The organism is Curtobacterium sp. SGAir0471 (assembly GCF_005490985.1).
In the GTDB taxonomy this organism is placed as follows: domain Bacteria; phylum Actinomycetota; class Actinomycetes; order Actinomycetales; family Microbacteriaceae; genus Curtobacterium.
Window position 1 is genome coordinate 2,624,223 of sequence record NZ_CP027869.1, and the last position, 57,671, is coordinate 2,681,893.

A 57,671-nucleotide genomic window follows, 5' to 3' on the forward strand; every position below is an offset into this window, starting at 1 on the left:
ACGGGGTCGTGCCGGACGTGTTCGTCGGACGGCACGCGGACGTCGTCGACCGGCTCGTCCGGGCCCTGGCGACGACCTGGGAGCTCTGCTTCGCCCCGTACTGGCCGCGCATGCGCCGCGTGCTGCAGGCCGACGTCACGCACCGAGGCCGGATCGCCGCACACGAGGGCGTCGGGGCGGTGCTCGGCGGGCTGTCCGAGTCGGTGCGCTTCGACGGGCGGCACGTCGACGTCCGCTTGAACAGCCCGATCGCACGCGACCGCCCGGTGCAGGGCGAGGGCTTGACGCTCGTCCCCTCGGTGTTCGTCGTCCGTGCGTCGACGCCGATCGACGACGACCTGCCGCCGACCGTGATGTACCCGGCCCGCGGTCAGGGCGCGATGTGGTCGACCGCGTCGCACCCCGACGTCGGTGCCGTCCGGGACCTGCTCGGCGCGACCCGTGCCGCGCTCCTCGACGCGCTCGGTGAGCCGGCGTCGTCGACCGACCTCGCGATGCGGTTCGGCGTCTCCACCTCTGCCGTGAACCAGCACCTGCGCGTGATGGAGCGCGGCGGGCTGCTGAACCGGACCCGGTACGGACGCGCGGTGCTGTACTACCGCAGTACGGTCGGCGACGCGCTCGTCCGGCGGGAGTGAGCGCGTCGCCGCCGTGGATCAGCGGTCGAAGAGCCCGCCGAGGAAGTCGTTGCCGAGGTTCGACGCCTGCTCGCCCAGCCCGGACGCCTGCTCGCCGAGCCCGGATGCCTGCTCACCCAGTCCGCCGAGGAACTGCTCGCCCTCGGCCGCGAAGCCCTCGACGCCGCCGCCGAGTTCCGCGAGGCCGAGGTCGCCCAGCCCTGCGGCGATGCCCTCGAAGTCGACCCCGAGATCGGCCGCGCCGGCCAGGACCGGAGCCGCCGCTGCGCTGAGCACGGCCCCACCCGCGACCGCCACCGCGAGCCCGCCGAGGGCCATCGCTCCGGCGCCGACTGCCGCGCCACCGGCGAAGGCGCCGCCACGCCCACCGCTGCCACCCGAGCGTCTCGATCCCCCGAGCACGCGGCGGATCAGTCCGGGTCGGGACATCTCGCCGCGGGTCATCGCCCGCGCCATGCCGCCGGACGAGTCGTCCCGCAGGTGCTCGTGCGGCGGGAGCTCCGAGTTCAACCGGTCCCGCACCTGCTGGCGCTGCGCCGGGGTGAGCCGCGCGAAGGCGTCGTGGTGCACCTGCTCGATCTGGTCCGGGCTCGCCGTCCGGAGCAGGTAGTCGTACTTCGCCAGGGCGACCTTGTCCGGGTCTGCCTGCCCGTGGTGCTGTTGCGCCCGACCGTGCTGCTGCTGCCCGTACTGCTGCTGCGGTTGCTGACCGTACTGCTGGTGCCCGTGCTGGGGCTGCTGGCCGTATCGCTGCTGCGGCTGCGGCTGGCCGTACTGCTGCTGCGGCTGCTGCTGGCGTGAGCGGTCGTCACCCGTCAGCTTGTCCGCCGCGCTGCGGACGATGTCGCGCCAGTCGGTCCCACCCCCGGTACCGTGCGGGTTCTGCTGGTTGCCCGCGGCGCCGTTCCCCTGCGCGCGCTGCTTCTGCATCTGCTTGTCGATGACCTTCGAGGCCATGCCGAGGATCCGGTTCAGGTTCGCCATGCCCCAACCTTTGTGATCACACATGTGAGCACTCAGCGACGGAGCAGTGCGCCACCCGCCGATCAGGTTCGAGTGCGCTGGGAGCGCCTTCTCAGCCGAACACCTCTGCCAGCCGGACGAAGAAGAGCGCACCACTGACGAGGCCGAGGATGACGGAGGCGCGACGGATCGGTGGTACATCACCGGACGGTTCGGTAGGGTTTCCTCGGCCGCGCACCCGCCGGAGCGCGGCCAGGTGAACGCGCGAGGCCCGGATCTGCTGGAACAGATCCGGGCCTCAGTTCGCCTCCCGAGTGGAGGGCCAGGGATGCAACACCATCCCCGAGCTCAGCGCTCGGACTGATGGTAGCCGAGCCCGCTCGGCTTCGCACCCCTGGCTCGACGCTCTTCGTGTCCGCCGGCGACGACACCAGGAGGTCCTCGATGTCGCAAGACGACGACGGCCGGAACAGGCGTCACGCACTCTGGCTGGGGATCGCGAGCTTGCTCGTGAACACCACCAGACTGCTGGTCGACCTGCTCCGCAAGGGCTGAGGATGCGGGTGCCCCTCGTCGCAGCCAGCGGCGAGGGACACCCCGTCGGTCAGGACTGCGCCGCGTCAGGACTGCAGACGCGTCAGGACAGCAGGCGCGCCAGGAACGCGTTGCGGAAGCGCCCGGTCGGGTCGACGTCCCGGGCGAGCGCCGAGAAGTCGTCGAGCCGCGGGTAGGCCTCGTGCAGACGTTCGACGCTCGCGGCCGAGACCTTCCCCCAGTGCGGGCGGGGGTCGAAGGGCGCAAGGGCCTCCTCGATCCGCTCGACCGCGCCGGCGACCGCGGCGGCATCCCGACGGAAGGTGAAGTGCAGCCCGACCGACTGTCGGCCGGACGAGGGCGCGAGCCACGCCGTGTCGGCCGCGATCGTCCGGACCTCCGCGGCGATGAGCAGCGGCGCGAACACCGGCTCGAGTGGTCGGAGCGCCTCGAGCGCGGCGACGGCCGACGACGCCGGGACCAGGTACTCGGCCTGGATCTCGGCGCCCGTGGACGGCTCGAACGTCGACCGGAAGTGCGGCAGCCGCTCGGACCACGGCCCGGGCACACCGCCCTGTTCGGTGACGCTCGCGGCGTCGTTCTCCCCCGGGTGCACCGGGCCGTCGGCACGGCGGGCGCCGAGCGCGACCAGGTCGACCGACGGCGCGGGTTCGTCCGCGCGGTGCTTCGTCCAGACCTGCCGGGCGCCGCGGTCGTCGAAGGACGTGAACAGCGACACCGAGTACGCGTCCGACACCACCTGGTCGAACTGTCCGAGGACGACGTCCCACGGCAGGTCGAGGTGCACCGTCGTGGCGACCTCGAACGACGGCTCGATCGCGAGCTCGACCGCGGTGACGACCCCGAGCGCGCCGAGCGCCACCCGGTGCGCGTCGAGCGCGTCGTCCGGCGTCGACCCATCGACGGACGCGACGGAGCCGTCCGGGCGGACGACCTCGAGACCGACCACCGCCTGTGCGAGCGACGGGTTGCGGACGCCGGAGCCGTGCGTACCGGTGGCGACCGCGCCGGCGACCGAGATGTGCGGCAGGGAGGCGAGGTTCGCGAGGGCCCAGCCACGAGCCTCCAGACCGGCCGCCACCTGTGCGTGCGTCATGCCGGCGGCGACCCGCACCACCCGACGGTCGGCGTCGATCTCGAGCAGCGGCGGCAGGCCGGCGAGCGTGACCTGGACGGCGTCGGTGTCGGCGATCTCGTTGAACGAGTGCGTCGACCCGAGCGCCGTCAGGCGCGGCGTGGCCGCGACGAGCTGCTGGAGCGCCGCCACCGAGGTGGGGCGTTCCAGCCGGGATGCACGGTAGGTGACGTTCCCCGCCCAGTTCGTGCGCGTCGTCGCGGCCACGGTCACGGTCCTAGAACCCGCGGTCGAGACGGTGCCACGCCTGCTGCAGGCGGAGCTCGTCCTTGAAGGTGCGGGCCGACGTGTGCTCGTCGATGACGAGGAACTCCGTGCCGACCATGGTCGCGAAGTCCTCGACGACCTGCAGGCCGACGGCGGTCGTCATGACCGTGTGGTGGGCGGCACCGGCGGTGAGCCAGGCCTCCGCGGCGACCGGGAAGGACGGACGCGGCTCCCACACGGCACGGCCGACGGGGAGCTTCGGCAGCGCCTCGGTCGGGGGCACGACGTCGACGACGTTTGCGGTGAGGCGGAAGCCGTCGCGGGTGTCGGACAGGGCGACGACGACGGCCTCACCCGCGTCGGCGGTGAAGACCAGGCGGACCGGGTCGTCCTTGCCGCCGATGCCGAGCGGGTGGATCTCGAGGGTCGGCTTCGTCGTGGTGAGCGTCGGCGAGACCTCGAGCATGTGGGCGCCGAGGATCTTCTCGGCACCCGGGGTGAGGTCGTAGGTGTAGTCCTCCATCAGGCTCGCACCACCGGACAGCCCCGCGCCGGCGACGTTCATCGCGCGGACGAGGACCGCGGTCTTCCAGTCGCCCTCGGCGCCGAAGCCGTAGCCGTCGGCCATGAGCCGCTGCACCGCGAGTCCGGGCAGCTGCTTGAGCGTGCCGAGGTCCTCGAAGTTCGTCGTGAACGCGGCCGAGACGTTCTGCTCCAGGAGTGCACGGAGACCGAGCTCGATCGCGGCCCCGTCACGGAGCGCCTGGCGACGGGCGCCGCCGTCCTGCAGCTCGGGCACGAGGTCGTAGGACCCGTCGTACTCCGCGACGAGTGCGTCGACGGCGGCGGTGTCCGCCTCCGCCGCCTCGACCGCCGCCGCGAGCTCGTTCACGGCCCAGGTGTTCACCTGCACGCCGAGCTCGATCTCCGCCTCGGTCTTGTCGCCCTCGGTGACGGCGACGTAGCGCATGTTGTCGCCGAAGCGGGTCAGCTTCAGCTCGCGCACGGCGGCGGCACCGGCTGCGGCGCGGGTCCAGTCGGACACGCGCTGCTGCACGCGGGGGTCGGACACGTGCCCGACCGCGGTCGCGTGCCGGACGCCGAGACGTGCCAGGGCGTAGCCGAACTCGCGGTCGCCGTGCGCGGCCTGGTTGAGGTTCATGAAGTCGAAGTCGATGTCGCCCCACGGCAGCGCGACGTTCGCCTGCGTGTGCAGGTGCAGCAGCGGCTTCGTGAGCGCCTGCAGGCCGCCGATCCACATCTTCGCCGGGCTGAACGTGTGCATCCACGTCGTGACACCGATGACCCGGTCGTCGGCGCTCGCGTCGATGAGCGCTCGGCGGATGCCGTCGGCGTCCTTGAGGACCGGCTTCCAGACCAGCTTCACCGGCACGGTCGGCGCGAGCTCCGCGTGCACGGCCTTGCTCTGCTGCTCCACCTGGCGCAGGGTCTCCTCGCCGTACAGGCCCTGCGACCCGGTGAGGAACCAGACCTCGTAGCTGTCGAGGGTGGCCTGGGGGTTCACCTGCGTCATCGCATGGCTCCTTCGGGGTTCTGTCCGTAGACGTTCTGGTAGCGATCGAAGAGTCGATCGATGTCGTCGGGGGCGATGGGCACGAGCTCGCCGCCCTGCTTCGCGATGTGCACGGTGCGCGCGACGTCCTCGCACATCACCGCCGCCTTGACGGCGTCCTTCGCGTCCTTGCCGATCGTGAAGACGCCGTGGTTCTGCATGAGCACGGCGCGGCTGCGGTGACCGGCGAGGGTGTCGACGATGCCGCGGCCGATCGAGTCGTCACCGATGATCGCGAACGGCCCGACCGGGATCGGTCCGCCGAACTCGTCTGCCATCGCGGTGATGACGCACGGGATCTCCTCGGCGCGGGCGGCCCACGCGGTGGCGTACGTCGAGTGGGTGTGCACGACGCCGCCGACCTCGGGCATGTTCCGGTACACGAACGCGTGCGCCGCGGTGTCGGACGACGGACCGTGCGCGTTGCCCCACCCGTCGGCGGGGACACCGTCGAGGGTGCAGACCACCTGGTTCTCCGGGGTCAGGTCGTCGCTGGCGACGCCCGACGGCTTGATGACGAACAGGTCCGTGCCCGGCACCCGCTGCGAGACGTTGCCGCCGGTCCAGATCACCAGGCCGTAGCGGACGAGTTCGCCGTGCAGGGCGGCGACCCGCTCCCGCGCGGCGGCGACCGCCTTCCTCGTGTCGTCGGTGGGCGCGTCGGTCATCGGGTCGGCTCCTGTTCGGTCTGGAGGCGCGCCTCGACCACGTCGGTCGGCTCGCCCTGGTGGGTGGGTGCGGCTTGGTCCGTCGGTGCGGCCTGGTCGGTCGGTGCGGCCTGGTCGGCCTGGTCGGCTGGTGCGGCCCGGTCGGCTGGTGCGCTGGTGCGGGTCGCCGCAGCTGCGACGTCCTGCACGGGCAGGGCCGCTCGGTAGCGGGCCAGGTAGTCCTGGAAGCCCCGGACGTCGCGTTCCTCGGGCTCGGCGACGTGCACGGCCTCGCCGCCGAACACCGTGTCGGCGAGGAAGTCCTCGAGCGGGCGGTCGGTGTGCTCGAGGTAGGCCGCGAGCACGGCGATGCCCCAGGCGCCGCCCTCTCCCGCGGTCTCCTCCAGCGCGACCGGCACGCGGAGCGCTGCGGCGAGCAGGCGCTGCGGGGTGCCCGGCGTGCGGAAGAGCCCGCCGTGCGCGGTCATCCGGTCGACGGCGACCTGTTCGCCGTGCAGGACGTCCATGCCGATCGCCAGGGTTGCGAAGGCGCCGTGCACCTCGGAGCGGACGAGGTTGCCGAGGGTGAAGCGTGCGCCGGGGGTGCGGAGCAGCAGGGGTCGACCGTCCTCGACCCGGGTGACGGGTTCGCCCGCCAGGTAGTTGAACGAGAGCAGCCCGCCGGCGTCCGGGTCGGCGTCTGCCGCCTCGGCCAGCAGGGTCGCGTAGACGTCGTCGACCGCGACGGAGGCGCCGCCGGTCCGCTCGCTCGTGGCCTCGGCGAAGCGGCCGAAGACGCGGGCCCAGGCCGCGATCTCGCTCGCGCCGTTGTTGCAGTGCACCATCGCGACCGCGTCGCCCGCCGGGGTCGTGACGACGTCGAGTTCCTCGTGCGGGGTCCGGAGCGCCCGTTCGAGGACGACCATCGCGAAGATGCTCGTGCCGACGCTGACGTTGCCGGTGCGCGGGGCGACGGCGTTCGTGGCGACCATGCCCGTGCCGGCGTCACCCTCGGGCGGGCAGAACGGGACGCCGGGCTCCAGCGTGCCGGTCGGATCGAGCCACGCGGCGCCCTCGGGGGTGAGTGCGCCGGCGTCCTCGCCCGCGACGAGCACCTCGGGCAGCAGGGCGCGGAGGTCGGGGACGTGCTCGCCGAGCAGCTCCTGCGTCGTGGCGAGCATGGCTGCGTCGTAGTCGCGGCGACCGGGCTCCCCCGGCCCGCTGTCGACCGGCCCGGACTCGATCGGGAACATGCCGCTCGCGTCGCCGACACCAAGGACGTCACGGCCCGTGAGCATGCGGTGCACGTACCCCGCCAGGGTCGTGATCCCGGCGAGCTGTGCGACGTGCGGCTCCTCGTCGAGCACGGCCTGCACCAGGTGCGCGATCGACCAGCGCTGCGGCACGTTGAAGTCGAGGGCCGCGCTGAGCCGCTCGGCCGCGGGGCCGGTCGAGGTGTTGCGCCAGGTGCGGAACGGGACGAGGAGCTCGCCGTCCGCATCGAACGCCAGGTAGCCGTGCATCATCGCCGAGACGCCGGCCGCGCGGAAGGTCGTCGGGCGGACGCCGTACTGCCGTTCGACGTCGGCGACCAGGTCGGCGTAGGCCGCGCGGACCCCCGTCTCGACGGCGATCAGCGGGTAGGTCCACCGGCCGTCGACGTACTCGTTCTCCCACTCGTGGGAGCCGCTCGCGATCGGGCGGAGCTGCTCGTCGACGAGCACGGCCTTGATGCGGGTGGAACCCAGCTCGATGCCGAGGGTCGTGCGGCCGCCCTCGACCTGCTGTCGGCGGTCGTCGCTCATGTGTCCTCCCGAGACCTCGTCGTCCTGCGTGAGCGCTCACATCCTGGCACGTGAGCGCTCACGCGTGCAACGCACCGGCGCGCCGCCGTCCCGGGCCCCCGCCGCGTCGACCCGCCCAACCCCGCCTGGCGGTGCCGAGCGGGCACGATCTGTCACGCTCGATGCCCATGGCCGACGCATCTCACCCGCTCGACGGCACGCACGCGGCACGTCCTGCCCGCTCGGAATGGCGGCCCACCGCGCTCGCGGGCAGCTTCTCGTCGCAGGACATGCCGCTCGACTTCCCCGCGAACGGCATGTCGTGCGACCGGAGCATCTCCGGGCGGCAAGTCGTGCGACGAGGACACGCCCGCAGCGCCCGGCCTGCTCGACACCCGCGCAGGTGTCGTTGCGGCGGAGCACCGAAGGCGCGCGTCCCGATGCCACGACACGCCGTCGGTGATCGTCCTCGTCGCAGGACGTGCCGTTGCGGGCGGAACTGAGCGGCAGGTCGTGCGCCGAGAACGCCAGCGCAGCCGCGCAGCAGCGCAGCCGGGCTACGCGCCGATGGTGCTCCCGCGGACGACGAGCCACGGGGTCACGGCCGTCGACGCCGGGGTCCCGCCCGCCACGAGCTCGAGCAGCGCCCGCCCCGCGATCCGCCCGAGTTCGTCGAGCCGCATGTCGACGGTGGTCAGCGGCGGCCGTGACGCGAGCGCCACCACGTCCCAGTCGTCGTACCCGGTGACGGCGACGTCACCCGGCACCGTCCGTCCGGTCTCACGCAGCCGGTCGCACACACCCCGGGCGATCTGGTCGTTCCCGCACAGCACCGCGTCGACCGCCGACGACGACCGGTCGAGCAGGTCCACGGCCCGACGCCCCCACCGCTCGGACCACTCGCCGTGCATCGCAGCGCCCACCATCCGGTCCCCGAGCTCCGCCGCGGCCCCTCGTGCGCGCTCGACCGCCGAGCGGGCGTCCTCCGGCCCGGTGACCACGGCCACCCGCCGGCGTCCGAGTCCGAGCAGGTGCGCGGCGGCCGCAGCGGCACCGGCGGCGTCGTCGAGGGTGATCGACACGTCGGACGGGTCGGTCGACGGCGTCAACGCGTAGACGACCGGGACCGGCAGTGGGACCTCGACGGGCGGGCGCGCATCGGCGGACCGACCCGTGACGACGATGCCGTCCACGCCCCGGGCGACGAGCGTGCGGAGGTAGTGGGCCTCGCGGACGTGGTCGTCGCGGGTGTCGCCGACGAGCACCATCATCTCGCCGGCGGACAGGGCGTCCTCGGCCCCGAGCAGCACGGGCATGGTGAACCGTCCGAACGAGTCGGTCGTGATCATGCCCACCGTGAAGGTCCGGCCGGACGACAGCGCCCGCGCCCGTGCATCCCCGACGAAGCCGAGCTTGTCGGCGGCGTCCTTCACCCGACGACGGGTCTCGTCCCGCAGCTGCCCGGTGTCGTTGAGCGCCTTCGACGCCGTCCCGATCGACACTCCGGCGAGCGCCGCCACGTCGGTGATGCGGACGGAGCGACTCCGAGGCTCGACGGGCACGGCAACGTCCTTTCCGGTGGGTCGACTGTCGGGATCGTAGCGCGGAAGCCTCTTGTGCACGCGCCGACCGTGCCGTAGCGTCACCGACGGAAAGCGCTTTCCGTACGGACGGGCGCCCGTCAGACGCAAGGAGGCGCCATGACCACCACGACCGGCACCACACGCGCCGCTGCCACGACCGGCACCACACCCGCCGCCGCGACGACCGGCACCACGCCCGGCACCAAGACGGCCGACGGCACCACGACCGGTCGTCGCCCGCGCACCGCGACCCCGGCCCTCCCGACCGCCGGTGCGCACCTGACGCTCCGTCCGCTCCCCGTCGGCGGTGCCCGGATCACCGGCGGCTTCTGGGCCCTGCGTCAGGACCGCAACGGACGGGACGCGATCCGGAGCGGGTACGAACGGCTCGACGCCGCCGGGAACTTCCGGAACCTCCGGATCGCGGCCGGCGACGAGCAGGGCGAGGCCGTGGGACCGGTCTTCATGGACTCCGACGTGACGAAGTGGCTCGAGGCCGTCGCGTGGGAGTACGGCCGCGCCCCCGCCGAGGACCTGCTCGCCCTGCAGCGCGAGGTGACCGCGCTGTACGCCCGCGCCCAGGCCGCGGACGGCTACGTCGACTCCGTGCAGCAGATCCGCGGCGAGGGCGCGCGGTACACGGACCTGAAGTGGAGCCACGAGCTCTACTGCGCCGGACACCTGTACCAGGCCGCCGTCGCGCAGCACCGGGCGACGGGCGACACCGGGCTGCTCGAGGTCGCCACGAAGAACGCCGACCACCTCGTCGCCACCTTCGGCCCCGGCGACGACCACGCGCAGGACGTCGACGGACACCCCGTCGTCGAGACGGGCCTCGTCGAGCTCTTCCGCGAGACCGGGAACCGGGCCTACCTCGACCTCGCGCACTGGTTCGTCGACGCCCGCGGCCACGGGATGATCGAGCGCGCCGGCGGCGAGCCCACCTACTTCTCCGACCGGGTGCCGGTCCGCGAGGCCACGACCGTCGAGGGCCACGCCGTCCGTGCCGTCTACCTGGCGGCCGGCGCGGTGGACGTCGCGATCGAGACCGGCGATGCCGAGCTCCTGACGGCGAGCGAACGGCAGTTCGCGGACATGACGGCGACGAAGGCGTTCATCACCGGCGGCCTCGGTGCCCGCTGGGACCGGGAGGCGTTCGGCGACCCGTACGAGCTCCCCACCGACCGCGGCTACGCCGAGACCTGTGCGGCGATCGGCGGGATCCAGTGGGCCTGGCGCCTGCTGCTCGCGACCGGCAAGCCCGTCTACGCCGACGCGATCGAACGGCTGCTGTACAACGCGTTCCTGCCCGGGGTCAGCCTCGCGGGCACCGAGTACTTCTACGTCAACCCGCTGCAGCACCGCGACGGTGCGCACCGCGACGAGAACCGCTCCCCCGCCCACGGCCGCCGCGGTTGGTTCGACTGCGCCTGCTGCCCGCCGAACATCATGCGGACCTTCGCGAGCCTCGACGGCTACCTGGCGACCGTCACCGACGGCGGTCTGCAGGTCCACCAGTACGCGGACGCCGACCTCGGCCCGGTCCACGTCCGCACCGGGTACCCGCACGACGGTCACGTGGTCGTCACGGTGGCCCAGGACGGCCCGCTGGCCCTCGGGTTGCGCATCCCTGCCTGGTCCGACGTCACGTCCGTCACCGGCGCGGGAGGCGAGGCGAGCCCTGCCCCTGGCACCCTGCACGTGGTCGAGCGCGACTGGACCGCCGGCGACACCGTCGAGCTCACCTTCGACACGACACCGCACCGGTACGTCGCCGACCCCCGCATCGACGCGGCCCGTGGCCAGGTCGCCATCGAGCGCGGGCCGCTCGTCTACGCCGTCGAGCAGGCCGACCAGCAGGGCTTCACGGTCGACGACCTGACGGTCGACGCCGACGCCGAGCTCACGGAGGAGCGTCGTGACGACCTGCTCGACGGGGTCGTCACGCTGCGCGTGCCCGGGCACGCCCCGGCGCGGCACGAGCAGGCAGCGTGGCCGTACCGTCGACTCGACCGGCCGGGAGGCGCGCCCCACCCCGCAGGCGCGACCACCGGTACCGGGGCGGCCGGCTCCACGGCCGCGACCGACCCCGCAGACGCGGCTACCGTCGCCGACACGGCCACCCCCACGACCGCAGCCGGCACCGCCGACACCACCACCGCTGCCGACGCGACCGCCCCCGCAACCGCAAACGGCAGCGCCGACGCGACCACCCCCGCAACCGCAGCCGGCACCGCGGACACGGCCACGGGCCTCCCGGCCGGCACGTCCGTCACCGCGATCGCGGTGCCGTACTACGCCTGGGCGAACCGGGGGCCCGACCCGATGCGCGTCTGGCTCCCGCTCGTCCCCTGAGGTCGGCCCCGCCCGGGTCGCACGACATGCCGTCAGCAGCCGCGCCGGACGGCATGTCGTGCGACGGGAACGGCAGCACTCGGCAGGTCGTGCGACCGGAACCGCCTCGGCCGGGACCACCGTGGCGGGGGGCAGGCACCGCGACGACCGGACCCGCGACCGGTGGAACCGCTCAGGCGGAGCGCCGCACCACGAGCTCGGGCAGCAGCAGCGTCTCGTCGCGGGGCTCCCCCTCGACCACGGCCACGACCGCCTCGAGCACCCGCTGCCCCATCGCCATGAAGTCCTGCCGCACGGTGGTGAGCGGCGGGGTGAAGTGCGCCGCCTCGGGGATGTCGTCGAACCCGACCACGGCGATGTCGTCCGGCACGCGGAGCCCCTCGTCGGCGAAGGCGTGGAGCACCCCGAGCGCCATCTGGTCGTTCCCGGCGAAGACGGCGTCGACCGCGTGCACGTCGATCGTCCGCGCCGCCGCGAAGCCGCTCGCCGGGGTCCAGTCGCCGTCGAGCACGACCGGCTCGAGCCCCGCCTCGCGCATGATCCGGCCGTAGGTCGCTCGGCGCACCTCGGACTCCTGTGACACCGCCGGTCCGGCGATGTGCACCACCCGGCGGTACCCGCGGGCGAACAGGTGCTCCATCACGAGCGTGGTGCCCGCGGCCTGGTCGATCGCGACGGCGGCGACGCTCCGCGCGGCGGGGGTCCGGACCGCATCGCGCTGCACGGCGTTCGCGACGACGACGGGGACGGTCACCGGGATCGTCAGCGACGCGAGGGCGTCGAGCACGCGGTTGTCGGCCGCGACGAGCACGATCGCGGCGACGTCCTGCGCGAGCAGCGTGGTGAGCGCGCCGGACAGGTCCACGGGTCGGGGGTCGTCCGGCAGCGTCGAGAGCAGCACGTGGTACCCGGCCGACCGGGCGGCCCGCTCGAACCCGACCGCGGTGCTCGACGGTCCGTACAGCGCGTCGCCCGCCGTGATGATGCCGAGCGCACGGCTGCGCCCGCCCGCGAGGGCCCTGGCGGCCGCGCGGGGCCGGTACCCGAGCTCCGCGACGGCGTCGGTGACCTGCGAGCGGTAGGCGTCACGGACGGTGGGGTCGCCGTTGATCACCCGGGAGACGGTCTGGTGCGAGACACCCGCGCGCTCGGCGACGTCGAAGATCGTCGGGGCCTTGCGGCGTCTGCCGCCGGGGCCCCCGAGCGCGGTCGTCGTGGTCACCTGGCCGAGCGTAGCGCTCGGTCCGCGTGACGCAACAACATCTCGGAACGGTCACGACGAGTTGACACCCCGGAACGGAACCCTCAGTATGTGAGCGCTCACACGAGCACATCCCACGGGGCACAGCAGCCCCAGCACCCGAGCGCGTCGAGGACGACGCGAGAGGAACAGAGGTACTTCGATGATGAAGCGCAAGGTCATCGCGGGGGTCGCGGCCCTCGGCATCGCGTTCTCCCTGGCAGCCTGCTCGGCCGGCGGCCGTGCAGCGACCACCGGCGGCGGCGACACCGCGGACGGCAACAAGGGCGCCCTGGTCGGCGTCGCGATGCCGACCAAGGTCTCCGAGCGGTGGATCAAGGACGGCGACGCCGTCAAGAGCGACCTCGAGAAGGCCGGCTACAAGGTCGACCTCGAGTACGGCGACAACAAGGTCCAGCAGCAGGCCCAGCAGGTCAGCAACATGATCACGAAGGGCGCGAAGGTCCTGATCATCGCGTCGATCGACGGTGGGGCGCTGTCCGACCAGCTCGACCAGGCGGCGAAGGCCGGCATCAAGGTGATCTCCTACGACCGCCTGCTCACCGGCAACAAGAACGTCGACTACTACGTGTCGTTCGACAACTACAAGGTCGGCGTCGACCAGGCCACGTCGCTGCTCACGGGCCTCGGCGTGCTCGACGACAAGGGCGAGAAGACCGGCAAGAAGGGCCCGTTCAACATCGAGGTCTTCGCCGGCTCGCTCGACGACAACAACGCCGGGTTCTTCTTCAACGGCGCGATGGACACCCTCAAGCCGTACCTCGAGGACGGCACGCTGAAGATCGGCTCCGGCCAGGACCAGCTCTCGCAGGCCGCCACGCAGCAGTGGGACCCGGCGACCGCCAAGGCCCGCATGCAGAACCTCGTCGCGTCGACCTACTCGGGCGGCACGAAGCTCGACGGTGTGCTCTCGCCCTACGACGGCATGTCGATCGGCATCATCTCGGCCCTGCAGGGCGCCGGCTACGGCTCGGGTGACCGTCCGCTGCCGATCGTGACCGGTCAGGACGCCGAGGCCGCCTCGGTCAAGTCGATCATCGCGGGCCAGCAGTACTCCACCATCTACAAGGACACGCGCAAGCTCGCGAAGCAGTCCGTGACGATGGCCGAGGACCTGCTCTCGGGCAAGACCCCCGAGGTCAACGACACCAAGAGCTACGACAACAAGGTCAAGGTCGTCCCGACCTACCTGTTCCAGCCCACGGTGGTGACGAAGGCCAACTACAAGGAGGTCCTCGTCGACAGCGGGTACTACACCGAGGCCGACCTCAAGTAGGTCCCCCGACCCGCGGCCGGCGCACGCCGGTCGCGGGAGCGACACGGTCGCAACCACTCACAGGACTGGAGGCGCGGTGCACCCGGCGCACCGCGCCTCCAGTCCGTCTCCACCCGCGCTCACGCGCGCAACGACGGAAAGGCGGTCCACATGGCGGACACCATCCTCGAGATGCGGGACATCACCAAGACCTTCCCCGGTGTGAAGGCGCTGCAGGGCGTCTCGATCGAGGTCGAGCGCGGGCAGGTCCACGCGATCTGCGGCGAGAACGGCGCCGGCAAGTCGACCCTGATGAAGGTGCTGTCGGGCGTCTACCCGCACGGCTCCTTCGACGGCGAGATCCTGCTCGACGGCAAGCCGGTGCAGTTCGGTGACATCAACGACTCCGAGAAGGCGGGCGTGGTGATCATCCACCAGGAGCTCGCACTCAGCCCGTTCCTGTCCATCGCCGAGAACATCTTCCTCGGCAACGAGCGCGTCAAGGGCGGGCTCATCGACTGGAACCAGACGAACCTCGAGGCGGCGGCGCTCCTCAAGCGCGTCGGGCTCAAGGACAACCCGGTCACCAAGGTGACGGACGTCGGTGTCGGCAAGCAGCAGCTCGTCGAGATCGCGAAGGCGCTGTCGAAGGAGGTCCGGCTCCTCATCCTCGACGAGCCGACCGCCGCGCTGAACGACGACGACTCCGAGCACCTGCTCGACCTCATCCGCTCGCTGCAGGCCGAGGGCATGACGGCGATCATCATCAGCCACAAGCTGAACGAGATCAAGGCGATCGCGGACAAGGTCACGATCATCCGCGACGGCAAGACCATCGAGACGCTCGACATGCACGCCGACGACGTCTCCGAGGACCGGATCATCCGCGGCATGGTCGGTCGCGACCTGTCCAGCCGCTACCCGGAGCGCGAGCCGAAGATCGGCGAGGAGCTCCTGCGCATCGAGGACTGGACCGTCCACCACCCGCTCGACGGGTCGCGCGAGATCATCCACCAGGTCAACCTCAACGTCCGCGCGGGCGAGGTGGTCGGCATCGCCGGGCTCATGGGCGCCGGCCGCACCGAGCTCGCGATGAGCGTCTTCGGGCACTCGTACGGCACCGGCATCTCCGGCACCGTCTACAAGCGCGGTGTGCCGATCAAGACGAACACGGTGACGCGGGCGATCGACAACGGCATCGCCTACGCCACCGAGGACCGCAAGCGGTACGGCCTCAACCTCATCGACGACATCAAGCGGAACATCTCCGGCTCGGCGCTCGGCAAGCTCGCCGACTGGGGCTTCGTGAACGCGTCGAAGGAGACCACCGTCGCCGGCGGCTTCCTAAAGAGCATGAACATCAAGGCGCCGAACGTCGACGCCGTGACGGGCAAGCTCTCCGGCGGCAACCAGCAGAAGGTCGTCCTGTCGAAGTGGATGTACGCCGACCCGGACGTGCTCATCCTCGACGAGCCGACCCGCGGCATCGACGTCGGCGCGAAGTACGAGATCTACACGCTCATCAACGACCTGGCGGACCAGGGCAAGGGCGTCATCGTGATCTCGTCCGAGCTGCCCGAGCTGCTCGGCATCTGCGACCGCATCTACACACTCTCCGAGGGCACGATCACGGCCGACGTGCCCCGCTCCGAGGCCACCCCAGAGGTCCTCATGCAGTACATGACCCAGGAACGGGAGACCCCTGTCAATGAACGCGCTTAAGTCCGCCGTCGGCTACCTCACCGGGCAGCTCCGACAGATCGGCCTGTTCATCGCGCTGATCGTCATCGTCATCTTCTTCCAGGTGGCGACGAACGGCATCACCCTGGCCCCGATCAACGTCTCGAACCTGATCGTCCAGAACAGCTACATCCTCATCCTCGCCATCGGCATGGTGATGGTCATCATCGCCGGCCACATCGACCTGTCCGTCGGGTCCGTCGTCGCCTTCAGCGGTGCGATGGCCGGTGTGATGATCACGCAGTGGGGACTCCCCTGGCCCGTCGCGGCGGTCCTCTGCCTGGTCGTCGGCGCCCTCGTCGGCGCGTGGCAGGGCTTCTGGATCGCGTACTTCGGGATCCCGGCGTTCATCGTGACGCTCGCGGGCATGCTCGCCTTCCGCGGTGCGACCCAGATCGTGCTGCAGAACCAGCAGATCTCGCCGTTCCCGGAGGGCTTCCGCTCGCTCGGCTCCGGCTTCCTGCCGTCGTTCGGCACCACGGGCTACGAGCCCCTCACGATGATCCTCGGCATCGCGGCAGCCGCCGTCATGGTGATCACCGCGTTCCGTGGTCGCATCACGCGGCGCAAGTACCAGCTCGAGAGCGAGCCGTTCGCCTGGTTCATCGTGAAGACGGCCTTCGGTGCCGCCCTCGTGATCTACGTGGCGCTGCTGCTCGCCAGCTACAACGGCACGCCCATCGTGCTCGTCGTGCTCGGTCTGCTCGTGGTGATCTACTCGGTGGTCATGCGCAGCTCCGTGTTCGGTCGCCACGTCTACGCGATCGGCGGCAACGCCCTCGCCGCGCAGCTGTCCGGCGTGAAGACGAAGCGCGTCACGTTCCTGCTCTTCGTGAACATGGGCGTCATCGCGGCCCTGGCGGGCGTGGTCTTCACCGGCCAGCTCAACCTCGCCGCCCCGGGTGCCGGCAACGGCTTCGAGCTCGACGCCATCGCGGCCGTCTTCATCGGTGGCGCCGCGGTCACCGGCGGCATCGGCACGGTCCCGGGTGCGATCGTCGGTGGTCTCATCATCGGCATCCTGAACAACGGCATGTCGATCCTCGGTGTCGGCACCGAGTACCAGTCGCTCATCAAGGGCCTGGTGCTGCTCGCCGCCGTCGCGTTCGACGTGTTCAACAAGCGCCGGGCGGCGTCCGCGCGCAAGTAGGGTCCGCTGCTCACGTAGCGCTCGCTGCTCGTAGCGCTCGCTGCTCCCGAGTACCCCGCGAAAGCGACAGACCTCCACGGAAGTTCCGTGGAGGTCTGTCGCTTTCGCGTCCTGGTCACCGTGGGATCACGCGGTCAGGACGGCCCACCCGGCGGCCGGGAGGCGCAGGGTCCCGTCCCGCAGGTCGCCGCCGCCCGCCTCGACCCGCGTCGCGTCGGCCGCGGGCACCTCGACGGGGTCGTCCGCCAGGTTCAGGGCGGTCACCACCGCAGCGTCCGCCGTCGCCGTCCGCAGGACCACCGCCGTGTTGGTCAGGTGGATGACGTCGGTGTGCGCGCGGTGCAGCCAGGGGTTCCGCCGCCGCAGGGCGATCAGGGCCTCGTGCGCGTGGGTCAGACCGGTCGCCTCGGGAGGCGCCGGCGGGAGTTCCGGGCGGACGGCGTCGTCGCCACCCTCGCGCTCCTCCTTGACCGCCGTCCAGCCGTACTCGTCGCCCGCGTACACGACCGGTGTCCCGGCGACGGTGAACAGCACCGCTGCGGCGTGGCCGGCGAACCGCTCCCCCACCGCGCTCGCGATGCGGGTGACGTCGTGGTTGCCGACGAAGGTGGTGGGCACGAACGTGGGGAGCAGGGCGTCGTGGCGTTCGACGGCGTGCGCGAGCTCGAAGCAGTTCCGGTCGGCGATCCCGTGCCAGACGGCCTGCCAGAGCTCGTACTGCGTGGTCGAGTCCATCGTCGAGGCGCGCACGATCGCCGCAGCGTCACCGTGGATGACCTCACCGCTGGACCAGGCGTCCGGGAAGCGCTCGCGCACCCGCGGGAGCACCCGCGCCCAGAACGACGGTGGCACCGCGTAGGCCGCGTCGAGCCGCCACCCGTCGATCCCGCGGTCGAGCCAGTGGGTCATCACCTCGACCACCAGGTCCTCCGCCGCCCGACCGCCGTGGTCGAGGGCGACGAGGATGTCGTGCCCCTCGAAGTCGCGCACCGGCACCGGGTCACCGGCCTGCCAGCCCGACCGCTCCACCGCGAACAGCTCGGCGGTCGGAGCACCGGGCCCCTGCTCCTCGAGGGCTCGGAACGCCGGGTGCTCGCGTCCGACGTGGTTGAAGACGCCGTCGAGCACCACGCGGATCCCGCGCTCGTGCGCCGCGGACACGAGCGCCACGAGGTCCGACTCGTCGCCGAGCCGGGGGTCCACCCGGAAGTGGTCGACGGTGTCGTACCCGTGCGTCGAGGATGCGAACACGGGGCCGAGCAGCAGACCGTTCAGCCCGAGGTCCACCACGTGGTCGAGCCACGGCACGAGCCGCTGGAGGCGGTGTTCGACCGGGCGGTCGTCGACCGGCGTCGACGGACGGACCTCGGCACCGACGGCGCCGAGCGGGTACACGTGCCACCACATCGCGTGCTCGACCCACGCGGGTTCGGCGGGACGGACGGGGGTGGTGTCGTCGGCGTTCACCGCTCCGATCGTGCCAGCCGAGCCTGGGCTGTGGGCCGTGTCGGACCGCAGGACGAGGATGGTGCGCATGGGACGAGCGATCAGGACCGCCGCGGACGCCTCGGCATCGGAGGAGGCACACGCGGAGCGGACCTGCGCGTCGTGCGGTCGACGGATGCCGTCGTCCGCCTCCCCTGACGCGAAGTGGTGCTCGGCGGCGTGCCGGAAGCACGGCGTCGACGACACCGACCGTGCACTCGAACAGCGGATCGACGAACTGCTCGCCGCACGCTCGCGGTCCTCGAGCATCTGCCCCTCCGAGGTCGCGCGGTCGCTCGCACCCGACGACTGGCGGCCCCTGATGGAACCCGCACGACGGGCAGCGCGTCGCATGGTCGCCCGGGGTGAGGTCGAGATCACCCAGAACGGCAGCGTCGTCGACCCGTCGACCGCGAAGGGCCCCATCCGGATCCGCCGCCCCCGGTAGGGAACACGTGTCGCCCGTGTACGTTGCACCACCACGATGACGAACACGACCGAACCGACCCCTGCCCGTCCCGAAGCCCTCGTCGTGGGTGCCAGCGGCATCACCGGCTCCGCCCTCGTCGACCACCTGCTCGACCGCGGCTGGGCCGTGACCGCGCTCTCCCGCCGTCCGCTCGCCCGCGACGGTGTGCGCACCGTCGCCGCCGACCTCCGCGACCCGGACTCCCTGACAGCCGCGCTCGCGGCCGAACGGCCGACGCACGTGTTCTTCACCGCGTGGCAGCGGCAGGAGACCGAGGCCGAGAACATCCGCGTCAACGGTGGGATGGTGCGCGACCTGCTCGCCGCCCTGGCACACGCGCCGCTGGAGCACGTCGCCCTGGTCACCGGCCTGAAGCACTACCTCGGCCCGTTCGAGGCGTACGCCGCGGGCGAGATGCCGGACACGCCCTTCCACGAGGAGGAACCGCGGCTCGACACCCCGAACTTCTACTACGCGCAGGAGGACGAGCTCTTCGCCGCCGCCGAGCGCCAGGGGTTCACCTGGTCGGTGCACCGCTCGCACACGGTGATCGGGTACGCGGTCGGCAACGCCATGAACATGGGCCTCACCATCGCCGTGCAGGCCACCCTGGCGAAGGAGCTCGACCTCGACTTCGTCTTCCCGGGCAGCGAGGCGCAGTGGAACGGCCTGACGGACATGACCGACGCCGGCATCCTCGCCGAGCACATGGTCTGGGCTGCCACCAGCCCCGAGGGTGCCGACGAGCCCTTCAACGTCGTGAACGGCGACGTCTTCCGGTGGCGGTGGATGTGGCCGCGGCTCGCCGCCCACCTCGGCGTCGACCCGGCACGGGTGATCGGGTACCAGGACCGTCCGCGGCCGCTCGAGGAGCAGATGAGCCCGCACGAGGGTGCGTGGGCCGGTATCGCCGAGCGGTACGGACTGGTCGAGCCGGACATCACGCGACTGGCGTCGTGGTGGCACACCGACGCCGACCTCGGTCGCGCCATGGAGGTCGTCACCGACATGGGCAAGAGCCGTGAGGCCGGGTTCACCGCGTTCCGACGGACCGAGCGGGCCTTCACCGACCTGTTCGACCGGTACCGCGCCGAGCGACTCGTCCCGTAGTCGTACCCCGATCGGCCTGGTCGGGGTACACGAACCTCCGACCGGGCCGCGAACCCGGGCCGGCGGCGTGGTTGTCTCGGTTCCACAGGCGCCGGGGACCCTCGGCGGTTCCCGGAGGAAGGAAGACACCATGTCGCTCGGAGACAAGGCCAAGGACGTCACGCAGAAGGTCGTCGGCAAGGTCGAGGAGGCCGTCGGCAAGCACACCGACGACGCGGAGCTCACCCACCAGGGCCAGAAGGACCAGGTCATGGGCGAGGGTCGCCTCGACAAGGAGAAGGCCAAGGACGCGTTCGACGGCAAGTGACCGTCGACCACCGCTGACGCCCGTACCGCTCGTCGGTGCGGGCGTTCGCTGTGCCCGGCACGGTCGTCTCCGCCGGGTCCGCCCGAACGAGCCGGTTCAGAAGGCGTAGCGGATGCGGCAGGACGGCAGGTGCTCGGCGACGAGCTCGCGGAACCGCTCCACGAGCTGCCCCTTCATGCCGGACCGGTAGCGCACGTTGACGGCGCCGTTCTGCGAGACCTTCTGCTCCTGCAGGTCCGGGCGCCAGAGCAGGTCCTCGGCCTTCGGGTGCCAGCCGAGGTTGACCTCGTGCAGCGGCTGGTTGTGGGTCAGGAAGATCACCTCGGCCGCGAGCTGCGCCTTGGCCGCGGGTGACAGCACGTCGTCGACCTGTCGCAGCAGCTCGGCCCAGTCGGACTCCCACGTCGGCGTGACGATGACCGGCGAGAAGTTGAGGTGGACCTCGTACCCGGCATCGACGAAGTCGTTCACGGCGGCGATGCGCTCGGCGATCGGGCTCGTGCGGATGTCGGTGACCTTCGCCGTCTCGTGGGGCATGAGCGAGAACCGGATGCGCGTCCGACCCATCGGGTCCCAGTCGAGCAGGTCGCGGTTGACGTACTTCGTCGCGAAGGAGGCCTTGGCCGTGGGCGTCATCCGGAAGAGGTCGCAGAGGTCGCGGACGTTGTCGCTGATCATCGCGTCGACCGAGCAGTCGCTGTTCTCGCCGATGTCGTAGACCCAGGCGTCCGGGTCGCACTGGTTCGGTTCGGTCTTCGGTCCCTGCTTCGCGATGTTCCGCGCGACGTGCTTGGTGATCTGCTCGATGTTCGCGAAGACCGTCACCGGGTTCGAGTAGCCCTTGCGTCTCGGCACGTAGCAGTAGGCGCACGCCATCGCGCAGCCGTTCGCGGTCGACGGGGCGATGAAGTCCGCGGAGCGCCCGTTCGGTCGGGTGACGAGCGACTTCTTGACGCCGAGCACGAGCGCCTCGGTCTTGATCCGGACCCAGCGCTGCACGTTCCGCTCGTCACCGTGCACCTCGGGGATGTTCCAGTGCGACGCCACCGGCACGATCTCGGCGTCGGGCCAGCGTCCGAGCACCTCCTGTCCACGGGGGAGCTCGAGGGCGGCGTCCTCGGCGTAGATCCGCTTGACGTCGAGCATGGGTCGCACGCGTGGTTCCGTCATCGACACCTGTCTACCGCCGACCACCGACGCTACGGGCTCCGCCGCTCGCCCAGCGCAGCACGGAGCAGGGGCAGGAGCGCGTGGCCGTCGCGACCGCGGACGACGGGGACGCCGGCGACGTCGGTCGCGTCGTCGACCACCGGGGCGTCGGGTGCGACCTGGCGCAGCGCGATCGCGTCGACCGATGCCGGGTGGGCGCGCGCGAACGCCTCGTAGAGCTCCGGGTCGTGCTCGCCGTCGTCGCCGACGAGGACCCATGACACCTCGGGCAGGTCCTCGTGCAGGCGCACGAGCGAGGACCGCTTGTGCGCCTGGCCGTCCCGGAACCAGCGGGTCGGCTCGACGCCCCAGTCGGTCATGAGGACGGCGCCCGCCGGGAAGCCCTTCTTCCGCAGGAAGCGTGTCACGACCCCGGCGAAGTTCCAGGGACCGTTGCTGAGGTACACGACGGCAGCGCCCCGCTGACTCCGTGCCGCCTCGCGGACGAGTGCAGCCATGCCCGGCACCGCTTCGCGGGTCGAGCTCGTGCCGAACAGCGTCCGCCGCGCCGCCTGCAGCGGGTGGCCGATCCCGGTCACCCACACGGTGTCGTCGATGTCGCACACGACGCCGTGCCCGCCGGTGACGACGTGGACCGGGACGCGGACGGCGACGCGACGGCCGACGGACAGCCTCGCGTCGACCGGACCGTCACCGAGCGCTGCGTGCACGGGCACGGTGACGTCCACCAGGCCTGCTGGATCGCTCGCCACGACCGTGGTCGTGCCGGCGAACTCGACACGGACCTCGGTGTCCGGGCACTCCAGGGTCAGCAGGCGCCGCCACGCAGCGATGCCACGACGGGCGGCGGGGTCGACCCCGGCCGGAGCGAGCACCACGCGGGCGAGGACCCGGGCACCCTCGGGGCTCGCGTACCCGGAGTACGGCAGGAGCGCGGGCCGCCACCCGACGCGCTCGGCCACGGCGGAGAGTGCCCGACGGAGCGTCGTCTCCGCCCCGTACGCGATCGAGACGGCCCCCTGTCGGACCGAGCGCGGGACGCGGAGGAGGGGAGCCACCGATCCACCCTACGCACGGTCGACGGTGCAGACTCGGGAGCATGACCGCCGAGCCCGACGACCACTTCTTCGTCGTGGACGGCCGACGGCGGCGCCGCACGGACCCCGCGCTGCCCGAGGAGCTCGCCGCCGCCCTCCGCTCGCACCTGGGCCGCGGACGCAACGGCGTGAGGGCGGCGAAGCGTGCGGGCGACGACGAGGCCCTCGCAGCGGCCCGGCACCGGAACGGCCTGGCGAAGCACGGGCTCGGCGAGCGCGGCCCCGAGTGGTGGACCCGCCCCGAGGCCGATCGCATCGCCGACGCGCGCCGCGCCCTGGACGACCTCGACGCCCTCGACGCTTGACGCCTGATCCTGCCCGATCCTTCCCAGAACACCCGCGGTGGAAAGCGAGAACGGGCGTACCTGGTCGATCCGTCCGACCAGGTACGCCCGTTCTCACCAGGTACGCCCGGAAGTGCCCGGCGCCCGGCCCCCGGACACGCGCCCGCGCTACGCCTCGGTGTGGCCCAGGTCGGGCTCGAGGAGCATGCAGACCGAGCGGGACGCCGACGCGTGCAGTTCGAACACGACGACCTCGTTCCGGCCGGCACGGAGCACCGGTCCCGGGACGGCGAGGGTCTTCTGGGGTCCCCGCGACCAGTACCGTCCGAGGCAGAAGCCGTTCACCCAGGCGACGCCTCTGCGGAAGCCGTCGAGCGACAGGTACCGGTCCTCGGTGGACGACAGGTCGAACGACCCCGCGGCGAGCACCGGCCCGGCCAGCACGTCGCCGTCGGAAGCAGCCAGCGCGGCGAGCTGGTCGAGTGCGGCGGGTGCGATCGGGTCGAGCGCGAGCGGCGACGCTGACCACCGGGAGAGCGGGACGCCGTGGACCGCGATGCCGCCGATCAGGCCCTTCGGCTCGCCGATGCGCGGCCCGTAGTCGACGCGCCCCTGGTCCTCGACGAGGAGCTCGAGCGTGCCGGTGACCGGCGGGAGCGCGATCGCCCGGTCGTGGTGCTCGCGCTCCAGGACACCCACGACGACCCCGTCCACGGACACGATCGCCCGGTCGCGGACCTCTGTGCCGACGGTCAGGACGCCACCGTCGGGCAGGTCGACCTCGGTCCGGTACAGCACGAAGCCGCTGGCGGCGCCGAGCGCGTCGAAGGTCGGCGGCTCGTCGTGCGTCGTCCAGTCCGTCAGCGCGGGCAGCAGGGCACGCAGGGGTGCGACCCGGTCGAGCCGGACGGCGACGTCCGTGGCGGGGGTGGGGCGCGCCTCCAGGCCGGCGCCCGGACCCACGGACCCGGCAGCCGACGTGTCGGGCGCGGGCAGCACGCCCGACCCACCCGGCTGCATCGAGTCGGGCAGCGGCGGCACGGGCGCGTACCGCTCGATCACCGACCGGAACGCGTGGAACTTCTCCGTGGGTCGACCGGCCTCGTCGAGCGGTGCGTCGTAGTCGTACGACGTCGCGATCGGCCGGTACACGCCCTTGTCGTTCGCCCCGTTCGTGAAGCCGAAGTTCGTGCCCCCGTGGAACATGTAGATGTTCACCGAGCCGCCGGCGGCGAGCAGGTCGTCGAGGTCCGACGCCGAGGCGGCCGCGGGCGTGGTGTGGTGGTGCTCGCCCCAGCTGTCGAACCAGCCGTCCCAGAACTCCGAGCACATCAGCGGCCCGGTCGGCTGTGCCTGCCGGAGCCGCTCCAGACGCGAGGTCGAGCGGGACCCGAAGGACCCGGTCTTGTGCAGCGACGGCAACGAGCCGTCCTCGAGCATCGTGCCCATCGGCTGGTCGACGCTGGTGAACGGCACGGTGAGCCCGATGTCGCGGTGCATCTGCTCGAGCGCACGCAGGTAGGACGCGTCCGAGCCGTACGCGCCGTACTCGTTCTCGACCTGCACGAGCACGATCGGCCCGCCCTGGTCGATCTGCCGCGGCACGAGGACCGGTGCGAGCTGCTCGAGGTAGTCGCGGACGGCGGCCAGGAACCCCGGCTCGTTGCGCCGGACCCCGACGGTCCCGTCGGCGAAGAGCCAGTACGGCAGGCCGCCGTTCGACCACTCGGCGCAGATGTACGGCCCGGGGCGGACGATGGCGTGCATGCCCTCGGCGGCGACGAGGTCGAGGAAGCGACCGAGGTCGAGTCCGCCCGCGAAGCTGAAGGTCCCCGGCTGCGGCGCGTGGGCGTTCCACGCGACGTAGGTCTCGATGGTGTTGAGGCCCATCAGCCGCGCCTTGCGGATCCGGTCCTGCCAGAGGTCCGGGTGCACGCGGAAGTAGTGGATCGCGCCGGACAGGACCCGGTGCGGCTCGCCGTCGAGCAGGAAGTCGGAGTCGCCGATGGCGAAGCGCATGGTGTGTCTCTCTCGTACGACGGGGCCGTGCGGACGTGGTGTCCGCACGGCCCCGGGGTGTGGGGAACGCGGGTGTTACTTGCTCTCGACCGTGAAGCCCTGGTCCTTGCCGTACTTCACGAGCACCTTCTGCCAGGCCTCGAGACCGCTCTCGAGCGAGGTGCCGTTCTGGTACGCCTGGCCGACGGTGTCGGCGTAGACGCTGTTCGCGTACACCTGGTACGGCAGGTAGGTGAAGTCGTTCGCCGAGGTCTTCGAGGCGTCGACGAGGACCTTGTTGATGTCCTGACCGCCGAAGTACTCCGGCTTCTCGTCCAGGAACGAGGCCGAGTCGAGGTCGGCGGTGGTCGACGGGAAGCCACCCGACTGCATGAAGACCTTCGTGGACTCCTCCGACGAGTTGAGCCACTTGAGGAAGCCGGCGGCCAGGGCCGGGTTCTTCGACTGCTTCATGACGACCTCGGAGCTGCCGCCGTTGCTGGCCGTCTGGGCCTTGCCGCCGTCGTAGGTCGGCATCGGGGCGACGCGCCAGTCACCCTTGGCGTCCGGCACGCTGGCCATCAGGTTGCCGGGCATCCATGCACCGGTGACCATCGTGGCGATCTCGCCGTTGCCGAGCTGCTTGTACCAGTCGTCGGTCCAGCCGGTGGTCTTCGACAGCAGGCCCTGCTCGACGAGCTGGTCCCAGGTCTTCGCCCACTTCTGCGAGCCGGCGTCGTGCAGGTCGATGGTGATCTTGTCGCCGTCGGTCGTGAACGGGGTGCCACCGGCCTGGGCGATCATGCTCGTGGTGAAGCCGGCGTCACCGGAGTCCGCCGCGATGTACTTCGACGGGTCCGCCTCGTGCAGCTTCTTGGCCGCGGCGATGTACTCGTCCCACGTCGACGGCACCTCGATGCCGTACTCGTCGAAGACCTTCTTGTTGTAGAACAGCGCCATGGGGCCGGAGTCCTGCGGCAGGCCGTAGACCTTGCCGTCCATGGCGACGTTGCTCCAGGTGCCCTTCGAGAACTTGCTCTCGAGGTCGCCGAACCCGTACGACGACAGGTCGACGAGCGAGTCGGACAGGGCGAACTGCGGCAGCGCGTAGTACTCGACCTGGGCGACGTCGGGCGCACCCGAGCCGGCCTTGATCGTGTTCTGCAGCTTGGTGTACTGGTCGGCGCCGGTGCCGGCGTTGACGAGCTTCACCTTCACCTTGGGGTACTGCTTCTCGAAGGCGGCGACCTGGTCCTTGGCCGAGGGGGTCCAGGACCAGTAGGTCAGCGTGCCGCCGTCCTTCAGGGCCTTGTCGATGTCGTCGGCCGAGCCGCCGGCGGAGCTGCCGGAGGCGCAGGCGGTCATCGCGATGGCGGCGGTGACGCCGATGGCGAGGGCGCTGAGCCCGCGCCGGAGACGCTTGTTCATGGGTTGCCTTCCACTTCTTCGTGATCTGGGGCTGGGGTGGTGCTGCTGTGTGCCGGTCGGGAGGAGCGTGGCGGGCTGCCGACGTGCCTCCCGTCCGACCGGTCAGGCCTTGACGGAGCCGGCCGCGAGGCCGGACTGCCAGAAGCGCTGGAGGAAGAGGAACGCGACCACGATCGGGATGATCGTGAGGAGCGATCCGGTGACGACGAGGTTGTAGATCGGCTGCGCGCCGGAGCCGGTGGCCTGCGCGTTCCACTGGTTGAGGCCGACCGTGAGGGGGTACCACTTCGGGTCGCTCAGCATGATGAGCGGCAGGAAGTAGTTGTTCCAGGTGGCGACGACCGCGAAGAGCAGGACGGTGACGACGCCGGGGGTGAGGAGCTTCAGCGCGATGGTGAAGAAGATCCGGAACTCGCCGGCGCCGTCCATGCGGGCGGCCTCGATGAGCTCGGTCGGGATCGCGTCGATCGCGTAGGTCCAGATGAGGTACATGCCGAACGGGCTGATGAGCGACGGCAGGATGATCGCCCACGGGGTGTTCGTCAGGCCGAACTGCGAGAAGAGCAGGAAGGTCGGGACGGCGAGGGCGGTGCCGGGGACGGCGATCGCGCCGAGGACGACGGCGAAGACCGCACGACGGCCGGGGAACTGGAACTTCGCCATGCCGTAGCCGGCGACCGTGGCGAGCAGGGTCGCGCCACCGGCACCCACGACCACGTACAGCAGCGTGTTGCCGAGCCACTGCATGAAGATGCCGTCGTTGTAGGTGAGCGTGTCGACGATGTTCTGCCACAGGTTGAAGTCGCCGCCGAACCACAGGCCGAACGTCGACAGCAGCGATGCCTGGGTCTTCGTGCTGTTCACCAGCAGGTAGAACAGCGGCGCGAACGAGTAGACGACGAAGACGACCATCACGGCGGTCAGGAGACCGGAGCGCTTCACCTTGCGTCCGTCGACGGGCTTGCCGGCGCGGCGCGGCCGGGAGGCACGGGTCGCGCGGTCGCGCGGGTCGCGCTGCGTGGTGGTCGCCTCGGTGACCGTGGCCGGTCCGGTCCCGCCGGCGGGGCCGGTCGCGGGGTGCTGCAGGGTGCTCATCGGTTCTCCTGGCGGGTTCCGCGGACCTGGACGACGTAGGCGATCACGGCGGTGATGACGCCCATGACGATGGCGACGGTGGCGGAGTAGTTGAACTGCTGGCCGCTGAAGGACAGCGAGTAGGCGTACATGTTCGGGGTGAAGGCGCTGCCGATGACGTTCGGGGCGAGGGTCTTCAGCAGGTTCGGCTCGTTGAAGAGCTGGAAGCTGCCGATGATCGAGAAGATCGTGGCGATGACCATCGGGCCGCGCAGGGCGGGCAGCTTGATCGAGAAGACGGTGCGCAGCGGGCCGGCGCCGTCGAGCTCGGCGGCCTCGTAGAGCTCACCGGGGACGACGCGGAGGGCCGCGTAGAAGATCAGCATGTTGTAGCCGAGGAACTCCCACGTGACCACGTTGCCGATGGACGTGAGGACCCAGGTCGGGCTGAACGGCTGGAGCAGGTCGATGCCGAGCGCGCTGTTCGCGGCGCCGGTGAGACCGAACTGGTTGCCGTAGATGAAGCCCCAGATGAGGGCCGCGACGACGCCCGGCACCGCGTAGGGCAGGAACACCGCGATGCGGAAGAACCCGGTGCCCCAGAGCCGAGCGCTGTCGAGCGCGAGGGCCGCGACGAGGGCGAGGCCGAGCATGATCGGGACCTGCACGACGAGGAACAGCGCGACGCGGCCGAGGCCCGACCAGAACTGTGCGTCCTGGAACAGCTGCACGTAGTTGGCGAACCAGACGAACTGGTTGCCACCGATGAGCTGGTCGCGGAACAGGCTGAGCCAGAGCGCGTACCCGATCGGCACGATGAGCATCGCCACGAGGACGACGACGAAGGGGCCGACGAACAGCCAGCCGGTGTACCGCCCCCGGACCTTCGGGCGGCGAGCGGACGGCCGCGCGGGCGGTGCCGCCTCGGCCGGGCGCGCTGCGAGCGTGCTCATGTGACTCCCTTGTCTGCTGCGTTCGGGTTCCGGACCGTGCACCTGTCGGTGCGATCGGGACGTGCCCTGCCTGCGCTGGCACCGATCCGGAGGACGTCGATGTTGACGTCAACATCGGACGACGCCACCGTAGCATGGCAACGTCAACATGCACTAGCGTTCGAGGACGCCGAACGGAGGGAACAGCGTTGTCGACCGACCTGACCGCACCGCGTCGTGCGCCGTCGCTGGCCGCCGTCGCCGATGCTGCCGGCGTCTCCATGCAGACCGTCTCGCGGGTCGCCCGGGGGTTCGACAACGTCAGTCCGGACACCCGCGACCGGGTCCAGCGCGCGATGGACGAGCTGGGCTACCGGCCGAACCGGGCGGCGCGGGCGCTGCGGTCCGGTCGCTTCCGGACCATCGGCGTGATCATGTTCACGCTCGCGTCGTTCGGCAACATGCGCACGCTCGAGGCGATCTCGGCAGCAGCGGCGGCGGCGGACTTCACCATCACCCTGCTGCCGATGGCGTCGCGCACCGGCGAGGGTGTCCGCACCGCGCTCTCGCGGCTGCACGAGCAGGCGGTCGACGGCGTCGTCATCGTCATCGAGTCGCACATCATCGACACGGCCGAGGTCGTGCTGCCGAGCGGTGTCCCGCTCGTGGTGGTGGACTCGACGGGCACGACCGACCGTCCCTCGATCGACATCGACCAGGCCGAGGGTGCCCGGCTCGCCACGCAGCACCTGCTCGACCTCGGGCACGAGACCGTCTGGCACGTCGCCGGGCCCTCCGCCTCGTACTCCGCCGAGCGCCGACTGTCCGCGTGGCGGGAGACGCTGGAGCGCGCGGGTCGCGCCGTCCCACCGGTCTTCCCCGGCGGCTGGTCCACGGCCGACGGGCACCGCGCCGGGCTGGAGATCGCGGCGCGCCCCGAGATCACCGCCGTCTTCGCGGTGAACGACCAGACCGCGCTCGGCGTGCTCCGGGCCGCGCACGAGGCCGGTCGGGCCGTGCCGGAGAGCCTGAGCGTCGTGGGGTTCGACGACTTCCCCGAGTCGGAGTCGTTCTGGCCGCCGCTCACCACCGTGCACCAGTCCTTCGACGAGGTCGGGCGCCGTGCGGTCGCGACGCTGCTCGCGCAGATCGAGGGCACGGCCGTCCGGACCTCGACCGACCTGGTGCCGGTCAGCCTGGTCGAGCGGGCGAGCACCGCCCCACCGCCGCCGACCCGGGCACCGGCCTGAGCACCCCTAGAATCTCGGGATGGAACTCGTCGCCCCCTCCCCCGAGTACTTCCCGTCCTTCCGCCGCGCCCTGCAGGAGTGGGGCGGCGCGCACCAGGACGGTGCCGGTATCCGCGACGCCGCCGCACTGCAGGCCCGAGCGGGCTTCGAGCACTGGGTGGAGCAGCTGCTCGCCGAGGAGACCGTCCCCGCCAGCCCGGGACACGTCACCTGCACCTACCGCTGGATCGTCGAGGGCGACGAGTACCTCGGCAGCATCGCCCTCCGGCACGAGCTGAACGACTTCCTCCGCTCGTACGGCGGGCACGTCGGGTACGGCGTCCGTCCGTCGGCCCGGGGGCGGGGCCTGGCGTCCGCTGCACTCGCCCAGGTCGTCGCGCTCGCGGCCGAGCGCGGGCTGCCCGAGGTGATGCTGACCTGCGACGCGACGAACCCCGCGTCGCGTCGGGTCATCGAGCACGCCGGCGGCCGGTACGAGCGCAGCGTGGTCGACCCGGACGGGCACACCCTGCTCCACCACTGGATCCGTACGGGTTCGCACGCGCAGACCGACGTCTCCGCGGTGGACATCGTCGGCGGCCCCGAACCGCTGACCGTCGGACTGCACGACCACGACCCCGCCTGGTCCGCCCGCTACGCGGAGCACCGCGCACGGATCGCCGCGGCCCTGTCCGGGCAGCACGTCACGATCGAGCACATCGGGTCGACGTCCGTGCCGGGCCTCGCCGCGAAGCCGATCGTCGACGTGGCGGTGGCCGTGCCGGACGTCACCGACGAATCCGCGTACCTCGCCCCGCTGCTCGACGCCGGGTACGAGCTCCGCGTGCGGGAACCCGGGCACCGGCTCGTCCGCACGCCCGGGCGGGACGCCCACGTGCACGTCTACGAGCACGGCGCCCCCGAGCTCGACGACTACCTGCTGCTCCGCGACCAGCTCCGCCGCGACGACGCCGACCGGCAGCGGTACGAGGACACCAAGCGTGCGCTCATGGAGCAGTCGTGGGAGGACACGAACGCGTACGCCGACGCCAAGTCCGCCGTGATCGCGGACATCAAGGCCCGCGCCCGCTCGAGGACGGTGCACATCCGCCCGGTCCGGTCGACGGACGCCGACGCCTGGCAGGCCCTGTACGCCGGCTACCGCGCCTTCTACCGCCTGCCCGAGGACGCCGAGGCGGTCCGTACCACCTGGCACTGGGTGTCGACGGGCGCGCACGGGCTGTCCGGTCTGGTCGCCGAGGACGCCGACGGCCACCTGCTCGGGCTCGCCGACCTCCGGCGCTTCGCCCGCCCGTCGTCGGCGACGACCGGGCTGTACCTCGACGACCTGTTCACCGCGCCCGACGCCCGGGGACGCGGCGTCGCGACCGCGCTGCTGCACGCGGCCGCCGCCACCGCCGCCGCCGAGGGTGCGAGCGTCGTCCGCTGGATCACCGCCGAGGACAACGCGACCGCGCGGGCGGTCTACGACCGCGTCGCCGAGGCGACGCCGTGGGTCACGTACGACATGCGGCCGTCCGCGGACTGACCCACCGGCGGACGGGAGGCGCGCGACCGGACCGTGCCGCGCCTCCCGTCCAGTGCGTCTCGGGTCGGGAGGCGCGCGACCGGACCGCGCCGCGCCTCCCGTCCGGCACCGGCCCGTGCACGCTGACACGGGCCGGACACGAGCGAAGGGCACCGGTCCGCTCGCGCGGGCCGGTGCCCTCCGTGCTCACTCGACGCTCACCGGAGCGCTCGCCGAGGCGTTCGTGCGCCGACCGTGGTCGGCGGTCGGGTCAGCCGATCGACACCGCGGTCCAGGAGACCGGCGGCAGCTCGATCGTGATCGTGTCGCCCTCGCGGCGGACGGTCTCGTTCGTGCGGAGCCCGACCCGCTCACGGTCCGCGAGGTCGTTGACGGCGTGCACGTCGTCGTCCCAGATCCCCTCGGCACGGACGTCGCCGTCGGCGCCGATGCCCGCGAGGTCGATCGTGACGGTGGTGGTCTCGGTCTGGTGGCGGTTCACCAGGAACACCGCGGCCTTGCCGTCCTCGACCGTGGCGGCCGAGTCGACGACCGGCACCTCGCCGTACTTGCCGCCGTCGACCGTGTCGCCCGACGCCTTGACCTGCAGCGAGGTGCCGGTGGCCAGCTTCGAGGTGACCGAGAACGGGAAGAACGTCGTCTGCCGCCAAGCGGGGCCGCCCGGCTCGGTCATGATCGGGCCGATGACGTTGACGAGCTGGGCGATGCTCGCCGAGGCGACCCGGTCGGCGTGGCGGAGCAGCGAGATGAGCAGACCGCCGACGACGACCGCGTCCGCCACCGTGTAGACGTCCTCGAGCAGGCGCGGGGCGACCGGCCAGTCCTGCAGCTCGAAGGTCTTCTGCTGCTCGTTCCACTTGCTGAGCGACCAGACGTTCCACTCGTCGAACGAGATGTCGATCCGCTTGTCCGACTTCTTGTGCGCCTTGACGTGGTCGGCGGCGGTCGTGACGGTGTCGATGAAGTGGTCCATGTTCACTCCCGAGGCGAGGAACGAGGTCAGGTCGCCCTCCTCCTCGTAGTAGGCGTGGGCGGAGATGTAGTCGACGTCGTCGTAGGCGTGCTCGAGGACGGTGCGCTCCCACTCGCCGAACGTCGGCATCGAGGCGCCGGACGAACCGCACGCGACGAGTTCGAGGTCAGGCTGGATCTGCCGCATGGCCTTCGCGGTCATCGCGGCGAGCTTGCCGTAGTCCTCCGCGTTCTTGTGGCCCAGCTGCCACGGGCCGTCCATCTCGTTGCCGAGGCACCACATCTTGATCGCGAACGGCTCCTGGCGGCCGTTCGAGCGGCGGTACTCGCTGAGCGCGGTACCGGCGTCGATGTTCGCGTACTCGAGGAGCTCGATGGCCTCCTGCGTGCCGCGGGTACCGAGGTTCACGGCGAGCATGAGCTCGGAGTCGACCGCGTCGAGCCAGTGCTGGAACTCGTGCAGGCCGACCTCGTTGGTCTCGGTCGAGTGCCAGGCGAGGTCGAGGCGACGCGGACGCTGCTCGACGGGGCCGACGCCGTCCTCCCACTTGTAGCCGGAGACGAAGTTGCCGCCGGGGTAGCGGATCGCCGAGACGTTCAGCTCCTTGACGAGGTCGATGACGTCCCTGCGGAAGCCGTGCTCGTCGGCGGTCTCGTGGGCGGGCTCGTGGATGCCGTCGTAGACGTGGCGTCCGAGGTGCTCGACGAACCCACCGAACAGGCGACGGCGCACCGGCCCCACGGTGAACGCGGCGTCGAGGACGAGGTGTGTGCGGGGCATGGATCTCCTTTGATCGACGTAGGGGCTCGCGGTGCGACGTGATCAGCCCGGTACGAAAGTGAGCGCTCACGTCTCATGGAACGCTAGCGGGTCCGGACCGGTTGGGGAAGCGGCGGCGCGCCCGAGTCGTAACGTTCACGAAAGGGGTGGCGCACCCCCGACCGTGCCGCTACTGTGAGCGCTCACGGAGCAACGACCGCTCCGCTCGGCCCGTCCCGATGGAGTGATGCCATGCCGATCCGATCAGCCGTACCCACCCCGCAGTCCCGCGGCGGTGCCTTCACCCGCAGGACACTGCTCGCCGGTGCAGCCGCCGGCGCCGCGGTCCTCCCCCTCGCCGCGTGCTCGAGCCCGCTCGCCGCCGGTGTCGCCGGTGCCCCGCTCAACCCCGAGACCCTCGTCTTCTGGAACCTGTTCGGCGGTGGTGACGGCGTCCGCATGCAGACGATGGAGGCCGGCTACGCGAAGCAGCACGGCGGGCCGTCCTCGCTGCAGGCGACGACGTTCGCCTGGGGCAACCCGTACTACTCGAAGGTCACACTGGCGACCGTCGGCAACAAGCCGCCGGACGTGGCGATCGCCCACCTGACCCGCGCGAAGCCGCTGTGGGACGGCGACCTGCTCGACCCGATCACCGGCGACGACCTGGCGAGCGTCGGCCTGAGCGCGAGCGACTTCAACCAGAAGGCCTGGACCGCGCAGAAGACCGACGGCAAGAACATCTGCATCCCGCTCGACACGCACCCCTTCGTGCTCTTCTACAACGTTGACGTGTGCCAGAAGGCGGGGCTGATCGACGCCGACGGGAAGCTCAAGGACCTGAACGGCCTCGAGAACTTCGAAGCAGCCCTCGCCGCGGTCGCGAAGGTCACCGGCGGCACCGCGCTCAACGTCGCGAACGTCAGCGAGGTCGCGACCCCGTGGCGCTTCTTCTGGACGATGTACAACCAGATCAACGGGGCGACGCCGTTCATCAGCGACGGCGGCGCGAAGCTCACCGTGAACGAGGACGCGTACACGAAGGTCACCGACATGACCCAGAAGTGGGTGCAGAACGGCTGGCTGAACAAGGGTCTCGACTACGCAACCGCGCAGACGCTGATGTTCACCGGCAAGGCGGGCTTCTTCATGCAGGGCGAGTGGGAGATCAGCACCGCCCAGTCGATCAAGGGGCTGAAGTTCGGCATGGTGCCGATCCCGCAGCTCTTCGACAAGCCGGCGACGCAGGCCGACTCGCACACCTTCATCCTGCCGCGGAAGGACCGGACGCCCGAGCAGCGCAAGGCCCACATGCTCTTCATCAAGCAGATGCTCGAACAGAGCCTGACCTGGGCCGAGGGCGGTCACGTCCCCGCGTACTTGCCGACGTTCGACAGCAAGCAGTTTAAGGACCTCACGCCGCAGTCGAACTACGCCTCGGCCGCGGAGACCGCGGTCTTCGACGACCCCGCCTGGTACGGCGGGTCCGGGTCGACCTTCGAGAACACCGTCGGGGCCCAGCTCGCGCTGGTGCAGCAGGGCAGCAGCTCGCCCGCCCAGGCGCTCTCGGCGATCAAGGACCAGCTGTCCACCTACCTGAACACCCCGAGCCCGCTGTGACCGGGCACGCCACCCCGACGTCCGTAGTGAACACCGCACGAGAGGCACGATGACGTGACCGCTGCACCAGTTCTCACCCGACCCACGGACGCGGCCGCGATCACCCGTGGCACGCGCTCCCGCGTGAACTCCACCAACCGGGGACAGGGCCGCACCGGCTGGCTCTTCCTCGCGCCCTTCGGCCTGTTCTACGTGGCCTTCCTGCTCGGCCCGACCGTGTGGATGCTCGTCACGAGCTTCTTCAACACCTCGACCGTGCGCACCGGCCTCGGCAGCTTCGCGGGCTTCGCGAACTACGCGGAGATGCTCGGACGCGCCGACTTCTGGTCGTCGCTCTGGCACACCCTGCAGTTCACGCTCTACACGACACCGCCACTGGTGGTCCTGGCGTTCGTCTTCGCCGTGCTGACGAACCGGATGAACCGCGGGCAGTGGTTCTTCCGCCTGGCGTTCTTCCTGCCGTTCATCCTGCCGTCGGCGACGATCTCGCTCATCTGGGTGTTCATCTTCACGCCGGCGACCGGCCTGTTCGCCTCGATCCAGCAGGCGATCGGCCTCACCCCCGGGGCCGGCGTGCTGGCGAGCCCGAACACGGCCATGATCGGCGTCGCGATCGCCACCGTGTGGTGGACCCTCGGCTTCAACTTCGTGCTGTACCTCGCCGGTCTGCAGGAGATCCCCCGCGAGCTGTACGAGGCCGCCGCGGTAGACGGTGCGTCGAACTGGCAGCAGATCAAGTCGATCACGCTGCCGCTGCTCGGCCGCACGACGACGCTGGTGATCCTGCTGCAGATCATCGCGAGCCTGAAGATCTTCGACCAGGTGTACCTGATGACGAACGGCGGCCCGGGCATCTCGACCCAGGTCTCACTGCAGCTCATCACCGGTGTCGGCTTCACCGACAACCGACTCGGGGCAGCATCCGCCGCGTCGGTGCTCCTGTTCATCGTGATCGTCGCGATCGCGGTCATCCGGCAGCTCGTCGAGCGCGCTGCCGCCAAGCGAGAGATCGGGGCCTGACATGACCGCCACCGAGAGCATCACGACGAACCGGCCGAGGTTCCGCTCCGGCGTCTCGTCCGCCGCCCCCGCCAACGCCGCGAAGATCGGCGTCTCCGGCAAGGGCTTCAACGTCGCCGCCGCGATCATCCTCACGGTGTTCGCGATCATCTGGTTGATCCCGAGCCTGTTCGCCCTGAAGACGTCGCTGTCCGACAACGGGGTCGCGGCCCTGGGCACGAACGCGATCCTGTCGAACTGGAACCCGACGCTGCACTCCTACGCGTCGCTGTTCCAGTCCGGCGACATCTGGAACTGGTACCTCGCCAGCGGCGTGACGAGCCTCGTCACGACGGCGCTGACGGTGCTGTTCGCCTCGATGGCGGCCTTCGCGCTGTCCCGTCTGGCGTTCCGCGGCCGGAACGTCGCGTTCCTGCTCATCATCCTGGGCATCATGATCCCGACGCAGGTCCTGATCATCCCGATCTTCCAGGAACTCAACGCGGTCAACCTGCTCAACACGTACTGGTCGGTGATCTTCCCGCAGGTACCGGCCGTGATCGCGGTCTTCATCTTCAAGCAGTTCTTCGACGGCATCCCGAAGGAGCTCGAGGAGGCCGCACGCATCGACGGCGCGGGCATGTGGAAGATCTACTGGTCGGTCATCCTGCCGCTGTCCCGTCCGGTGATCGCCGCGGTCGCGATCCTGACCTTCGTCGGTGTCTGGAACAACCTGCTCCTGCCGCTGTTCGTGCTGTCGAACCCGGACCTCATGACGATCCCGGTCGGGCTCGCCACGGTGCAGGGCAGCTTCGGGCAGCGCTACGCCGACATCCAGGCCGGCGCGATCCTCGCGGCGCTGCCGCTGATCATCCTCTACCTGATCTTCCAGCGGCAGATCGTGGAGGGCGTGACGGGCTCGGGCCTCAAGGGCTGACCCGGGTCACAGACCGACGGGAGGCACGGTGCCAGCTGGCACCGTGCCTCCCGTCCGTCGTGTGGTCGGGCGTCGGTCAGATCGGGTCGAGCCGCGTCCGCAGCAGGCAGAACTCGTTGCCCTCGGGGTCCTGCAGCACGTGCCAGGACTCCTCGCCGGTCTGTCCGACGTCCGCCGGTCGGGCACCGAGCGCGAGCAGCCGTTCGAGCTCCGCATCCTGGTCCTGGTCGACCGGCGACAGGTCGATGTGGAGCCGCAGGGTCTGGCTCGGCGCGTGGTCGACCCGGTTGAGGATGATCGTCGGGGTCGCACCACCGAAGCCGGACGCGGGTCCGATCTCGACGCCGTCCTCGTCCTTGCCGAGTTCGACGTAGTCCAGCACCGCGCACCAGAAGCGCGACAGCGCCTCGGGGTCACGGCAGTTCAGCACGAGTTCGCTCAGTCGGACGCCCATGCCCGCACGCTACCCGGCCGGGCTCAGGCGGGGACGGCCTGCCGAGCCTCGTGCTTCCAGAAGCCCGAGAAGGTGATGCGCGACTTCGGGACCCCGGCCCGGTGCAGGTGCCGACGGCCGGCGGTGGCGAGGCGCGACTCCCCCACGACGAAGGCGTAGACCCGGTCGTCGCACGGCACGTGCCGCTCGAGCTCGGCGAGCGCCGCACGCCCGGGGACCTCGTGCGGGCCGACGTGCTCGCGGACGATCCAGGTGACCTCGACGCCGACGGGGGCGTCGAGCACGCGGACGTCGGCGGCGGTCGGGACCTCCTGGATGATGCGGCCGACGGTGTCACGGGGCAGCGAGGCGGCGATGCCGACGACGGCGGGCAGTCCGGTCTCCTCGGCCGCGACCACGACCTGGCTGACGTCGTCCGGGCAGTCGAAGATGCGGCCCTGGTCGAGCACCGCGAGCTGGTCGCCCGGTCGAGCGGCGCAGGCCCAGACGGCCGCGCCGCCCTCGAGCACGCCGTCGTCGTCGGTGTGCACGACGAAGTCGACGTCCATCTCGGCCGTGCCGTCGGGCAGGCGTCGGAAGGCGGCGACCGTGTAGTTCGCCAGGTGCGGGCGCTCGTCCTGCGGGATCGCGAGGTACTGCGGGTACCAGCGGGTGCCGTCGATCTCCGGCAGCGTGAAGGTCTGCTGGTGCGGGAGCTGCAGGAACAGCCGGAACCAGTGGTCGTACCCGGCGAAGGGGAACTCGTGCAGGTCGTCGCCCGTGACCGTCACCCGCTGCACCGAGGGGCTGTACCGGACGGAGCGGAGCACCCGGGCGCGGAAGAGCCGGGGTGCCTCGGGCATGAGCCGCGGGATCTTCGCCATGAAGGGAAGGCTACCCTAAGCTGGTCCGCGTGCCATCCCCCGAGACCGTCCTGACGCCCACGCGCGCAGCCCGGACCGACGCGACCTCGCGTGCCGACAGTGTGCACCGCCGGGCGGTCTGTCGTCGGCTGGTGGTGGTCGCGGCGCTGGTCGTCGTGCTCGTCGTCGCCGCGGTCGCGAGCATGCTCCTCGGGAGCAACCGGCTCGGCGTCGACCAGGTGCTCGCGGGGCTGACGCGGTCCGGGTCGAGCACCGCCGAGGCCGTCGTGTGGGGCTCGCGCATCCCGCGCACCCTCATCGGCGCTGCCGTCGGAGCGGCCCTCGGCATCGCCGGACTCCTCATGCAGGGGCACACCCGGAGCCCGCTCGCCGACCCCGGCCTGTTCGGCGTCTCGTCCGGCGCTGGCCTCGCGGTGGTGCTCGGCGTCTACGTCTTCGGCGTCACGAGCACCGGTGCCACGGTGTGGTTCGCCCTGGTCGGCGCCGTCGTGGCGAGCGTCGTCGTGTTCTCGGTGACCGTCGCCGGCAGCGGGACCGCGAGCCCGGTCCCCCTCGCCCTGGCCGGTGCCGCCGTGTCCGCCCTGCTCGGGGCCGTCACCTCGTTCATCGTCCTGACCGACCAGGACTCCCTCGACGCCTACCGGCTCTGGGTCGTCGGGTCGCTCGCCGCCCGGCAGCTGGACGTGCTCGCGGCCGCGGCACCGTTCCTGCTCGTCGGCGCCGTGCTCGCGGTCTGGAACACCCGCGCGCTCGACGCCCTCGGACTCGGCGCGGAGCTCGCGAAGGGCCTCGGCGAGAACGTCCTCGTCGCCCGGCTCGTCGGACTCGGCGGCATCACGCTCCTGGCCGCCGGGGCCACCGCCGCCGCGGGGCCGATCGGCTTCGTCGGTCTCACCGTGCCGCACGTCGCCCGGGCCCTGGTCGGCACCGGACACCGCTGGACGCTGCCCGTCTCGGCACTCGTCGGGGCGGCGCTCGTGCTCGTCGCCGACGTGGTGGGACGACTCGTCGGCGGGTTCTCCGAGGTCGAGGTCGGGATCGTGCTCGCCGTGCTCGGCGGCCCGGTGTTCGTCGCCGTCGCCCGTCGTCGATCGCTGGTGTCGCTGTGAGCGCCGCGACCGACACGCGGCGCGGACCGCAGCAGCCGAGCACCGGCGCGCACGCGGGCCGTGCACCCGCCGGCCGTCGTGGCGTCCGCCTCGGCCCGGTCGGACTCGCCTGGCGTCCGCGGGTGCTCGGCTGGACGGTCGGTGCGATCGCCGTCGCCCTGGTGCTCGTCGTGCTCGGCGTCGCCGTCGGCAGCACGTTCATCGCCCCGGCCACCGTCGTCCGCGCGCTGCTCGGTGCCGAGGACGGCCCCGACGGCTTCATCGTCACGACCCTCCGACTCCCCCGCGTCCTCACCGGGGCGCTGGTCGGCCTGGTGCTCGGGACTGCGGGCGCGCTGACGCAGACGGTCACCAGGAATCCCCTCGGCACACCGGACATCATCGGCGTCACCTCCGGCGCGAGCGTCGGCGCGGTCGCCGCGATCGTGCTCGGCGGCGGCACCTACTCGGTCTCGTCGGTCGTCCTGAGCGGCGGGATCCCGGTCGCGGCGACGATCGGGGCGCTCGTGGCCGCGGCCGCCGTGTACGGCCTCGGCTGGCGGGGCGGGGTGCAGAGCTACCGGCTCGTCCTCGTCGGCATCGGGGTGAGCGCCACGCTCGACGCCGTGACGAGCTACCTGCTCGTCCGCGCGAAGATCACCGTCGCCACCGCGGCGTCGCAGTGGCTCGTCGGCAGCCTGTCGAGCACCTCGTGGACGACCGTGTGGCCGCTCCTGATCGTCGCCGCGGTGTGCGTGCCGATCGCCCTGGCCACCAGTGCCGCGCTCGGCATCGGGCAGCTCGGCGACGAGGTCGCCACCGGTGTCGGGCTCGGCGTCCAGCGGCACCGGCTGCTCGTCCTGGCACTCGCCGTCGTCCTGACCGCGGCCGCCGTCGCCGCCGCGGGACCGATCGGCTTCGTCGCGTTCGTCGTCCCCCAGGTCGCCCTGCGCCTGGCCGGCACGAACCGACCACCACTGCTGCTCGCCGGGGCGCTCGGGGCGGTCCTCGTCCTCGGCGCCGACCTGCTCGCCCGCTCCGTCTTCCCGTGGCAGGTGCCCGTCGGCATCGTCACGACCGTCGTCGGCGCCCCGTACCTGATCTGGCTCCTCGTCCGCCACCGCAAGGAGATGTCCCGATGACCGCGACCACCGCGCACAGCGCCACCGCAGCGAGCACCGCACGGACGCACAAGGCCGGCGGTGTCGACGCGACCGGCACCGTGCCTCCCGTCCTGGAGGCCCGCGGTCTGTCCGTCGGCTACGACCGCGACCCCGTCCTCCGTGACCTCGACCTGCGGATCGAACGGGGCACCGTGACGACGTTCCTCGGGGCGAACGGCTGCGGCAAGTCGACCCTGCTGAAGGCGTTCGGCCGCGTGCTCAAGCCGCAGTCGGGCGAGGTGCTGCTGGACGGCGCCCCGATCCGGAAGGAGCCGAACCGCGCCGTGGCCCGGCGGCTCGCGATCCTGCCGCAGACCCCGGTGGCTCCCGCTGGCACGAGCGTCCTCGACCTGGTGATGCGCGGGCGCAACCCCCACCAGTCGTGGGCGAAGCCCTGGACCGCGGACGACGCAGACGTCGCCGAGCAGGCCATCGCGGCGACGGGCCTGACCGAGGTGGCGCACCGTGACGTCGCGAGCCTGTCCGGCGGCCAGCGGCAGCGCGCGTGGATCGCGCTCGTCGTGGCACAGCAGGCGCAGACCCTGCTGCTCGACGAACCGACGACCTACCTGGACCTCGCGCACCAGCTCGACGTGCTCCGACTCGTGCGGCGGTTGAACCGCGAGCAGGGGTCCACCGTCGTGATGGTGCTGCACGACCTGACGCTCGCCGCGCGCTACTCGGACCGACTGGTCGTGCTGCACGACGGCGGGGTGGTCGCGGACGGCACCCCGGACGAGGTCCTCACGCCCGCGGTGCTCGAGACCGCGTTCGGCCTGCACGCCCGCGTGGTGCCGGACCCGGTGACGGGCGCGCCGATGATCGTGCCCGAGGCCGACGAGCACGACACCCCGGCAGCCTGAGCGCGACGCCATGCTGGCGGTCCTCACAGAGTTAGGTTAGGCTCTCCTAACGTGAAGATCCCCCGCCGCGGCTCCCTGCGCGCCGCCCTCGTGACCTCCGTGGCCGTCCCGGCCCTCCTGCTCGCCGGTTGCTCCGGAGCGAACGGCTCCGACGACACCGCCCGATCCGGGGACACCGCCGGCAACGCCTCGACCGCCTCCGGCCCCTGGTCGTACAAGGACGCCACCGGCGCGACCGTGCGGACCGACAGCACCCCGAAGCGCGTCGTCGTCCTGAACGACATCGCCATCTCGTTCATCGAGTACGGTCTGCGTCCGGTCGGCACCTTCGGGCAGCTCACCATGGCGAAGGACGCCCGCTTCGACGACCTCGACAAGGACGGCATCACCCAGCTCGGCCAGGCGTACGGGGACATCGACCTCGAGCAGCTCGCGGCGCTGAAGCCGGACCTCGTCGTCACGTCGGTGTACCCGACGGACGAGAAGGGCACCCTCGACGAGACCCAGCCCGGCTACGGCTTCAAGGACAAGGAGCAGCAGAAGCAGGTCGAGGCCATCGCTCCGGTCGTCCAGGTCGAGTGGGGCGGCAAGGGCGAGGACGTGATCGGGAAGATCGCCGACCTGGCCGAGTCGCTGGGGGCACCCGAGTCGAAGATCGAGGCAGCCGAGGACCGCTTCGACGAGGCCGAGGACACCCTCGAGCAGGCCGCGAAGTCGAGCGACGTCTCGGTCGTCTCGATGTACGCGGACGGTGACGGCGCCTACGTGACCCGCCCGTCCGACGAGCCGACCCTGCAGATGTACTCGTCGTTCGGTGTCGACTTCGTGGACCCTGCGCCGAAGGGCTTCTACTGGGGCATCTACTCGTGGGAGAACGCCGGACAGATCAAGGGTGACGTGATCCTGCTCTCGCAGCAGGGCTACCAGGTCGCGGACCTCGAGAAGCAGCCGACGTTCGCCGACGACGCGGCGCTCAAGGCGGGCCAGGTGCACAGCTGGACCTTCCCCGCGCTCGACTACGCGTCGCAGGCGGACTACATGACGAAGCTCGCGGGCTGGCTCGAGGACAGCAAGAAGGTCTCGTAGTCGCGACCCGGGGACGGACTGGAGGCACGGTGCCGGCTGGCACCGTGCCTCCAGTCCGTCCCGGGTCAGGTCGGATCAGCCGACGGGCAGCGCCGCGTTCACCGCCGTCTGCGCCTGCCGCCACACGTCCGCCCGCGATCCGGCGTAGGTCCCGCCCTGGCCGCTCCCGACGTACCGCAGGTTCGTCTTCCCGCCGTCGGTGTTGCCCTGCCAGTACGCCGTCACCGCACGGGAGGTCCCGCCGACGAGCCAGATCTGGTCCGCCGCGTCCGTGGTCCCGGTCTTGCCGAACAGCGTCGCCCCGTCGCGCGTCTGCCCGCCGGACGCCGTGCCGCCGCGGAACGCGCCCTGCATCACCGCGAAGGCCTGCGCCGCGACCGCGGGCGACACCGCCTGCGTGCAGGACCGCGGCTGCCCACCGAGCGCCGTACCGTCCGGGCCCGTGACCTGGTCGACGACGACGGGTGAGCAGTACACGCCGCCGTTCGCGATCCCGGCGTACGCGGCCGCCATCGTCAGCGGCGCGATGCTCGTCGTCCCGAGGATCGCCGCCGGGTTCGCGGGGAGCTCGCCGCCGGTCGCCGGGTGCACACCCAGTCGTGCGGCGGTGTCTCGGATGTCGCAGAGGTCGAGGCGCGAAGCCATGTCCGCGTACGCCGCGTTCACCGATTGCGCCGTCGCCGCGCGGACGGAGTACGGCCCGGTCTGCCCCGGCGAGTCGTTCTTCGGGTCGTACGGGGTGTCCAACGTGATCCGCTGCCCGCACTGCGTCCACGTGCTCCGGGCCTTCCGCGTCCCGTCCACGACGATGTCGGGGCTCCTGCCGGACTCGAGCCACTGCAGCAGCGTGAACATCTTGTAGGTCGATCCGACCTGGAAGCCCTTCGAGCCGCCGTTCGACTCGTCGGTGGCGTAGTTGAGCGAGGTCGCCGTCGCCGGGGCGTCCGCGGAGCGGTCGAAGTCCTTGTTCTGCGCCATGGTCAGCACGCGGCCGGTCCCCGCTTCGACGGTGTCCAGCGTGGCGCCGAGGGCCAGGCGGCTCTCGGTCGCGGGGTCGTGCCGGGCGAGCAGGTCCTTCTGCTGCGTGTTGAGGTCGAGGTCGAGCGTGGTCTGCACGCGGTACCCGCCCGTGCGCCAGGCGGCGGCGCGTGCGGTGGGGTCGGCACCGAGCTGCGGCAGGCTCTGCGCCACCTGCTCGGCGTAGGCGCAGAAGAACTCCGCGCCACGCACCGCCGACTCGCACCCCTGCTGCGGAGCCGTGAGGCGGACGTAGTCGCCAGGGCGCGACGCGAGCGCCGTGGCGAGGTCCGCGTCGCTCAGGTGCCCCTGGTCGTGCATCGAGCGGAGGATGACGTCCCGCCGGGCCTGGTTGTCGGCGTGGTGCTCGGGTGTCGACAGGTCGCGGCGCTCCGGCCACTGCACGATGGCGATGAGCGACGCGGCCTCGGCCGGGGTCAGGTCGGCGGCGTCCTTGCCGTAGTACCGCTGCGCGGCCGCCTGCACGCCGTAGGTCTGGTCGCCGAAGTAGGCGATGTTCAGGTAGGCGGCGAGGATCTCGTCCTTCGAGTACTCCTTCGCGAGTCCGATCGCCAGCTTCACCTCGGCGAGCTTCCGCTGCGGCGTCTTCGCGATCGCGTCGCGGTAGGCGGCGTCGCGCTCCTCGGCGGTGGGGAGCTCGCTCGCCTGCTGGATCTTGATGTTCCGCACGAGCTGCATCGTGATGGTCGACCCACCGGACCCACCGTGTCCGCCGGACGCGACGACGCTCGCGACCGACCGCACCAAGCTGGTCGGGTCGACGCCACCGGTCTCGCGGAAGCGCTTGTCCTCGCCGTCGATCGCGGCGTGCTCGAGGGTGTCGCTGATCTGGTCGAGCGACAGCTCCTGCCGGTTCTGGTCCCACACGTCGACCAGGTGCACGGGCTGTCCGCCCTGGTACGCCCAGATCTCGTTGCGCTCGGGCAGGTCACCGATCTCGATGTACTCCGGCATCGAGTCGAACAGGTCGATCGCCGAGGTCGTCCCCACCCCGGCAACCGCGAGCACCGGCGTCACGCCGACCCCGACCAGCAGCCCCGCCAGCACGCTGCCGCCGACGAAGCCCAGGGCCGCCCCGGTCGCACGTCGCATCGTCATGTCTCCCCCTCGTGGTCCCGCCGCCGTCGTCCGGAGGCGTCGCGTGACCCTCCCAGCGCTGGTCGGGCGTCCACCCGGCGTTCCCCGGGGAGAACCGGCACGAGGGCTGGGAAAGGACCGAGTCGGTACGGATCGTTACCGGAGGGGCACCCGCCGTCACCGTCCCGTGACCCCGCCGTGACCGGGTCGTGACCGCAGGGTCGCGCGGACGCCTCAGCGCGATGCGGCGTCGATCGACTGCACCGCCACCCGCGTCGCCGCGGCCACCAGCGCGTCCGAGGACTCGTCGTCCGCACCGGCACCGTCCCGCGTGGTGAACACGACGAGCACGATCGGGTCCCGCCCCGGAGGCTCCACCACGGCGATGTCGTTCCGCACCCCGTACGACGCCGTCCCGGTCTTGTCCGCCACCGACCAACCGTCCGGCACGCCGGCGCGGATCGTGCCGTCGCCGGTGGTGGTGCCCGCCATCGCGGACCGCAGCAGCGCCCGGTCGTCGGGGTCGAGGGCGTCGCCGAGCAGGACCGCACGCAGGTCGGTGGCCGACTGCGCCGGGGTCGTCGTGTCCCGCGGGTCGCCGGGGACCGCCGTGTTCAGGTCGGGTTCGACGCGGTCCACCCGGGTCACGTCGTCCCCGATCCCGCGCAGGAACCGGGACACCCCGCCGACACCGCCGAGCCGCTCCACGAGCAGGTTCGCGGCGGTGTTGTCGCTCTGCCGGAGGGCCGCGTCCACCAGCGCGCGGACCGTCATGCCCTCGTCGACGTGCAGGCTCGTCACCGGGGCGTAGGAGAGCAGGTCGCTCCGGTCGTAGTGCACGACGTCGTCCAGGTCGTCGGCGCTCGACGCATCGAGGACCGCCGCCGCGATGAACGCCTTGTTCGTCGACGCGAACGCGAACCGCTCGTCGGCGCGGTAGCCGAGGCTGCTGCCGTCCGCCGTGTTGATCGCGACGACGCCGACCCGCGCGCCGTACTGCTCCTCGAGCGCGGCGAACGCCCGGGAGGTGGCAGCGTCCGCCGTCCGCTGCGGCGTCGCTGTCGACGTCGGGACTGTGGTCGTGCTCGCCGTCGTGCCCCCGCCCGCGGCGGGGCCGGCACCGCTGCCGCTGCACCCCGTGAGCGTCAGCGCGGCGACCGCCGCGATCGTGGCCAGGGTCGTCCTCGTCGTCCGCACGCGGACGAGCATGCCGGGTCCGCCCGCGACCCACCTGGACGACGCGGACCCGAACGAACGGACGGGAGGCGCGGGTCGGCGCCGCCACGCGCCTCCAGTCCGTCACGTCCGGACGCGCGGTGCGGCGTACCGTCGCCACGCGCCTCCCGTCCGCTGGTCGGTCCGTCGGGACCGGTGGTCCGTCAGGACCGCGACAGGCGGGTGACCGTTGCGTGCGCACCCTCGTCGAGCAGCCCGTCGAGCGCGTCGCGGTACGCCGCGACGAACCGCTCGTCGTCGACCAGCTCGCCGAACACCTGCCGGTCCCGCAGGAAGGCGAGCCGGTCCTCGCGCTGCTGCTGTGCGACGGCGGTCAGCCGCTCGGCGAGGCGATCGACGACCTGGATCGGCTGCCCGTCCTCGTCGGTGCCCTCGGCGTACCGCGCCCACGAGGCGACGATGCCGGCCGACAGGGTGACCGGCCCGCCCGACGCCAGGTTCGCGCGGACGACCGGCAGCAGCCACTTCGGGATGCGGTCGCTCGACTCGGCGCACAGCCGGGCGAGGGTGTCGCGGACCTCGGGGTTCCGGAACCGCTCGATCAGGGTGCTCTTGTAGTCCTCGAGGTCGATGCCCGGTACGGCGTGGAGCGTGGGGGTCGCCTCCTCGTCCATGTAGCGGCGGAGGAAGGTCGCGATCGCCTCGTCCTGCGTGGCCTCGTGCGCGTACCGGTACCCGGACAGGTACCCGAAGTAGCAGAGCCCCTGGTGGCTGGCGTTGAGCAGTCGGAGCTTCATGAGCTCGTACGGTTCGACGTCCTCGACGAGCTGGACGTCGGCGTCCTCGTACCGGGGACGGCCTGCGGGGTGGTCGTCCTCGAGCACCCACTGGAAGAAGGGCTCGGCGACGACCGGCCAGGCGTCCTCGATGCCGAGCTCGTCACGGACCCACGCCCGGTCCTCGTCGGTCGTGACCGGCGTGATCCGGTCGACCATCGAGTTCGGGAAGGACACCTGCTCGTCCATCCAGTCCGCGAACGCCGGGTCCTGCAGTCGCGCGTAGCTCGTGAACATCTGCCGGGCGACGTGCCCGTTGCCCTGGATGTTGTCGCACGACATCACCGTGAACGGCTCGAGACCGCGGTCACGACGACGGCGGAGTGCCTCGACCACCAGGCCGAACACCGTCCGCGGCGGAGCGTCCCCGCGGAGGTCCGCCGCGACGCCGGGCTCGTCCGTGACGAACTCCCCCGTGACGTGGTCGAAGTTGTAGCCGCCCTCGGTGATGGTGAGGCTGACGATCCTCGTGTCCGGGTGCGCCATCTTCTCGACGACGGCGTCCGGATCATCGACGGCGAGCAGGTACTCGACGATGCTGCCGACGACGCGGGACTCACGCGTGCCGTCCGGGTGCTTGAGCACGAGCGTGTACAGGCCGCCCTGCTCGTCCATCGCTGCGGCCATCCGGCGGTCCTGCTCGAGGACACCGACGCCGCAGATGCCGTACTCGCGCCCCTCGCCCCGTTGCAGGAGTCGGTCGAGCACCATCGCCTGGTGGGCGCGGTGGAAGCCGCCGACGCCGAAGTGCACGATGCCGGTGGTGATGCCGTCGCGGTCGTAGGTGGGGACCGCAACGCCGCTCGCGGCGATCTGGTCGAGGGTCTCCGGGCTCAGGCGGACGGGCATGGGTACTCCTTCGTACGGCGGTCGCGAGCATCCAGTCTGTCAGCCCGGACGGGTGTGCGGAACCGGTGTGCAGAACCGGTGTTCCGGGTCGGCACCCAGCGTCGCCTCCGTGAGCGGGGGACGAACCTGAGGGGTCACTCCGAGAAGCTGCACCGAGTGCATCGATGCACCTAGTGTTGTCAGACGTGACCACCACCGACCGTCGTGCCGCCCTCAAGGCGAAGCACCGCGCCGCGATCCTGCAGGCGGCGCGCGACCTCGTCGACGAGCGCGGCGGACGCGGGTTCAGCGTCGACGACCTGGCGTCCCGGGCCGACATCGCGCGGCGCACGGTCTTCAACCACTTCGCCTCGCTCGACGAGGTCCTGCTCGCGGTGTGCGAGCAGGAGCTGTCGGTGATCATCGACCGGTTCCTCGCCGACATGGCCCGGACGCCGGTCGGCGACGGGAGCAGGGCGTCGATGTTCGAGGAGCTCGAGTCCGCCGCGCGCGGCGCCGACCTCGCCCCGGCGATCTCCGGCATGTACCGGATCATCGGCGAGCCGGGGAAGGAGGACCCGAAGGCGGCGGTCCTCACCCAGACCGCGTTCTCGCGGGTCACCGACCGACTCCGTGACGAGGTCGCCCGGCGGCACCCGGGCGCCGACCCGCTCGACACCGCGCTGCTCGTCGACTCGCTCATGAGCGGCATCGTCGTCATCGCCGACCACTGGCTCACCCACGACGGTCCCGACCTCACCCCGGTGTCACTGACCGCCTGGGACACCCTGCTGAGCAGACTCGTGCACAGCGTCCGCTCCGGCTACATGCCGGCCTCCTGACCACTCCCCCCGGGGTCCACCGGCGCACCCCGCACCACCACAGCACCTGACACGAAAGGACGGGGCAACCGCATGGCCGGTCTCCTCTACCGTCTCGGACGGTTCTCCGCACGACGCCACTGGCTGGTGATCATCGCGTGGATCGTCATCATGGGCATCGCGGGGCTCACCTACAGCCTGTTCGCGGGCACGATCTCCTCGTCGATCACGATCCCGAACACCAAGACGAGCCAGGTGCAGGACGAGCTGGCGGACAAGTTCCCGTCGGCGAACGGCGGCAACGGCACGCTCGTGTTCGAGACGACCGACGGGAAGGCGTTCACGGCGGCGCAGAAAGCCGACGTCAAGGACTTCCTCGACGGCATCGCCGACCTCGACGGGGTGAAGGAGGTCCGCGACGGCTTCACCACGCAGGACCAGCTCGACGAACAGCGGCAGAAGATCGTCGACGGTCGCCAGCAGATCCAGGACGGTCAGGCGCAGATCGACCAGCAGAAGGCGCAGCTGGAGTCCGGCAAGCAGCAGATCGAGCAGGCGCAGACGCAGCTCGACCAGCAGAAGGCCCAGGCCGAGGCGCAGGCGCAGGCCGCCGGAGCCGCCGCTGCGAACAGTGCGGCCGCGCAGGCCGGTCAGCAGCAGCTCGAGCAGGCACAGGCGCAGATCGACGCACAGCAGCAGCAGCTCACCTCGGGTCAGGAGCAGCTCGAGCAGGCCCAGCAGAAGCTGGACGACCAGGAGCAGCAGCTCGAGCAGGGGTCCGACCTGCTCGACCTGTCGAAGGACATCCGCTTCGTGTCGTCGAACGGCGAGGCCTCGATCGGCACCGTGCAGTTCACGAAGTCCACGTTCGAGGTGCCGCAGGAGACCAAGCAGGAGATCTCCGACCGCGCCGAGAGCGCGAAGATCGACGGCGTCGACGTGTACGTCTCGAACGACATCGCCCAGGGCGTCCCCTCGATCCTCGGCCCGGGCGAGATCGTCGGCGTCATCATCGCCGCGCTCGTGCTCTTCCTGATGCTCCGCACCGTCATCGGCGCCGCGATCCCGCTGCTGTCCGCCGTGCTCGGCGTCGGCGTGGCATCGCTCGCCGCCCTGTCGTTCTCGAGCCTGGTCGAGTTCATCTCGGTCACGCCGGTGCTGGGGGTGATGCTCGGCCTGGCGGTCGGCATCGACTACTCGCTCTTCATCCTCAACCGCCACCGGACCCAGCTCAAGGCCGGCATGGGCGTCCACGAGTCCATCGGTCTCGCGAACGGCACCTCGGGCAACGCCGTGGTCTTCGCGGGCACGACCGTGATCGTGGCCCTGCTCGCGCTCAACATCACCGGCATCCCGTTCCTCGGCCTGATGGGCACCGTCGGCGCGGTCGCCGTCCTGTTCGCGATCCTCATCGCAACGTCGTTCACCCCGGCGCTGCTGTCCCTGCTCGGCATGCGCATCCTGCGGAAGAAGGAGCGGCAGCAGATCGGCCGTACCGGCTCCGTGCAGGTCCCGAACAAGCCGATGTCGACCTGGCGCGCAGTCGTCACGCTCGTCGCCGGGGTCGCGGTGCTCGGCACGATCGCCCTGCCCGCCACCCAGATGCGCCTCGGCCTCCCGACCGGCGCGTCCGAGGCGACCGACTCCTCGCAGTACAAGGCGTACAAGGCGCTCGAGGACGAGTTCGGCGCCGGCCAGAACGGCCCGCTGCTCGTCGTGGCCGACCTGCCGAAGGCGATCGCCAAGGACGACGTCACGGCGACCGAGGTCACCATCGGCCAGGCGCTCGCGAGGAACGACGACGTCGAGGCCGTGCTGCCGATCGGCGCCTCGTCCGACCGTGACATCATCGCCTTCCAGGTCAAGCCCGCGGGCGGCCCGGACAGCGTCTCGACCGAGACCCTGGTCAAGGACCTGCGCGAGCAGACCGTGAAGACCGACGACGGCACGGTGACGCTCGGCGTCGCCGGCAACGCGAGCGCGAACATCGACGTGTCGGAGAAGCTCGCGAACGTGCTGCCGCTCTACCTCGTCGTGGTCGTCGGCCTGTCGCTGATCATCCTCATCGTGGTGTTCCGGTCGTTCCTCGTGCCGATCACCGCGACGGCCGGGTTCATCCTGTCCGTGCTCGCGTCGTTCGGCGGTCTGACCGCGATCTACCAGTTCGGCTGGCTCGGCTCCGTGTTCGGCGTGCACGACCCCGCACCGATCCTGAGCTTCCTGCCCATCATCGAGATCGGCATCCTGTTCGGGCTCGCGATGGACTACCAGCTCTTCCTGGTGTCGGGCATGCGCGAGGCCTACGCCCACGGCGCCCCGGCGAAGGTCGCGGTCCAGCGCGGTCTGCACGCCGGACGCGCGGTGGTCACGGCTGCGGCGATCATCATGATCTCGGTGTTCGCGGGCTTCATCTTCTCGGAGTCCTCGACCATCAAGCCGATCGGCTTCGGGCTCGCATTCGGTGTCCTCGTCGACGCCTTCGTCGTCCGGATGCTGCTCATCCCGGCGGTCATGCACCTGCTCGGGAAGAGCGCGTGGTGGATCCCGAAGTGGCTCGACCGGATCCTGCCGGACGTCGATGTCGAGGGCGCCAAGCTCGAGCGCTCGCACCCGGGCGACGACCGCGGCCACCGCGGCGCGCACGACGTCGCCGGTGCGGCGGCCGGGGAGCACCGCGGGTCGCACGCCGTCGCCGGTACGGCGGCCGGGGAGCACCGCGGATCGCACGCCGCGGACGTCGAGCCCGACGCGAACCCGCACGAGGGACACACGCCGACGCACCGCGCGTAGGCGCCAGCCCCGCAGCACCACCTGGAGGCCCGGTGCCGGTCCACGAGACCGGCACCGGGCCTCCCGTCCGTGTCCCGCGCGATCGGGCGGAGGCGGTGGGAACGGGCGTACCTGGTGGGAGCGGGCGTACCTGGTGGAAGCGGGCGTACCTGGTGGGAGCGGGCGTACCTGGTCGTCCCGAACGACCAGGTACGCCCGGTCCCGCTTTCCATCACAGGCGTCATGGGAAAGAACGGGCACGATGCGGCGCCCCGGGACCTCCCGTCCGTTCGTGCACGAAGGTACCGTTGCAGCATGACCGCGACCGACGTCGACCCCCTCGCCCTCGACCGGCAGCTCTGCTTCGCCCTGGCCGCGACGAGCCGCAGCGTCATCGGGCTGTACCGCGACCTGCTCGACCCGATGGGCCTGACGCACCCGCAGTACCTCGTCATGCTCGCCCTGTGGGAGCACGACCCGCGCTCGGTGCGCGAGATCGCCGCGGAGCTCCGGCTCGACTCCGCCACGCTGAGCCCGCTGCTCAAGCGACTCGAGGCCTCCGGCTACGTCCGACGCCAGCGCAGCACCGCCGACGAGCGGCAGCTCGAGGTGTCGCTCACGACCGCCGGGCGAGCGCTCCGCGACCGAGCCCGCGCGGTCCCCGTCGCCGTGGCCGATCGACTCGGTTGGCCGCTCGAACGACTCGAGCGGCTGAAGGACGACCTCACCGACCTGCTCGGTCGCGTCGACGCCCTCGACTGATCGGACGCTTCGTGGCAGAATGGTTCGTGCACGAACGAAAGGACGGACCATGGGTCGCTTCGGCAGCTGGTACGACCGCTGGAACCGCGCGCTCATCGAGAAGATGGGCCCGTCGCAGATCGGCGCCGGGCACGCCGAGGGCGTCGACGACCGCTCGGTGGACCGACCCTGCCCGATCTGCCGGCAGCCGCTCTCGCAGCACCGTGTGATCCGACCCGAGGGCCAGGTCCGTTCCAGCACCCTGGTGTGCCCCGGTCGCTGAACATCTGCCGCGGAGTCGGAATTGCCGACCACAACACGTGGTTCAACGGAGGCGTGAAGCTCTTCGAAGCCGCCGACCTCGGCGCACTCCACCTCCGCAACCGCATCGTCATGGCACCCCTCACCCGGACGCGCGCCGGTGAGCAGGGCATCCCGAACGACCTCCTCGTCGAGCACTACGCGCAGCGCGCCGGCCTCGGCATGATCATCACCGAGGGCACCTGGCCCGTGCAGGAGGGCCGCTCCTACCCCGGGCAGCCCGGCATCGAGACCGACGAGCAGATCGCCGGCTGGCGTCGCGTGACCGACGCCGTGCACGAGCGCGGCGGCACGATCGTCATGCAGCTCATGCACGGCGGTCGGGTCTCGCACACCGACATCTCGCAGACCCCGCGCATCGTCGGCCCCTCGGCGATCGCCGCGCCGGGCCAGACGCACCTGGCCGACGGCTCGAAGGCCGACATGCCCGTGCCGCACGAGCTCACCACCGACGAGGTCCGCGAGGCCGTCCAGGGCTTCGTCCAGGCCGCCCGCAACGCGATCGCCGCCGGGCTCGACGGGGTCGAGGTGCACGGTGCCAACGGGTACCTGGTGCACGAGTTCCTGTCCCCGGTGTCGAACACCCGCACCGACGAGTACGGCGGCTCCCCGGAGAACCGCGCACGCTTCGCCGTCGAGGTCACCACGGCGATCGCCGAGGCGATCGGCGCCGACCGCGTGGGCATCCGTCTCTCGCCGCAGCACAACATCCAGGGTGTGCTCGAGGAGGACGACGCCGACGTCCGTGCGACCTACACCGCCGTCGCCGAGGGGCTCGCGCCGCTCGGGCTCGCGTTCGTGGACGTCCTGCACGCCGAGCCGGGCAGCGAGCTCGTCCAGCACGTCCGCCGCACGGCGGGTGCCCCGTTCATCGCGAACTCGGGCTTCTCGTCGATGACGACCCGCGACGAGGCGATCACGCTGCTCGACGGCGGTCTCGCCGACGCCGTCGCCGTGGGCCGTGCCGCCATCGCGAACCCGGACCTCGCCGACCGCTGGGAGCAGGACGCGCCGCTCAACGAGCCGCGCCCGGAGCTCTTCTACGGCGCGAGCGCCGAGGGCTACACCGACTACCCGACGCTCGACCAGGTCCGCGAGCCCGTCGCGTAGTCGACGCACCACCCGCGGACTGGAGGCGCGGTGCCAGCCGGCACCGCGCCTCCCGTCCGTCCCGGGGTCGTCGAGTCAGCGAGGCGCCTCGTCGGACGCGCGGTCGCGGTCGGCGCCGTCCCACAGGTCGGCGCAGTCGACCCCGACGACGCCGGCACGCCGGAGCCAGGCACCGGCGACCCGGTCCGTCGGGTCGGACTCGACCGCTTCCACGAGTGCGGAGCGGTGAGCGGGCCCGACGAGCACCGGGTGGCCCGGACGCTCTCCGAAGACCGCGCGTCGCAGCACGTCCGGGTCGTCAGCGCTCCCCAGGATCCGCCGGACCACCGCGACCGGCAGCGTCGGCAGGTCGACGAGCGAGACGCACGCCACGGTGTCCCCGTCGAGCGCCCGGAGGCCGGCCGCGAGCGAGCCTCCGGGTCCGGCGGCCCAGTGCGGAGCGACGACGCTCCGCACCTCCGCCTGGTCCGGCACGAACTCCTGGGCCGTCCGGGCGGCCGCGCCGAGGACCACCACGACCTCGCGACACCCGCCGTCGAGCAGCGCCCGGGTGCCCAGCTCGACCCACGGGGTCCCGCCGGGATCGCGCACCAGCGCCTTCGGCACGCCCATCCGCCGCCCGGCGCCCGCGGCCAGCAGGACGCCGGTCACCGGGAGCGGCACGAGTGGACCCGCGATCAGACGAACGCCGGCACCGACGCCCACGCCGCCGGGGCCTCGGCGACGCCGTCGCGGACGACCGTCCCGGAGATCAGGCCGTAGGGACGGTCCGCGGCGAAGAAGACCTCGCCCGGGTTCTCGAGGCCGAACGGGGACAGGTCGACCAGGAAGTGGTGCTTGTTCGGCATCGAGAAGCGGACCTCGGCGATCTCGGGGAAGGCCTCGATCGCCGTGCGGCCCATCGCGAACAGGGTCTGCTGCAGGGCGAGCGAGTGCAGCTCCGCGAAGGTCGCGAGCATCCGGTCGAGCACCCCGGTGTAGACGGCGTCGTAGTCGATCCCGGCGGCGACCGACTCGGGCGTGTAGCGCCAGCGCGCGGTGACCGAGGTCGCCAGGATCCGGTCGTCGGTCTCGGCGAGGGTCGTGTAGCCGTCGCGGGGGAAGCCGTGGAACTCGCTGCCCGTCGACTTCAGGACGGTCAGGTCGGTCACGCCGCTGAGCACGTGCACGTCGTCGCCGTCGACCTGCACCACGGCGGTGCGGGTGCCCCGACCGGAGCGGACGAAGGAGTGGTCGTGCTCCCGGCCGTCGACCGCGATCCGCTCCCACGCGTGCTGCTCGGCGGAGAGCGTCGACCCGTCGTACCAGTCGAACGCGGTCGCGAAGTGCCGACCGAGGCGGAGCAGGAACTCCTCGGGCGACCCGACGCCGTGCTCCTTCGCGAAGGCGTACACGGTGTTCTTCTGCGTGTCCGTCGCGACGACCTTGGCGTTGTCGCCCTCGGTGTAGGACTCGGCGAGCGCCGCCCCCCGCAGCTGGGTCGTGATCGTCAGGTCCTCGATCTCGTGGCGGTCGGTGTCGCGGGTGACCCGCACGAGCCGGACCTCGGCCTTGCCGTACTGGTTCGCACCGAGACGGACCGAGGTGGTGACGGGGGCGGTGGTGTCCTGCACGGTGGGGGCTGCGGTGGTGTCCATGCGGCGACGATGACACCCGCGTGTTTCGGCGGTGCGTCGAACAGGTCACGAGCTGCGTCCGCGGCGGCGGTCCGGTCGTGACGCGGGCGTCGCTCCCCCGTAACGACGCTGAAACACCGGTTCCCTAGCGTTGCGGCCACGAACCGATCCGACCGAGGAGGCACCGTGGCGCACAGCACCGCACCCCGGACGTCCTCGGCGTGGAACCGCGGGATGATCGCGCACGGCCGACGACCGGTCCACGCCGTCGTCCCCCGTCCCGCCACCCCGATCGGACCCCTGCATGGACCTCGTCACCGTCCGCACCCTGCGGACACCGTCGCACCGCGACGACCTCGCACTCGCACCCGGTGAGCAGCCGCTCGCCGGAGGCACCTGGCTCTACTCCGAGGAGCAACCGGGAACCACCGGCCTCGTCGACCTGACGGGTCTGGGCTGGCCGGACGTCGAGCGGACCCCGGAGGGCCTGCGGCTCGCGGCGACCTGCACGATCGCGGCGCTGCTGCGGCTCGACCCCGAGCCGGAGTGGCGTGCCTGGCCACTCGTCGAGCAGTGCGCGAACGCCCTGCTCGCGTCGTTCAAGGTGTGGAACGCCGCGACGGTCGGCGGCAACGTCGCGACCGCGCTGCCGGCGGGCGCGATCACGGCGCTGCTGGTGACCCTCGACGCGACCGCGATCGTCTGGACGCCCGACGGCGGGGAGCGCCGCCTGCCCGTCGCCGACCTCGTCACCGGGGTGCGCACCACGGCCCTCGCTGCCGGCGAGGTGATCCGGGCGTTCGACCTGCCCGCGTCGGCGCTCGCGAGCACCACCGGGTTCCGCCGGGTGTCGCTCAGCCCGCACGGTCGGACCGGGACGCTCGTCACCGCGCGGTGGGACGCCGACGGCTTCGTGCTCGTCGTCACCGGCGGGACCCCACGACCGCTCGTGCTGCGGTGGGACGCGGTGCCGACGGCCGCCGAGGTTGACACGGTGCTCGCCGCCCACGACGACTGGTACGACGACCCGCACGGCTCCCCTGCCTGGCGCCGCGCGGTGTCCCGACGCTCCGCCGCCGAACTGGTCGCCGGCACCGGTGCGTCCGGGTCCGCTGCTGCAGACGGGGTCACGCGATGAGGACCACGGTCGACGGCACGCCCCTCGAGACGGACCCGCAACCGGGACAGGTCCTCCGCACGCTGCTCCGCGAGCACGGCGTCACCAGCGTCAAGAAGGGCTGCGACGCCGGGGACTGCGGCGCGTGCTCGGTCCTGCTCGACGGCACGCCCGTGCACTCCTGCATCACGCCGGCACATCGCGCCGCCGGTCGCACGGTGACCACCGCCGCGGGACTCGGCACCCCCGAGGACCCGCACCCGGTGCAGCGCGCCTTCGCCGAGGCCCCCGGCTTCCAGTGCGGGTTCTGCACCGCCGGGTACGTCGTCACCGCCTCCGCCCTCGACGACGACCAGCTCGCCGACCGGCACCGAGCGCTCAAGGGCAACATCTGCCGATGCACGGGGTACCGGGCGATCGAGGACGCCCTGGACGGGGTGCGCAACACCGCGTGCGCGAGCGCCGGCGAGGCCGTCGGCACGTCGGTCGCGGCTCCCGCGGCGATGCGCATCGTCACCGGGAGCGAGGAGTACACGCTCGACGTCCGCCGGACCGAGGCGCTGCTGCACCTCGCGGTCCTCGGCAGCCCGCACCCTCACGCCCGCATCGTGTCGATCGACACGAGCGCGGCCGAGGCGCTGCCCGGCGTGCACCTCGTGCTCACCCACCACGACGACCCCGGAGTGCTGTTCTCGACCGGCCGTCACGACTCCCGGCTCGACGACCCCGACGACACCCGGGTCCTCGACCGTGTGCTGCGCTTCCGCGGCCAGCGCGTCGCGGCCGTCGTCGCCGACAGTGTCCGGACCGCCGAGCAGGCCTGCGCGCTGCTGCGGGTCGAGTACGAGGTCCTGCCGAGCGTCCACGACGTCGACGCCGCGCGCGCGCCCGGCGCTCCCCTGCTCCACGGCGACAAGACGACCGAGGAGCACCGGATCGCCGAGCCCGGCCGGAACGTGGTCGCGGCACTGCACGGCGAGACCGGGGACGTCGAGGCCGCGCTGGCTGCCGCCGCGGCCACGGTCGACGGCACCTGGAGCACCGGTCGGGTGTCCCACGCGGCGCTCGAGACGCACGCCACCCGCGGTTCACTGGACCGGGACGGGAGGCTCGTGCTCCGGACCGCCACGCAGGTCCCGTTCCTGGTCCGCGACGAGATCGCGCACGTCTTCGGTCTCGACCCCTCGCGTGTGCGCGTGGTCGCCAAGCGCGTCGGTGGCGGGTTCGGCGGGAAGCAGGAGATGCTCACCGAGGACCTCGTCACCCTCGCGGTGCTGCGCACCGGACGGAGCGTGCAGTACGAGTTCAGCCGGCGGGACGAGTTCACGATCGCCCCGACCCGGCACCCGATGCGCGTGCGGGTCCGGCTCGGCGCCGACGCGTCCGGGCGCCTGACCGCGATGCACGTCGACCAGGTGATGGAGACGGGCGCGTACGGCAATCACGGCGTCGGCGTCATGTTCCACTCGGTCAGCGAGTCGGTCGCCGTGTACCGCTGCCCGTCGAAGCGCGTCGACGCCGAGTCCGTCTACACGAACAACCTGCCGTCGGGGGCGTTCCGCGGGTACGGCCTCGGCCAGGTCGTGTTCGCCATCGAGTCCGCGATGGACGAGCTCGCACGCCGACTCGACCTCGACCCGTTCGAACTCCGTCGCCGGAACGTCGTCGTGCCGGGCGACCCCCTCGTCGTGACCGACCCCGACGAGCAGGACGACCTGCGCTGGGAGGGCAGCTACGGCCTCGACCAGTGCCTCGACCTGGTGGAGGACGCCCTCCGCGCCCCGCTGCCCGAGGTCCCGGCGGGGGACGGTCCGCCGCTCGACCTGCCGACGGCGGGCCGCACGAGCGATCGGGCCGACGGCTCGGGCGACCGGGCACTCGCCACCGGTGACTGGGCAATCGGCACCGGCATCGCGCTGGCCGCCATCGCGACGATGCCGCCGCGGGGGCACCACGCGCACGCGACAGTCGAGGCAACCCCCGACGGGCGCTACCGCATCGGCGTCGGCACGGCGGAGTTCGGCAACGGCACGACGACCGTGCACACTCAGCTCGTCGCGACCGCGCTCGGGACGACACCGGACCGGGTCGACGTGCACCAGTCCGACACCGACGCCGCGCAGTACGACACCGGGGCGTTCGGCTCCGCCGGCGTGGTCGTCGCGGGCAAGGCGCTGTTCGCCGCGGCCGAGGACCTCCGGGAACAGATGACGGCGCGTGCGCTCACGATCGTGGCGCACCGGACACCTCGGAGCGCCGTCGGTCCGCTCGGCCCCGCGGTCCAGGTCCTGCCGGACGGCGTCCGCATCGGCGACGAAGTCGTCGGGCACGCCGAGCTGCTCGCCGAGGGTCCGCTCGTCGCGCACGGCAGCCACGACGGCACCCCGCGATCCCTCGCGTTCACGGTGCACGGTGCCCGGGTCGCGGTGCACCGGCCC

47 protein-coding genes (2 of these 47 cut by a window edge) are annotated in these 57,671 nt (G+C 71.6%); 25 read left to right on the forward strand and 22 right to left on the reverse strand.

All coding sequences use genetic code 11. The annotated features are described in order from the left end of the window. Positions 1 to 638: the 3' portion of an ArsR/SmtB family transcription factor gene (locus C1N91_RS12200; RefSeq protein WP_137767924.1), read on the forward strand. Its footprint begins 319 nt before the window's first position; only the last 638 of its 957 coding nucleotides appear in the window; the start codon falls outside the window, past its left edge; it ends in the stop codon at positions 636 to 638. A gap of 18 nt (positions 639 to 656) precedes the next feature. On the opposite strand, the gene C1N91_RS12205 is transcribed toward C1N91_RS12200, so the two are convergent. The 6 genes from C1N91_RS12205 to C1N91_RS12230 all read right to left on the reverse strand — a co-directional run bounded on the left by C1N91_RS12205 (position 657) and on the right by C1N91_RS12230 (position 9,064). After that, entirely contained in the window at positions 657 to 1,622 is a 966-nt protein-coding gene (locus tag C1N91_RS12205; protein ID WP_254678240.1) for a cation-transporting ATPase, read from the reverse strand. 616 nt (positions 1,623 to 2,238) lie between these two features. Continuing rightward, positions 2,239 to 3,498 carry an FAD-binding protein gene (locus C1N91_RS12210; RefSeq protein WP_175416010.1) on the reverse strand — a complete coding sequence of 420 codons (1,260 nt, stop codon included), beginning with the start codon at positions 3,496 to 3,498 and terminating at the stop codon, positions 2,239 to 2,241. A 10-nt stretch (positions 3,499 to 3,508) separates the two neighbouring features. Then, the gene (gene araA, locus C1N91_RS12215) at positions 3,509 to 5,032 is read right to left on the reverse strand and encodes an L-arabinose isomerase (protein WP_137767926.1); all 1,524 of its coding nucleotides are present in this window, start codon (positions 5,030 to 5,032) and stop codon (positions 3,509 to 3,511) included. Continuing rightward, on the reverse strand, positions 5,029 to 5,739 hold the full coding sequence (locus C1N91_RS12220; RefSeq protein ID WP_137767927.1) for an L-ribulose-5-phosphate 4-epimerase: 711 nt from the start codon (positions 5,737 to 5,739) through the stop codon (positions 5,029 to 5,031). Before C1N91_RS12220 ends, araA begins: the two co-directional genes overlap by 4 nt. Next, positions 5,736 to 7,523 carry a xylulokinase gene (locus tag C1N91_RS12225; protein ID WP_137767928.1) on the reverse strand — a complete coding sequence of 596 codons (1,788 nt, stop codon included), beginning with the start codon at positions 7,521 to 7,523 and terminating at the stop codon, positions 5,736 to 5,738. Before C1N91_RS12225 ends, C1N91_RS12220 begins: the two co-directional genes overlap by 4 nt. A gap of 536 nt (positions 7,524 to 8,059) precedes the next feature. After that, positions 8,060 to 9,064 (reverse strand): LacI family DNA-binding transcriptional regulator, encoded by a 1,005-nt coding sequence (locus C1N91_RS12230; RefSeq protein WP_137767929.1) that lies wholly within the window; start codon positions 9,062 to 9,064, stop codon positions 8,060 to 8,062. 138 nt (positions 9,065 to 9,202) lie between these two features. Between C1N91_RS12230 and C1N91_RS12235 the strand changes: the two genes are divergently transcribed. Next, the gene (locus C1N91_RS12235) at positions 9,203 to 11,440 is read left to right on the forward strand and encodes a glycoside hydrolase family 127 protein (RefSeq protein ID WP_254678241.1); all 2,238 of its coding nucleotides are present in this window, start codon (positions 9,203 to 9,205) and stop codon (positions 11,438 to 11,440) included. Positions 11,441 to 11,612: 172 nt separating this feature from the next. On the opposite strand, the gene C1N91_RS12240 is transcribed toward C1N91_RS12235, so the two are convergent. Further along, positions 11,613 to 12,662: a LacI family DNA-binding transcriptional regulator gene (locus C1N91_RS12240; RefSeq protein WP_137767930.1), complete on the reverse strand. Its 1,050-nt coding sequence runs from the start codon at positions 12,660 to 12,662 to the stop codon at positions 11,613 to 11,615. 181 nt (positions 12,663 to 12,843) lie between these two features. On the opposite strand from C1N91_RS12240, the gene chvE reads away from it, so the two are divergent. From chvE to mmsB, 3 genes are all read left to right on the forward strand, one after another. Next, positions 12,844 to 13,977 (forward strand): multiple monosaccharide ABC transporter substrate-binding protein, encoded by a 1,134-nt coding sequence (gene chvE / locus C1N91_RS12245; RefSeq protein ID WP_058730078.1) that lies wholly within the window; start codon positions 12,844 to 12,846, stop codon positions 13,975 to 13,977. A 150-nt stretch (positions 13,978 to 14,127) separates the two neighbouring features. Further along, positions 14,128 to 15,678, forward strand: coding sequence for a multiple monosaccharide ABC transporter ATP-binding protein (mmsA, locus tag C1N91_RS12250; RefSeq protein ID WP_137767931.1), 1,551 nt, complete (start codon positions 14,128 to 14,130; stop codon positions 15,676 to 15,678). After that, positions 15,665 to 16,846 carry a multiple monosaccharide ABC transporter permease gene (gene mmsB / locus C1N91_RS12255; RefSeq protein WP_058730080.1) on the forward strand — a complete coding sequence of 394 codons (1,182 nt, stop codon included), beginning with the start codon at positions 15,665 to 15,667 and terminating at the stop codon, positions 16,844 to 16,846. Before mmsA ends, mmsB begins: the two co-directional genes overlap by 14 nt. Before the next feature lie 126 nt (positions 16,847 to 16,972). On the opposite strand, the gene C1N91_RS12260 is transcribed toward mmsB, so the two are convergent. Continuing rightward, positions 16,973 to 18,253, reverse strand: a complete 1,281-nt coding sequence (locus tag C1N91_RS12260) for an alpha-amylase family glycosyl hydrolase (protein ID WP_175416101.1) — start codon at positions 18,251 to 18,253, stop codon at positions 16,973 to 16,975. Positions 18,254 to 18,380: 127 nt separating this feature from the next. Between C1N91_RS12260 and C1N91_RS12265 the strand changes: the two genes are divergently transcribed. The 3 genes from C1N91_RS12265 to C1N91_RS12275 all read left to right on the forward strand — a co-directional run bounded on the left by C1N91_RS12265 (position 18,381) and on the right by C1N91_RS12275 (position 20,217). Beyond that, entirely contained in the window at positions 18,381 to 18,779 is a 399-nt protein-coding gene (locus tag C1N91_RS12265) for a DUF3253 domain-containing protein (protein WP_137767933.1), read from the forward strand. Positions 18,780 to 18,815: 36 nt separating this feature from the next. Continuing rightward, positions 18,816 to 19,910, forward strand: a complete 1,095-nt coding sequence (locus C1N91_RS12270) for an SDR family oxidoreductase (protein ID WP_137767934.1) — start codon at positions 18,816 to 18,818, stop codon at positions 19,908 to 19,910. A 130-nt stretch (positions 19,911 to 20,040) separates the two neighbouring features. Further along, entirely contained in the window at positions 20,041 to 20,217 is a 177-nt protein-coding gene (locus C1N91_RS12275) for a CsbD family protein (protein ID WP_137767935.1), read from the forward strand. A 96-nt stretch (positions 20,218 to 20,313) separates the two neighbouring features. Here the strand turns inward: C1N91_RS12275 and C1N91_RS12280 are convergent, their stop codons facing one another. Together C1N91_RS12280 and C1N91_RS12285 are read right to left on the reverse strand one after the other, a co-directional pair. Next, the gene (locus tag C1N91_RS12280) at positions 20,314 to 21,387 is read right to left on the reverse strand and encodes a spore photoproduct lyase family protein (RefSeq protein ID WP_137767936.1); all 1,074 of its coding nucleotides are present in this window, start codon (positions 21,385 to 21,387) and stop codon (positions 20,314 to 20,316) included. A 29-nt stretch (positions 21,388 to 21,416) separates the two neighbouring features. After that, positions 21,417 to 22,445 (reverse strand): phosphatase domain-containing protein, encoded by a 1,029-nt coding sequence (locus C1N91_RS12285; RefSeq protein WP_137767937.1) that lies wholly within the window; start codon positions 22,443 to 22,445, stop codon positions 21,417 to 21,419. A 41-nt stretch (positions 22,446 to 22,486) separates the two neighbouring features. Between C1N91_RS12285 and C1N91_RS12290 the strand changes: the two genes are divergently transcribed. Beyond that, positions 22,487 to 22,789 (forward strand): biopolymer transporter Tol, encoded by a 303-nt coding sequence (locus C1N91_RS12290; protein ID WP_137767938.1) that lies wholly within the window; start codon positions 22,487 to 22,489, stop codon positions 22,787 to 22,789. A gap of 147 nt (positions 22,790 to 22,936) precedes the next feature. Here the strand turns inward: C1N91_RS12290 and C1N91_RS12295 are convergent, their stop codons facing one another. From C1N91_RS12295 to C1N91_RS12310, 4 genes are all read right to left on the reverse strand, one after another. Beyond that, the gene (locus C1N91_RS12295) at positions 22,937 to 24,787 is read right to left on the reverse strand and encodes a glycoside hydrolase family 35 protein (RefSeq protein ID WP_137767939.1); all 1,851 of its coding nucleotides are present in this window, start codon (positions 24,785 to 24,787) and stop codon (positions 22,937 to 22,939) included. A 75-nt stretch (positions 24,788 to 24,862) separates the two neighbouring features. Continuing rightward, the gene (locus C1N91_RS12300) at positions 24,863 to 26,194 is read right to left on the reverse strand and encodes an ABC transporter substrate-binding protein (RefSeq protein ID WP_137767940.1); all 1,332 of its coding nucleotides are present in this window, start codon (positions 26,192 to 26,194) and stop codon (positions 24,863 to 24,865) included. Positions 26,195 to 26,296: 102 nt separating this feature from the next. Then, positions 26,297 to 27,289 (reverse strand): carbohydrate ABC transporter permease, encoded by a 993-nt coding sequence (locus tag C1N91_RS12305; protein WP_058749014.1) that lies wholly within the window; start codon positions 27,287 to 27,289, stop codon positions 26,297 to 26,299. Next, positions 27,286 to 28,221: a carbohydrate ABC transporter permease gene (locus tag C1N91_RS12310; protein ID WP_137767941.1), complete on the reverse strand. Its 936-nt coding sequence runs from the start codon at positions 28,219 to 28,221 to the stop codon at positions 27,286 to 27,288. Before C1N91_RS12310 ends, C1N91_RS12305 begins: the two co-directional genes overlap by 4 nt. A gap of 188 nt (positions 28,222 to 28,409) precedes the next feature. On the opposite strand from C1N91_RS12310, the gene C1N91_RS12315 reads away from it, so the two are divergent. Beyond that, positions 28,410 to 29,450, forward strand: a complete 1,041-nt coding sequence (locus C1N91_RS12315) for a LacI family DNA-binding transcriptional regulator (protein ID WP_302640995.1) — start codon at positions 28,410 to 28,412, stop codon at positions 29,448 to 29,450. A gap of 19 nt (positions 29,451 to 29,469) precedes the next feature. Further along, positions 29,470 to 30,978, forward strand: coding sequence for a GNAT family N-acetyltransferase (locus C1N91_RS17235; RefSeq protein ID WP_137767943.1), 1,509 nt, complete (start codon positions 29,470 to 29,472; stop codon positions 30,976 to 30,978). A gap of 250 nt (positions 30,979 to 31,228) precedes the next feature. Here the strand turns inward: C1N91_RS17235 and arfA are convergent, their stop codons facing one another. Next, complete coding sequence (gene arfA / locus C1N91_RS12325) at positions 31,229 to 32,731, reverse strand: arabinosylfuranosidase ArfA (RefSeq protein ID WP_137767944.1); 1,503 nt, start codon at positions 32,729 to 32,731, stop codon at positions 31,229 to 31,231. Between the two features lie 231 nt (positions 32,732 to 32,962). On the opposite strand from arfA, the gene C1N91_RS12330 reads away from it, so the two are divergent. From C1N91_RS12330 to C1N91_RS12340, 3 genes are all read left to right on the forward strand, one after another. Then, positions 32,963 to 34,330, forward strand: coding sequence for an extracellular solute-binding protein (locus tag C1N91_RS12330; RefSeq protein WP_137767945.1), 1,368 nt, complete (start codon positions 32,963 to 32,965; stop codon positions 34,328 to 34,330). Between the two features lie 123 nt (positions 34,331 to 34,453). Beyond that, complete coding sequence (locus C1N91_RS12335; protein WP_254678242.1) at positions 34,454 to 35,350, forward strand: carbohydrate ABC transporter permease; 897 nt, start codon at positions 34,454 to 34,456, stop codon at positions 35,348 to 35,350. A 1-nt stretch (position 35,351) separates the two neighbouring features. Next, positions 35,352 to 36,266, forward strand: a complete 915-nt coding sequence (locus C1N91_RS12340; RefSeq protein ID WP_137767947.1) for a carbohydrate ABC transporter permease — start codon at positions 35,352 to 35,354, stop codon at positions 36,264 to 36,266. Positions 36,267 to 36,342: 76 nt separating this feature from the next. Here the strand turns inward: C1N91_RS12340 and C1N91_RS12345 are convergent, their stop codons facing one another. Continuing rightward, a complete protein-coding gene (locus C1N91_RS12345; RefSeq protein WP_137767948.1) occupies positions 36,343 to 36,720 on the reverse strand; it encodes a VOC family protein in 378 nt (125 codons plus the stop codon). Between the two features lie 23 nt (positions 36,721 to 36,743). Further along, positions 36,744 to 37,583: a siderophore-interacting protein gene (locus C1N91_RS12350; protein ID WP_137767949.1), complete on the reverse strand. Its 840-nt coding sequence runs from the start codon at positions 37,581 to 37,583 to the stop codon at positions 36,744 to 36,746. Positions 37,584 to 37,612: 29 nt separating this feature from the next. Here C1N91_RS12350 and C1N91_RS12355 point away from each other — a divergent pair, with 29 nt between their 5' ends. From C1N91_RS12355 to C1N91_RS12370, 4 genes are read left to right on the forward strand one after another with little or no spacing between them, the layout of a single operon-like run. Then, on the forward strand, positions 37,613 to 38,692 hold the full coding sequence (locus tag C1N91_RS12355; protein WP_254678243.1) for a FecCD family ABC transporter permease: 1,080 nt from the start codon (positions 37,613 to 37,615) through the stop codon (positions 38,690 to 38,692). Further along, positions 38,689 to 39,813, forward strand: coding sequence for a FecCD family ABC transporter permease (locus tag C1N91_RS12360; protein WP_254678244.1), 1,125 nt, complete (start codon positions 38,689 to 38,691; stop codon positions 39,811 to 39,813). Before C1N91_RS12355 ends, C1N91_RS12360 begins: the two co-directional genes overlap by 4 nt. Beyond that, entirely contained in the window at positions 39,810 to 40,697 is an 888-nt protein-coding gene (locus tag C1N91_RS12365) for an ABC transporter ATP-binding protein (protein ID WP_254678245.1), read from the forward strand. Before C1N91_RS12360 ends, C1N91_RS12365 begins: the two co-directional genes overlap by 4 nt. A gap of 51 nt (positions 40,698 to 40,748) precedes the next feature. After that, a complete protein-coding gene (locus C1N91_RS12370; protein WP_137767950.1) occupies positions 40,749 to 41,783 on the forward strand; it encodes an ABC transporter substrate-binding protein in 1,035 nt (344 codons plus the stop codon). Positions 41,784 to 41,858: 75 nt separating this feature from the next. Here C1N91_RS12370 and C1N91_RS12375 read toward each other — a convergent pair whose 3' ends face one another. The 3 genes from C1N91_RS12375 to C1N91_RS12385 all read right to left on the reverse strand — a co-directional run bounded on the left by C1N91_RS12375 (position 41,859) and on the right by C1N91_RS12385 (position 46,759). Beyond that, complete coding sequence (locus C1N91_RS12375) at positions 41,859 to 43,919, reverse strand: transglycosylase domain-containing protein (protein ID WP_254678246.1); 2,061 nt, start codon at positions 43,917 to 43,919, stop codon at positions 41,859 to 41,861. A 213-nt stretch (positions 43,920 to 44,132) separates the two neighbouring features. After that, complete coding sequence (gene bla, locus C1N91_RS12380; protein ID WP_137767951.1) at positions 44,133 to 45,095, reverse strand: class A beta-lactamase; 963 nt, start codon at positions 45,093 to 45,095, stop codon at positions 44,133 to 44,135. Positions 45,096 to 45,277: 182 nt separating this feature from the next. Further along, positions 45,278 to 46,759 carry a mannitol dehydrogenase family protein gene (locus tag C1N91_RS12385; RefSeq protein WP_137767952.1) on the reverse strand — a complete coding sequence of 494 codons (1,482 nt, stop codon included), beginning with the start codon at positions 46,757 to 46,759 and terminating at the stop codon, positions 45,278 to 45,280. Between the two features lie 185 nt (positions 46,760 to 46,944). On the opposite strand from C1N91_RS12385, the gene C1N91_RS12390 reads away from it, so the two are divergent. The 5 genes from C1N91_RS12390 (at position 46,945) to C1N91_RS12410 (ending at position 52,500) form a co-directional block, all read left to right on the forward strand. Beyond that, positions 46,945 to 47,580 carry a TetR/AcrR family transcriptional regulator gene (locus C1N91_RS12390; protein ID WP_175416011.1) on the forward strand — a complete coding sequence of 212 codons (636 nt, stop codon included), beginning with the start codon at positions 46,945 to 46,947 and terminating at the stop codon, positions 47,578 to 47,580. A 72-nt stretch (positions 47,581 to 47,652) separates the two neighbouring features. Beyond that, the gene (locus C1N91_RS12395; protein WP_137767954.1) at positions 47,653 to 50,349 is read left to right on the forward strand and encodes an MMPL family transporter; all 2,697 of its coding nucleotides are present in this window, start codon (positions 47,653 to 47,655) and stop codon (positions 50,347 to 50,349) included. Positions 50,350 to 50,643: 294 nt separating this feature from the next. Then, the gene (locus C1N91_RS12400) at positions 50,644 to 51,090 is read left to right on the forward strand and encodes a MarR family winged helix-turn-helix transcriptional regulator (RefSeq protein ID WP_137767955.1); all 447 of its coding nucleotides are present in this window, start codon (positions 50,644 to 50,646) and stop codon (positions 51,088 to 51,090) included. Between the two features lie 49 nt (positions 51,091 to 51,139). Then, a complete protein-coding gene (locus C1N91_RS12405; RefSeq protein WP_137767956.1) occupies positions 51,140 to 51,352 on the forward strand; it encodes a Trm112 family protein in 213 nt (70 codons plus the stop codon). Between the two features lie 53 nt (positions 51,353 to 51,405). Continuing rightward, the gene (locus C1N91_RS12410) at positions 51,406 to 52,500 is read left to right on the forward strand and encodes an alkene reductase (protein WP_137767957.1); all 1,095 of its coding nucleotides are present in this window, start codon (positions 51,406 to 51,408) and stop codon (positions 52,498 to 52,500) included. A gap of 75 nt (positions 52,501 to 52,575) precedes the next feature. Here the strand turns inward: C1N91_RS12410 and C1N91_RS12415 are convergent, their stop codons facing one another. Both C1N91_RS12415 and pucL read right to left on the reverse strand, forming a co-directional pair. Further along, complete coding sequence (locus C1N91_RS12415) at positions 52,576 to 53,163, reverse strand: nucleotidyltransferase family protein (RefSeq protein WP_137767958.1); 588 nt, start codon at positions 53,161 to 53,163, stop codon at positions 52,576 to 52,578. 14 nt (positions 53,164 to 53,177) lie between these two features. Further along, a complete protein-coding gene (pucL, locus tag C1N91_RS12420; protein ID WP_137767959.1) occupies positions 53,178 to 54,137 on the reverse strand; it encodes a factor-independent urate hydroxylase in 960 nt (319 codons plus the stop codon). A gap of 283 nt (positions 54,138 to 54,420) precedes the next feature. Between pucL and C1N91_RS12425 the strand changes: the two genes are divergently transcribed. Next, positions 54,421 to 55,254 carry an FAD binding domain-containing protein gene (locus C1N91_RS12425; RefSeq protein WP_137767960.1) on the forward strand — a complete coding sequence of 278 codons (834 nt, stop codon included), beginning with the start codon at positions 54,421 to 54,423 and terminating at the stop codon, positions 55,252 to 55,254. Then, a protein-coding gene (locus C1N91_RS12430) for a molybdopterin-dependent oxidoreductase (RefSeq protein WP_137767961.1) crosses the window boundary here: on the forward strand, positions 55,251 to 57,671 show its 5' portion. The gene runs 426 nt beyond the window's last position; only the first 2,421 of its 2,847 coding nucleotides appear in the window; the start codon lies at positions 55,251 to 55,253; its stop codon lies off the right edge, out of view. The genes C1N91_RS12425 and C1N91_RS12430 overlap by 4 nt, the downstream gene beginning before the upstream one ends.

Excerpts from the sequence above, each read along its gene's own strand:
- C1N91_RS12220 (WP_137767927.1), bottom strand. The coding sequence starts at position 5,739 with ATGACCGACGCGCCCACCGACGACACGAGGAAGGCGGTCGCCGCCGCG.
- araA (WP_137767926.1), bottom strand. The coding sequence starts at position 5,032 with ATGACGCAGGTGAACCCCCAGGCCACCCTCGACAGCTACGAGGTCTGG.
- C1N91_RS12330 (WP_137767945.1), top strand. The coding sequence starts at position 32,963 with ATGCCGATCCGATCAGCCGTACCCACCCCGCAGTCCCGCGGCGGTGCC.
- C1N91_RS12385 (WP_137767952.1), bottom strand. The coding sequence starts at position 46,759 with ATGCCCGTCCGCCTGAGCCCGGAGACCCTCGACCAGATCGCCGCGAGC.
- C1N91_RS12275 (WP_137767935.1), top strand. The coding sequence starts at position 20,041 with ATGTCGCTCGGAGACAAGGCCAAGGACGTCACGCAGAAGGTCGTCGGC.
- C1N91_RS12265 (WP_137767933.1), top strand. The coding sequence starts at position 18,381 with ATGGGACGAGCGATCAGGACCGCCGCGGACGCCTCGGCATCGGAGGAG.
- C1N91_RS12405 (WP_137767956.1), top strand. The coding sequence starts at position 51,140 with ATGGGTCGCTTCGGCAGCTGGTACGACCGCTGGAACCGCGCGCTCATC.
- C1N91_RS12260 (WP_175416101.1), bottom strand. The coding sequence starts at position 18,253 with ATGTGGTGGCACGTGTACCCGCTCGGCGCCGTCGGTGCCGAGGTCCGT.
- C1N91_RS12400 (WP_137767955.1), top strand. The coding sequence starts at position 50,644 with ATGACCGCGACCGACGTCGACCCCCTCGCCCTCGACCGGCAGCTCTGC.
- C1N91_RS12280 (WP_137767936.1), bottom strand. The coding sequence starts at position 21,387 with ATGACGGAACCACGCGTGCGACCCATGCTCGACGTCAAGCGGATCTAC.
- C1N91_RS12345 (WP_137767948.1), bottom strand. The coding sequence starts at position 36,720 with ATGGGCGTCCGACTGAGCGAACTCGTGCTGAACTGCCGTGACCCCGAG.
- C1N91_RS12270 (WP_137767934.1), top strand. The coding sequence starts at position 18,816 with ATGACGAACACGACCGAACCGACCCCTGCCCGTCCCGAAGCCCTCGTC.
- C1N91_RS12290 (WP_137767938.1), top strand. The coding sequence starts at position 22,487 with ATGACCGCCGAGCCCGACGACCACTTCTTCGTCGTGGACGGCCGACGG.
- arfA (WP_137767944.1), bottom strand. The coding sequence starts at position 32,731 with ATGCCCCGCACACACCTCGTCCTCGACGCCGCGTTCACCGTGGGGCCG.
- C1N91_RS17235 (WP_137767943.1), top strand. The coding sequence starts at position 29,470 with ATGGAACTCGTCGCCCCCTCCCCCGAGTACTTCCCGTCCTTCCGCCGC.
- C1N91_RS12365 (WP_254678245.1), top strand. The coding sequence starts at position 39,810 with ATGACCGCGACCACCGCGCACAGCGCCACCGCAGCGAGCACCGCACGG.
- pucL (WP_137767959.1), bottom strand. The coding sequence starts at position 54,137 with ATGGACACCACCGCAGCCCCCACCGTGCAGGACACCACCGCCCCCGTC.
- C1N91_RS12235 (WP_254678241.1), top strand. The coding sequence starts at position 9,203 with ATGACCACCACGACCGGCACCACACGCGCCGCTGCCACGACCGGCACC.
- C1N91_RS12350 (WP_137767949.1), bottom strand. The coding sequence starts at position 37,583 with ATGGCGAAGATCCCGCGGCTCATGCCCGAGGCACCCCGGCTCTTCCGC.
- C1N91_RS12225 (WP_137767928.1), bottom strand. The coding sequence starts at position 7,523 with ATGAGCGACGACCGCCGACAGCAGGTCGAGGGCGGCCGCACGACCCTC.
- C1N91_RS12295 (WP_137767939.1), bottom strand. The coding sequence starts at position 24,787 with ATGCGCTTCGCCATCGGCGACTCCGACTTCCTGCTCGACGGCGAGCCG.
- C1N91_RS12310 (WP_137767941.1), bottom strand. The coding sequence starts at position 28,221 with ATGAGCACGCTCGCAGCGCGCCCGGCCGAGGCGGCACCGCCCGCGCGG.
- C1N91_RS12340 (WP_137767947.1), top strand. The coding sequence starts at position 35,352 with ATGACCGCCACCGAGAGCATCACGACGAACCGGCCGAGGTTCCGCTCC.
- C1N91_RS12375 (WP_254678246.1), bottom strand. The coding sequence starts at position 43,919 with ATGACGATGCGACGTGCGACCGGGGCGGCCCTGGGCTTCGTCGGCGGC.
- C1N91_RS12395 (WP_137767954.1), top strand. The coding sequence starts at position 47,653 with ATGGCCGGTCTCCTCTACCGTCTCGGACGGTTCTCCGCACGACGCCAC.
- mmsB (WP_058730080.1), top strand. The coding sequence starts at position 15,665 with ATGAACGCGCTTAAGTCCGCCGTCGGCTACCTCACCGGGCAGCTCCGA.
- C1N91_RS12305 (WP_058749014.1), bottom strand. The coding sequence starts at position 27,289 with ATGAGCACCCTGCAGCACCCCGCGACCGGCCCCGCCGGCGGGACCGGA.
- C1N91_RS12205 (WP_254678240.1), bottom strand. The coding sequence starts at position 1,622 with ATGGCGAACCTGAACCGGATCCTCGGCATGGCCTCGAAGGTCATCGAC.
- C1N91_RS12425 (WP_137767960.1), top strand. The coding sequence starts at position 54,421 with ATGGACCTCGTCACCGTCCGCACCCTGCGGACACCGTCGCACCGCGAC.
- C1N91_RS12300 (WP_137767940.1), bottom strand. The coding sequence starts at position 26,194 with ATGAACAAGCGTCTCCGGCGCGGGCTCAGCGCCCTCGCCATCGGCGTC.
- chvE (WP_058730078.1), top strand. The coding sequence starts at position 12,844 with ATGATGAAGCGCAAGGTCATCGCGGGGGTCGCGGCCCTCGGCATCGCG.
- mmsA (WP_137767931.1), top strand. The coding sequence starts at position 14,128 with ATGGCGGACACCATCCTCGAGATGCGGGACATCACCAAGACCTTCCCC.